Annotated in this window: 47 protein-coding genes (1 of these 47 cut by a window edge); 23 read left to right on the top strand and 24 right to left on the bottom strand. The window is 73.7% G+C overall.

The annotated features are described in order from the left end of the window. Positions 1-473: 473 nt before the first annotated feature. Positions 474-1,223 (top strand): hemerythrin domain-containing protein, encoded by a 750-nt coding sequence (locus ACWCSU_RS47830; protein ID WP_449943172.1) that lies wholly within the window; start codon positions 474-476, stop codon positions 1,221-1,223. Here ACWCSU_RS47830 and ACWCSU_RS47825 read toward each other — a convergent pair. Then, complete coding sequence (locus tag ACWCSU_RS47825) at positions 1,207-1,908, bottom strand: ABC transporter ATP-binding protein (protein WP_449943169.1); 702 nt, start codon at positions 1,906-1,908, stop codon at positions 1,207-1,209. The two genes, ACWCSU_RS47830 and ACWCSU_RS47825, sit on opposite strands and share 17 nt — an antisense overlap. Continuing rightward, on the bottom strand, positions 1,905-2,972 hold the full coding sequence (locus tag ACWCSU_RS47820; RefSeq protein ID WP_357705710.1) for an ABC transporter permease: 1,068 nt from the start codon (positions 2,970-2,972) through the stop codon (positions 1,905-1,907). Before ACWCSU_RS47820 ends, ACWCSU_RS47825 begins: the two co-directional genes overlap by 4 nt. 147 nt (positions 2,973-3,119) lie before the next feature. Between ACWCSU_RS47820 and ACWCSU_RS47815 the strand changes: the two genes are divergently transcribed. Both ACWCSU_RS47815 and ACWCSU_RS47810 read left to right on the top strand, forming a co-directional pair. Then, positions 3,120-4,304 carry a sensor histidine kinase gene (locus ACWCSU_RS47815; protein ID WP_449943166.1) on the top strand — a complete coding sequence of 395 codons (1,185 nt, stop codon included), beginning with the start codon at positions 3,120-3,122 and terminating at the stop codon, positions 4,302-4,304. Next, positions 4,301-4,924 (top strand): response regulator transcription factor, encoded by a 624-nt coding sequence (locus ACWCSU_RS47810; protein ID WP_357705576.1) that lies wholly within the window; start codon positions 4,301-4,303, stop codon positions 4,922-4,924. The genes ACWCSU_RS47815 and ACWCSU_RS47810 overlap by 4 nt, the downstream gene beginning before the upstream one ends. Before the next feature lie 22 nt (positions 4,925-4,946). On the opposite strand, the gene ACWCSU_RS47805 is transcribed toward ACWCSU_RS47810, so the two are convergent. Both ACWCSU_RS47805 and ACWCSU_RS47800 read right to left on the bottom strand, forming a co-directional pair. After that, positions 4,947-5,444: a DUF1269 domain-containing protein gene (locus tag ACWCSU_RS47805; protein ID WP_357705577.1), complete on the bottom strand. Its 498-nt coding sequence runs from the start codon at positions 5,442-5,444 to the stop codon at positions 4,947-4,949. 26 nt (positions 5,445-5,470) lie between these two features. Beyond that, positions 5,471-7,285: an alkyl/aryl-sulfatase gene (locus ACWCSU_RS47800; protein WP_449943161.1), complete on the bottom strand. Its 1,815-nt coding sequence runs from the start codon at positions 7,283-7,285 to the stop codon at positions 5,471-5,473. A 141-nt stretch (positions 7,286-7,426) separates the two neighbouring features. Here ACWCSU_RS47800 and ACWCSU_RS47795 point away from each other — a divergent pair, with 141 nt between their 5' ends. Continuing rightward, positions 7,427-7,924 (top strand): potassium channel family protein, encoded by a 498-nt coding sequence (locus ACWCSU_RS47795; RefSeq protein WP_449943158.1) that lies wholly within the window; start codon positions 7,427-7,429, stop codon positions 7,922-7,924. Here ACWCSU_RS47795 and ACWCSU_RS47790 read toward each other — a convergent pair. After that, the gene (locus ACWCSU_RS47790; RefSeq protein WP_449943155.1) at positions 7,919-8,056 is read right to left on the bottom strand and encodes a hypothetical protein; all 138 of its coding nucleotides are present in this window, start codon (positions 8,054-8,056) and stop codon (positions 7,919-7,921) included. The genes ACWCSU_RS47795 and ACWCSU_RS47790 overlap by 6 nt on opposite strands. A gap of 72 nt (positions 8,057-8,128) precedes the next feature. After that, complete coding sequence (locus tag ACWCSU_RS47785; RefSeq protein WP_449943153.1) at positions 8,129-10,270, bottom strand: NACHT domain-containing protein; 2,142 nt, start codon at positions 10,268-10,270, stop codon at positions 8,129-8,131. A gap of 131 nt (positions 10,271-10,401) precedes the next feature. On the opposite strand from ACWCSU_RS47785, the gene ACWCSU_RS47780 reads away from it, so the two are divergent. From ACWCSU_RS47780 to ACWCSU_RS47770, 3 genes are read left to right on the top strand one after another with little or no spacing between them, the layout of a single operon-like run. Beyond that, positions 10,402-11,178 (top strand): carotenoid biosynthesis protein, encoded by a 777-nt coding sequence (locus tag ACWCSU_RS47780; protein ID WP_357705582.1) that lies wholly within the window; start codon positions 10,402-10,404, stop codon positions 11,176-11,178. Next, the gene (locus tag ACWCSU_RS47775; protein WP_449943150.1) at positions 11,160-12,599 is read left to right on the top strand and encodes a phytoene desaturase family protein; all 1,440 of its coding nucleotides are present in this window, start codon (positions 11,160-11,162) and stop codon (positions 12,597-12,599) included. Before ACWCSU_RS47780 ends, ACWCSU_RS47775 begins: the two co-directional genes overlap by 19 nt. Next, entirely contained in the window at positions 12,596-13,753 is a 1,158-nt protein-coding gene (locus tag ACWCSU_RS47770; RefSeq protein WP_449943148.1) for a glycosyltransferase, read from the top strand. The genes ACWCSU_RS47775 and ACWCSU_RS47770 overlap by 4 nt, the downstream gene beginning before the upstream one ends. On the opposite strand, the gene ACWCSU_RS47765 is transcribed toward ACWCSU_RS47770, so the two are convergent. Then, on the bottom strand, positions 13,704-14,300 hold the full coding sequence (locus ACWCSU_RS47765) for a glycerol-3-phosphate acyltransferase (protein ID WP_357705585.1): 597 nt from the start codon (positions 14,298-14,300) through the stop codon (positions 13,704-13,706). The two genes, ACWCSU_RS47770 and ACWCSU_RS47765, sit on opposite strands and share 50 nt — an antisense overlap. Between ACWCSU_RS47765 and ACWCSU_RS47760 the strand changes: the two genes are divergently transcribed. Then, positions 14,272-14,979, top strand: a complete 708-nt coding sequence (locus ACWCSU_RS47760; RefSeq protein WP_449943144.1) for a spheroidene monooxygenase — start codon at positions 14,272-14,274, stop codon at positions 14,977-14,979. The genes ACWCSU_RS47765 and ACWCSU_RS47760 overlap by 29 nt on opposite strands. 5 nt (positions 14,980-14,984) lie before the next feature. On the opposite strand, the gene ACWCSU_RS47755 is transcribed toward ACWCSU_RS47760, so the two are convergent. From ACWCSU_RS47755 to ACWCSU_RS47745, 3 genes are read right to left on the bottom strand one after another with little or no spacing between them, the layout of a single operon-like run. Continuing rightward, positions 14,985-15,950 (bottom strand): phosphate acyltransferase, encoded by a 966-nt coding sequence (locus ACWCSU_RS47755; protein WP_449943142.1) that lies wholly within the window; start codon positions 15,948-15,950, stop codon positions 14,985-14,987. Beyond that, entirely contained in the window at positions 15,947-16,846 is a 900-nt protein-coding gene (locus tag ACWCSU_RS47750; protein WP_364100099.1) for a phytoene/squalene synthase family protein, read from the bottom strand. The genes ACWCSU_RS47755 and ACWCSU_RS47750 overlap by 4 nt, the downstream gene beginning before the upstream one ends. Further along, on the bottom strand, positions 16,843-18,297 hold the full coding sequence (locus ACWCSU_RS47745; protein ID WP_449943140.1) for a phytoene desaturase family protein: 1,455 nt from the start codon (positions 18,295-18,297) through the stop codon (positions 16,843-16,845). Before ACWCSU_RS47745 ends, ACWCSU_RS47750 begins: the two co-directional genes overlap by 4 nt. A gap of 162 nt (positions 18,298-18,459) precedes the next feature. Here ACWCSU_RS47745 and ACWCSU_RS47740 point away from each other — a divergent pair, with 162 nt between their 5' ends. The 4 genes from ACWCSU_RS47740 (at position 18,460) to ACWCSU_RS47725 (ending at position 21,765) form a co-directional block, all read left to right on the top strand. Beyond that, positions 18,460-19,386 (top strand): MerR family transcriptional regulator, encoded by a 927-nt coding sequence (locus ACWCSU_RS47740; RefSeq protein ID WP_449943137.1) that lies wholly within the window; start codon positions 18,460-18,462, stop codon positions 19,384-19,386. Positions 19,387-19,476: 90 nt separating this feature from the next. Continuing rightward, on the top strand, positions 19,477-19,965 hold the full coding sequence (locus ACWCSU_RS47735) for an RNA polymerase sigma factor (protein ID WP_449943135.1): 489 nt from the start codon (positions 19,477-19,479) through the stop codon (positions 19,963-19,965). 45 nt (positions 19,966-20,010) lie between these two features. Further along, positions 20,011-21,177 (top strand): alpha/beta hydrolase family protein, encoded by a 1,167-nt coding sequence (locus ACWCSU_RS47730; RefSeq protein ID WP_449943132.1) that lies wholly within the window; start codon positions 20,011-20,013, stop codon positions 21,175-21,177. A gap of 51 nt (positions 21,178-21,228) precedes the next feature. Next, positions 21,229-21,765, top strand: coding sequence for a hypothetical protein (locus ACWCSU_RS47725; RefSeq protein ID WP_357705593.1), 537 nt, complete (start codon positions 21,229-21,231; stop codon positions 21,763-21,765). 5 nt (positions 21,766-21,770) lie between these two features. Here ACWCSU_RS47725 and ACWCSU_RS47720 read toward each other — a convergent pair whose 3' ends face one another. Beyond that, entirely contained in the window at positions 21,771-22,697 is a 927-nt protein-coding gene (locus ACWCSU_RS47720; RefSeq protein ID WP_449943174.1) for a helix-turn-helix domain-containing protein, read from the bottom strand. A gap of 128 nt (positions 22,698-22,825) precedes the next feature. Between ACWCSU_RS47720 and ACWCSU_RS47715 the strand changes: the two genes are divergently transcribed. Next, positions 22,826-23,995: an MFS transporter gene (locus ACWCSU_RS47715; protein ID WP_449943129.1), complete on the top strand. Its 1,170-nt coding sequence runs from the start codon at positions 22,826-22,828 to the stop codon at positions 23,993-23,995. A gap of 4 nt (positions 23,996-23,999) precedes the next feature. Here the strand turns inward: ACWCSU_RS47715 and ACWCSU_RS47710 are convergent, their stop codons facing one another. Next, positions 24,000-25,619: an alcohol dehydrogenase catalytic domain-containing protein gene (locus ACWCSU_RS47710; protein WP_449943127.1), complete on the bottom strand. Its 1,620-nt coding sequence runs from the start codon at positions 25,617-25,619 to the stop codon at positions 24,000-24,002. Positions 25,620-25,708: 89 nt separating this feature from the next. Here ACWCSU_RS47710 and ACWCSU_RS47705 point away from each other — a divergent pair, with 89 nt between their 5' ends. Then, positions 25,709-26,656: an AraC family transcriptional regulator gene (locus ACWCSU_RS47705; protein WP_449943124.1), complete on the top strand. Its 948-nt coding sequence runs from the start codon at positions 25,709-25,711 to the stop codon at positions 26,654-26,656. Between the two features lie 31 nt (positions 26,657-26,687). Here ACWCSU_RS47705 and ACWCSU_RS47700 read toward each other — a convergent pair whose 3' ends face one another. Continuing rightward, entirely contained in the window at positions 26,688-27,671 is a 984-nt protein-coding gene (locus ACWCSU_RS47700; protein ID WP_449943121.1) for an ArsR/SmtB family transcription factor, read from the bottom strand. Positions 27,672-27,894: 223 nt separating this feature from the next. Between ACWCSU_RS47700 and ACWCSU_RS47695 the strand changes: the two genes are divergently transcribed. Further along, the gene (locus ACWCSU_RS47695; protein WP_449943118.1) at positions 27,895-28,656 is read left to right on the top strand and encodes a hypothetical protein; all 762 of its coding nucleotides are present in this window, start codon (positions 27,895-27,897) and stop codon (positions 28,654-28,656) included. A 49-nt stretch (positions 28,657-28,705) separates the two neighbouring features. On the opposite strand, the gene ACWCSU_RS47690 is transcribed toward ACWCSU_RS47695, so the two are convergent. The 3 genes from ACWCSU_RS47690 to ACWCSU_RS47680 form a co-directional block, all read right to left on the bottom strand. Further along, a complete protein-coding gene (locus tag ACWCSU_RS47690; protein WP_449943115.1) occupies positions 28,706-29,359 on the bottom strand; it encodes a hypothetical protein in 654 nt (217 codons plus the stop codon). 120 nt (positions 29,360-29,479) lie between these two features. Further along, entirely contained in the window at positions 29,480-30,076 is a 597-nt protein-coding gene (locus ACWCSU_RS47685; RefSeq protein ID WP_449943112.1) for a cadmium resistance transporter, read from the bottom strand. A gap of 42 nt (positions 30,077-30,118) precedes the next feature. Beyond that, on the bottom strand, positions 30,119-31,021 hold the full coding sequence (locus tag ACWCSU_RS47680; protein ID WP_449943109.1) for a helix-turn-helix domain-containing protein: 903 nt from the start codon (positions 31,019-31,021) through the stop codon (positions 30,119-30,121). A gap of 150 nt (positions 31,022-31,171) precedes the next feature. On the opposite strand from ACWCSU_RS47680, the gene ACWCSU_RS47675 reads away from it, so the two are divergent. Next, complete coding sequence (locus tag ACWCSU_RS47675) at positions 31,172-31,471, top strand: putative quinol monooxygenase (protein WP_449943107.1); 300 nt, start codon at positions 31,172-31,174, stop codon at positions 31,469-31,471. A gap of 128 nt (positions 31,472-31,599) precedes the next feature. Beyond that, entirely contained in the window at positions 31,600-31,959 is a 360-nt protein-coding gene (locus ACWCSU_RS47670; protein WP_449943104.1) for a hypothetical protein, read from the top strand. Here ACWCSU_RS47670 and ACWCSU_RS47665 read toward each other — a convergent pair. Beyond that, positions 31,947-32,903: a LysR family transcriptional regulator gene (locus ACWCSU_RS47665; protein WP_357705605.1), complete on the bottom strand. Its 957-nt coding sequence runs from the start codon at positions 32,901-32,903 to the stop codon at positions 31,947-31,949. The two genes, ACWCSU_RS47670 and ACWCSU_RS47665, sit on opposite strands and share 13 nt — an antisense overlap. Positions 32,904-33,038: 135 nt before the next feature. On the opposite strand from ACWCSU_RS47665, the gene ACWCSU_RS47660 reads away from it, so the two are divergent. Both ACWCSU_RS47660 and ACWCSU_RS47655 read left to right on the top strand, forming a co-directional pair. Then, positions 33,039-34,280, top strand: coding sequence for an MFS transporter (locus ACWCSU_RS47660; RefSeq protein WP_449943101.1), 1,242 nt, complete (start codon positions 33,039-33,041; stop codon positions 34,278-34,280). 23 nt (positions 34,281-34,303) lie between these two features. Then, positions 34,304-34,948 (top strand): cysteine hydrolase family protein, encoded by a 645-nt coding sequence (locus ACWCSU_RS47655; protein WP_357705607.1) that lies wholly within the window; start codon positions 34,304-34,306, stop codon positions 34,946-34,948. Here ACWCSU_RS47655 and ACWCSU_RS47650 read toward each other — a convergent pair. Both ACWCSU_RS47650 and ACWCSU_RS47645 read right to left on the bottom strand, forming a co-directional pair. Continuing rightward, entirely contained in the window at positions 34,923-36,026 is a 1,104-nt protein-coding gene (locus tag ACWCSU_RS47650; RefSeq protein WP_449943099.1) for a sensor histidine kinase, read from the bottom strand. The genes ACWCSU_RS47655 and ACWCSU_RS47650 overlap by 26 nt on opposite strands. Next, on the bottom strand, positions 36,019-36,714 hold the full coding sequence (locus tag ACWCSU_RS47645) for a response regulator transcription factor (RefSeq protein WP_449943096.1): 696 nt from the start codon (positions 36,712-36,714) through the stop codon (positions 36,019-36,021). Before ACWCSU_RS47645 ends, ACWCSU_RS47650 begins: the two co-directional genes overlap by 8 nt. A gap of 141 nt (positions 36,715-36,855) precedes the next feature. Here ACWCSU_RS47645 and ACWCSU_RS47640 point away from each other — a divergent pair, with 141 nt between their 5' ends. Beyond that, positions 36,856-37,413: a M15 family metallopeptidase gene (locus ACWCSU_RS47640; protein WP_449943094.1), complete on the top strand. Its 558-nt coding sequence runs from the start codon at positions 36,856-36,858 to the stop codon at positions 37,411-37,413. 14 nt (positions 37,414-37,427) lie between these two features. On the opposite strand, the gene ACWCSU_RS47635 is transcribed toward ACWCSU_RS47640, so the two are convergent. The 4 genes from ACWCSU_RS47635 to ACWCSU_RS47620 all read right to left on the bottom strand — a co-directional run bounded on the left by ACWCSU_RS47635 (position 37,428) and on the right by ACWCSU_RS47620 (position 39,677). Next, positions 37,428-38,504 carry a hypothetical protein gene (locus ACWCSU_RS47635; protein WP_449943092.1) on the bottom strand — a complete coding sequence of 359 codons (1,077 nt, stop codon included), beginning with the start codon at positions 38,502-38,504 and terminating at the stop codon, positions 37,428-37,430. Positions 38,505-38,600: 96 nt separating this feature from the next. Further along, entirely contained in the window at positions 38,601-38,939 is a 339-nt protein-coding gene (locus ACWCSU_RS47630; protein WP_449943090.1) for a hypothetical protein, read from the bottom strand. A gap of 20 nt (positions 38,940-38,959) precedes the next feature. Continuing rightward, positions 38,960-39,349 (bottom strand): class I SAM-dependent methyltransferase, encoded by a 390-nt coding sequence (locus ACWCSU_RS47625; protein ID WP_449943088.1) that lies wholly within the window; start codon positions 39,347-39,349, stop codon positions 38,960-38,962. A 115-nt stretch (positions 39,350-39,464) separates the two neighbouring features. Continuing rightward, positions 39,465-39,677 (bottom strand): hypothetical protein, encoded by a 213-nt coding sequence (locus tag ACWCSU_RS47620; protein WP_449943085.1) that lies wholly within the window; start codon positions 39,675-39,677, stop codon positions 39,465-39,467. 139 nt (positions 39,678-39,816) lie between these two features. On the opposite strand from ACWCSU_RS47620, the gene ACWCSU_RS47615 reads away from it, so the two are divergent. Then, on the top strand, positions 39,817-41,028 hold the full coding sequence (locus ACWCSU_RS47615; RefSeq protein WP_449943082.1) for an MFS transporter: 1,212 nt from the start codon (positions 39,817-39,819) through the stop codon (positions 41,026-41,028). 34 nt (positions 41,029-41,062) lie between these two features. Here ACWCSU_RS47615 and ACWCSU_RS47610 read toward each other — a convergent pair whose 3' ends face one another. Beyond that, positions 41,063-42,121 (bottom strand): spore photoproduct lyase family protein, encoded by a 1,059-nt coding sequence (locus ACWCSU_RS47610; RefSeq protein WP_357705615.1) that lies wholly within the window; start codon positions 42,119-42,121, stop codon positions 41,063-41,065. Positions 42,122-42,385: 264 nt separating this feature from the next. Here ACWCSU_RS47610 and ACWCSU_RS47605 point away from each other — a divergent pair, with 264 nt between their 5' ends. Both ACWCSU_RS47605 and ACWCSU_RS47600 read left to right on the top strand, forming a co-directional pair. After that, on the top strand, positions 42,386-42,844 hold the full coding sequence (locus tag ACWCSU_RS47605; protein ID WP_357705616.1) for a hypothetical protein: 459 nt from the start codon (positions 42,386-42,388) through the stop codon (positions 42,842-42,844). Positions 42,845-42,865: 21 nt separating this feature from the next. Then, positions 42,866-44,992 carry the 5' portion of a hypothetical protein gene (locus ACWCSU_RS47600; RefSeq protein WP_449943079.1) on the top strand. The gene runs 1,356 nt beyond the window's last position, so only the first 2,127 of its 3,483 coding nucleotides appear in the window; its start codon is at positions 42,866-42,868; the stop codon falls past the right edge of the window.

The following is a 44,992-nucleotide window of genomic DNA, read 5'->3' as shown; positions in this document are numbered from 1 at the left end:
CCGCGCCGAGGGTGCTCTCGGCGGCGTCGGCCGGGATCGCCGTCGCCAGTGCGGTGATCAGGCCGAGGGCGCCTAACGCGCCGGTGATCAGTGCCTGGCGGCGCCGGCGGGTGACGGATGGGGACGGGGCGTTGACGCTCATGCCTGAGCCTCCGTATGCGAATCAAGGGATGGAACGGCGGGACGCGCCCCCGGACCATCGATCTGACAGGGAGATCGCCTTGAGGACTCAGTGTGAGAATCGGTCCGAAACTTGTCAAGAACGACATGAAAACTTTCGGGTCGCTACGCCTCCGTGCGGAAGAGGAATGCAGGACCAGGCATGCGGAAAGTTTCGGCCCGTTGCCCGGGATACGCGTGAACGTTTCATCGCCGTCGTCGTCGTGCAGAGGGAAGGATTACCGGGCCATTCGCGTCGGAACACCGGCGGACGGGCAGCACCTGGGAGGACGGCCGGGGAACGGGGGCGGGCGATGAGGGACGAACAGCGCGAAGGCCGCACGCCACAGAGCGTGCGCCGCCGCGAGCTGCTGACCATGCCCGTCGCCCTGGCCTGCGGCTCGGCGGCGCTGACCGGCTGCGACGCCACGCTCCAGGCCCGCGGCGCCATGACCGCCACCCCCACCCCCGGCCCGGAGCGGGAGGTGCCGGTCACGCCGCCCGAAGACCTCATGCGCGAGCACGGAGTGCTCAAACGCGTCCTGCTGATCTACCGGGAGGGCGTCCGGCGGATCGAGGCCGGCGAGCGGGTGCCGGCGGGCCCCCTGCACGCCGGGGCCGGCATCATCAGCACCTTCATCGAGCAGTACCACGAGCAGCTCGAAGAGCGGTACGTCTTCCCGCCCCTGGTCATGGCGGGCAAGCTCACCGACGTCGTCCCCGTCCTGATCCTGCAGCACCGGCGCGGACGCGTCCTGACCGGCCGCATCCTGGGCGCCACCGCCCGGCCCACCTCCCAGATGGCCCGTCGCGGCCTGGCCGCGGACCTGACCGCCTTCGTCCGCATGTACGAGCCCCACGAAGCCCGCGAGGACACCGTGGTCTTCCCGGCCATGCGGGAGGTGATCCCGCCCGAGCGGTTCGCCGACCTGGCGGAGACGTTCGAGGACGAGGAGCACCGCCGTTTCGGCCCGGCCGGGTTCACCGGTGTGGTCGGGCAGGTGGCCGACATCGAGAAGGCGCTCGGCATCTACGACCTGAACCAGTTCACACCCCGCGGCTGACCGCGGCTGACCATGGCCGGGCACCGAGCCTGCCGTCGTCCATGGCCAGGACGGTGTCCACCTTCGCCAGGGTGGCCAGGTCGTGCGTGACCATGACGGTGGCCAGGTCGTTCTTCCTGGTGAGGTCGGCCAGCAGGGAGACGATCCGCTCGCCCCGGTCGTGGTCGAGCGCGCTGGTCGGCTCGTCCACCAGCAGGACCTCGGGGGAGTTCATCAACGCGCGGGCGATGTTGACGCGCTGGCGCTCGCCGCCGGACAGCTGGTGCGGGCGCTTGTGCTCCTTGCCGCCCAGGTCGACGGCGAGCAGCAAGTCCCGCGCCCGCGGGCCCGCGTCGCGGGGGGACTCGCCGGCCAGGTGCGCCATCACCAGGAGCTGGTCGAGCGCGGTCAGCGAGGGGAGCAGGTTGGCCTGCTGGAACACGATGCCGACGTGGTCGCGGCGGACCCTGGTGCGGACCGCCTGCCCGGCGCTGGAGACGTCCTGCCCGGAGATGATCACGCTGCCCGCCGCGGGCGTGATCAGCGTGGCGGCGACGGCGAGCAGGCTGGACTTGCCCGAGCCGGACGGGCCGACCACCGCGGTGAACTCGCCCGGCCCGACGGCCAGACTGACGTGGTCGAGCGCGGTCAGCGTACGGTCGCCGTCGGGGTAGGTGAGGACGACGTCGGTGAGCTGGAGGGTCATCGGGAGGCTCCCAGGGCGGTCAGCGGGTCGACAGAGGTGATCTTGCGGATGGCCAGCGCGGCTCCGGCCGCCCCGAGGACGATCATCACGGCCACCGGCGCCACGGTGGTCGTCACCGACAGCACGAACGGGACGGTCCCCTCGGCCAGCGCCCCGAGACCCGCCCCGAGCAGCCCCCCGACGCCCGCGCCGACCAGCAGCACGATGACCGCCTGGGCCAGCGCGTCCCGCAGGAGGTAGCCGGAGCTCGCGCCCAGCGCCTTGAGCACGGCGACGTCGCCGCGCCGCTGGATCGTCCAGACGGTGAAGAAGGCCCCGATGACCAGGGCGGAGATCGCGAACAGGAAGCCGCGCATCAGCTGGAGCGACCCGTTCTCGGAGGAGAACGAGCCGATCGCGGCGGGGGCCTCGGACAGCGGGACCGTCGTGGTGCCGATCCGGGCGTCGGCCGCCTCCAGCCCGGCAGTGCCGCTGGAGGGCAGCGCCAGGACGGTCGCTACGCTGTCGGCGCCGCCCTGGCGGCCCATCTGCTCCCAGTCGCCGATGCCGAGCCAGACGACGGGCGTGTGGCTGTAGGACGCCTGGCCGCCGACACCGGAGACGGTGAAGTCCTTGCCCGCGATCCGGACCGTGTCGCCGGTCTTCACCCCGGTGTCGGCGGCGAGCGCGGCGGACAGGACGATCCTCCCCGTGTCCACCGGCCGCCCCTGGGCCAGGGCACCGCCCGGCTGGACGCCGAAGAGCGCCACCCCCGCGCTCCGATCGTCGCCGTAGCCGAGTCTCGACATGGAGACGCCGAGCCTCTCGACGGAGTCGCCGGCCACCCGCCGCCACTCCTGCCAGGTCTGGTCGGTGACGCGGCTGTCGGCGAAGGCGGGCTTCCCGCCCCCGGCGAAGACGAGGTGCCCGGCGGGCAGGCTCTCCACGGCCGAGATGTTCTCCCGCGCCAGCCCGGCGGTCAGGCCGGACAACATGGTCACCAGGAGCGTGATGAGGAAGACGACGGCGCCCATGAGGGCGAACCGTCCCTTTGCGAAGCGCAGGTCTCTGAGCGCCACGAACACGGCGCGTCCCCCGTTGCGGTTGAAGGTCACATTGGCGTTCCCAGCGTGCGGGCGTCCGGTTCCCGCCCGCATCGTGCATGCGGTCCGCCCGGAATACTTCTTTTGGACGATTTGGGATGCGGGGCCGTCGCATACGCTTGGTGAGAGATGTCTGACTATCCGTTCCCGCCCGCCCTCCGGCTGCTCCGCTGGACCGTGCACGGCACGTTCGCGATCCTCCTGGTGGTCGCGCTGGCCGGCGTCGCCGGGAAGGGGCGGTTCGCGCTGGTGCTGGGCGGAGCGCTCCTCGGGGTCCTCTACCTGGCCGGTCTCGTGATCGAAGAGCGGCTGCCGCACTTCGGCGGCCCGACGCACCTGCGGCTGGGCCGGATCTGGCTGGTGCTGACCACGGCCGGCTGGGCGGGCCTCGCCCTGGCCGCACCGCAGTTCGTCTGGCTGGCCTTCCCGCTCTTCTTCGCCTACCTGCACCTCCTGCCGCTGGCGGTCGCGGTGCCGGGCGTGGTGGCGCTGACCCTGGCGGCCGTCCTGGCCGCCGCCTGGCACGAGGGCCGGCTGACCGCCGCCCTGGTCATCGGCCCGACGATCGGCGCGGCGGTGGCCACGCTGATGGCCATGGTCTACAAGGCGCTGCACGCCGAGAGCGAGGAGCGCCGCCTGCTGATCGACGACCTGGTCCGCACGCGGGGGAAGCTGCTCCAGGCGGAGGGCGACGCCGTACGGCTGGCCGAGCGGGAACGCCTGGCCAGGGAGATCCACGACACGCTGGCCCAGGGCATGTCCAGCATCATCCTGCTCCTGCGCGCGGCCCGGCGGGACCTGGCGGAAGACCTCCCGGCCGCCGAGCGCCGCATCGCCGAAGCGGCGGACGCGGCCAAGGAGAACCTGGAGGAGGCCAGGAACTTCGTCCGCGGCCTGGCTCCTCCGGCGCTGCAACACGCGTCGCTGGCCGCGGCGCTGCGCAGGGCCGGCGACTCGGCCGTGGCGGGCACGCCCATCCAGGCGCGCTTCGAGATCTCCGGCACCCCGGCGCCGCTGCCCGCCGACTACGACGCCACGCTGCTGCGCATCGCCCAGGGCGCCCTGGGCAACGTCAGCCGCCACTCCGGAGCCGGTCACGCAGGGGTGACCCTCACGTACCTGGACGACGTGGTCGTGCTGGACGTGTACGACGACGGCCGCGGGTTCGACCCCGTACGTACGGCCGGGTTCGGCCTGCGCGCGATGCGCGAACGGGTGAGCGCCCTGGGCGGCAGCCTCACCGTGGAGTCGGCCCCCGGCGAGGGCACGGCCGTCGTGGCGACCCTGCCGCTGCCGCCCCTGGAGGGGCCGTGATCCGGATCGTCCTGGTGGACGACCATCCCGTCGTCCGCTCCGGCCTGCGTGCCATGCTGGCCGGGCAGCCCGATTTCGACCTGGTCGGCGAGGCCGCCACGGGCGAGGAGGGCGTGGAACTGGCCGCCAGGCTCGCCCCCGACGTCGTGCTGATGGACCTCCAGCTCGGGGCGGGCATGCACGGCAGCGAGGCGACCCGCCGGATCGTGGCCCTGGACGGCCCCCGGGTCCTGGTGCTCACGACGTTCGACACCGACGCCGACATCGTGGCCGCCATCGAGTCGGGCGCGACCGGCTACCTGCTGAAGGACGCCCCGTCGGAGGACCTGCACGCCGCCGTCCGGTCGGCCGCCACGGGGGCCGGCGCGCTGGCGCCGAGCGTGGCCGCGCGCCTGCTGGGCCGGGTCCGCGCTCCCGACGCCACGCTCAGCCCGCGTGAGCTGGAGGTCCTCGGGCACGTCGCCGCCGGCCTGTCGAACCGGCAGATCAGCAAGGTGATGTTCCTCAGCGAGACCACGGTCAAGACCCATCTGGCGCACATCTACACCAAGCTGGACGTGGACTCCCGCACGGCGGCCGTCGCCGCGGCCTCGAAGAGGGGCCTCATCCGTTCCCCCTGAGCCGGAACCGCCGGGGCCGGGGCTACGCGCCGGCCCTGGCGGCCTGGGCGGTGGCGCGCAGCTGCTCCTCCTGCTCGTGGCTGAGCGAGGTCTGCAGGATGTGGCCGCCGTACTGGGCGATCTCCGGGATCACCTTGTCGGGGGTGCTCTGGACGACCAGGAGGAACAGGGCGGCGGTGCCGGGTTCGAGCTTGGTGGCCAGCTCGCGCATGAAGTCGTCGTTCACACCGGTGTCGGCCAGCGCGCCGCCGACGGCTCCTCCCGCCGCGCCGAGCGCCATGCCGAGCAGCGGCATGAGGAACAGCAGGCCGATGAGCCCGCCCCACAGGGCGCCGCCGGCCGCGCCCGCGCCCGCCAGGCTGGTGGCCTGGTGCAGCTTGATCTTGCCGTCCTGCCTGCGCTCGACGACGGCGGCGTCCTCCAGCTTGATGAGGTTCTCCTTCTGCATCTGCCCGAGGCGGTCGCGTACGGACATGGCGGTCTGGACGTCGGGATAGGCGATGGCGATCAGGTTGCTCATGGCGGTTTCTCCTGCGGTTCGCGGTTTCAGGGCGTGACGATGGCGAAGTCGGGCTTGGGCTGGTCCAGCACGGAGGTCAGGCGGCGCAGGACGGCCAGGTCGCCGTCATGGTCGATCCCGCCCCGCTCCGGCTCGGCGTCGCCGTCACCGGCGAGCAGGCCGAGCAGGCGCTGCCGGCTCAGCCGCAGCGTCAGGTCGGCTCCGTCGCCCGAGGGCGACTTCTGGTGGACGAGGACGCCGTTGGACATCGTGGTCCGGTGGCGTTCGTCCAGGTCGGTGAGGTGCCAGTCGATGGCGAAGCGCTCGTTCCAGGCGGCGGGGCCGTTCACCCGGATGGCCAGGGAGTCGAAGAGCTGCTCGCTGGACAGCGCGCCGAGCATGTCGGGTGAGGTGGTGCTGGTGGCGCCCGGCGAGGGGCCGTCCTTCAGCTCGCCCGCGCCGGTTAGGTAGAAGTTGCGCCAGGTCGCGTTCTCGGCGCCCTGGCCGAGGCGGGTGTAGACGCGGGCCAGCAGCCTGCGGGCCGAGGCGTCGTTCTCGTCGGCGTACACGGCGTGGTTCAGCAGCGTCGCGGCGAAGCGCAGGTCGCCTTCCTTGACGTAGCGGTCGGCCAGGCTCACCACGGCCGAGGTGCCGCCGAACGCCTCGACGTAGCGGCGGGCCTGCTCGACGGGCGGGTGTTCCCACAGGTGGGCGGGGTTGCCGTCGAACCAGCCCAGGTAGCGCTGGTAGATGGCCTTGACGTTGTGGCTGACCGAGCCGTAGTAGCCGTGGGTGTGCCAGACCTGCTCCAGAGCCGGCGGCACCTGCACGACCTCGGCGATCTCGGCGCCGGTCAGGCCCTGGTTGAGCAGGCGGAGGGTCTGGTCGTGCAGGTAGGCGTACAGGTCGCGCTGCTGGGACAGGAAGGTGACGATGTCGTCCCTGCCCCAGGTGGGCCAGTGGTGGGAGGCGAAGGCGACGTCGGTCCGGTCGGCGAAGAGCTCGACGGCCTCGGTCAGGTAGCGGGCCCAGACGCGGGCGTCGCGGACCACCGCGCCGCGCAGCGTGAGGATGTTGTGCAGGTTGTGGGTGGCGTTCTCGGCCAGGCAGAGGGCGCGGCGGTCGGGGAACAGGAAGTTCATCTCGGCGGGGGCCTCGGTGCCCGGGGTGAGCTGGAAGACGATGCGCACGCCGTCGACCGTCTCCTCCTGGCCGGTGCGGGTGACGTCCACGTTCGGCGGGATGAGGGAGACGGTGCCCTGCGAGGTGCCCATGCCCAGCCCGCAGCCGAGCTGGCCCTCCGGGGTCCGGGGGAGGAGCTGGCCGTACATGTAGAGGGCGCGGCGGTTCATGGCGGTGCCGGCGTAGACGTTCTCGGCTACGGCGTGTTCCATGAAGTGGGCCGGGGCCAGGATCGGCACGTCGCCGTCGGTGACGCCGCGTACGCCGCCGAAGTGGTCGACGTGGCTGTGGGTGTAGACGACCCCGGTGACCGGGCGGTCGCCCCGGTGGTCGCGGTAGAGCGCGAGCGCGGCGGCGGCGCACTCGGCCGAGACCAGCGGATCGATGACGACGACGCCGGTGTCGCCCTCCACGAGGGTCATGTTGGACAGGTCGAGGCCGCGCACCTGGTAGATGCCGTCGGTGACCTCGTACAGGCCCTGCTTGGCGCACAGTTGCGCCTGGCGCCACAGGCTCGGATGAGCGGTCTCCGGGCAGTCGCCGGCCAGGAAGTCGTACGCGTCGTTGTCCCAGACGACCTCGCCGTTCCTCGACTTGACCACGCCGGGGGTCAGCTTGGCGATGAAGCCGCGATCGGCGTGGTCGAAGTCCGTCCGATCCTGGAAGGGAAGGTCTGCCATGAGACCGTCCTGCCCTCGGCCGTCTTCGATGAGGGCAACGAGGACCCCAAGAAAGAGCATGCCCGGACGCGGCGTTCACCCTTGGCCGATTGCATACCCTCGCCCGCGTTGCACGCCGCCCGGCCGAGGAAGGCTGATCACATGTGTGCTTCTCGGGCCGGGCTGCTGGCATGGGCGCGCAGCGCGGTCGCGGCCGCGGTGATCACCGGTGTCTACTTCGCCGTGCCGCTGCCGACGGGAAGATCGCAGGGCGCGTCGCCCGAGCTGCGCGCCCTGGCCTGCCTGGCCGGGGTGATGATCCTGGCCTGGCTGCTGGTGCGGCAGGTGGAACGCGCGCTGCGGCCCGGACGGTTCCTGGCCGAGCAACTGGCGATGTTGCTGACCGTCGTCGTCGTGGTGGTGGTCTTCTTCGCGGCGCTGTACTACCTGATGGCCGACCAGTTCCACGGGCTGCGCACGCGGGTGGACGCCCTGTACTTCTCGGTGATCACCCTGGGCACGGTCGGGTACGGCGACGTCGTCCCCTTGGGGCAGGGGGCGAAGGCGGTGGTCATCGTGCAGGTGATCTTCGACCTGGTCGTCGTGACGTCCGCGCTCGCGGTCATCGTCGGCGTGTGGCGCTCGCGTCCCTGGTCATGAGGCTTCCCATTCCTGGCAGGGGATCAGCGGGTGGTGGCGGTAGATGGTGCCGATGATCCGCTTGTCCGCCTGGATGTAGACCTCCTGGGAGGCCGGGCCGCAGGCGCACTCCGGGGACTCCTCGTGCCCCACGCTGTCGTCAATGGGACGTATATGCACAGTCTTTTGCATGGCGTCTTCTCCGGGGGAGAGGGAAGGCTTGGGTCATCTTATCCCCGTATGTGCATTTATTTGGTCGTTTGTCGCATTTTTTGGTGGTAAAGGATGCTCGGCCAGGTAGTCCTGGAGCTCGCGGTGACGGAACTGGTAGGCGACCCCGGAGATCCGCAGCAGCCCCGCGTCGTAGCACCGGTGCAGGAACCGTCCCAGCCGCCACGGCAGCCGCCCGCGCGTGGACAGCAGGAACCCCAGGTAGCGGCGCGCCAGCAGCGGCGACCAGGACGCCACCAGGGACATGCCGAACACCGCGCTCCCGGTGGCCGCCGTGGCGACCGACAGCCCGTCCAGCAGCTCCGCGAACCAGATCCCGAGGATGAACCCGAATCCGGGACCGAAGGTGAGCGCCGCCACCAGCGTCGAGACGACGTCGCCGCGGATGATCGCCCTGGGGTCGGCGCCGTCCCAGGAACCGCCGTCCCCGTTCTCGCCGCCCCGCCCGGTCGCCATGCCGATCCCGAACAGGAGGCCGAAGACGACCGGCACCCACAGCGGAAGGGCGGTGCCGAACTCCATGACCACCGCCGCCCCCGCCAGGGAGCCGCCCAGGGCGGCGAGCACGCCGTCCACCACGGCCTTCCTGCGGTCACCTACGCGGCGGAGCCGGCGGAAACCGGCCTCGTCCGCCGTGGACCACACCTCCCGCCAGGCCCTGAACGGTTCCAGCAGCAGGCCCACCGCCACCACCCCGGGCAGCAGGAGAAGCATGAGCGCACCCACCGCCGCGCCCGTCAGCCGGCCGTCCACGATGTGCACCTGCGAGACCGCCAGGACGGCCAGGGCGACGACGACGCCGACCCCGGGGAGGCAGGTCGCCAGGGCCACCAGCGCGCCGACGACCCGAGGACGATCACCCGCCAGCGGCCACAACTGGTGCAGCACCAGGTCGGTGCCGGACAGCACGCGTCCGTGGAACGGCGGCCGGCCCGCGTTCCCGCGCAGATAACCGGCCAGGACGGCCAGCCAGGCATGCGTCCGCTCGGCGGTGGGCCCCTTCCCCGCCGGGGCCGCTGCGGCCAGGCGGGCGGGGATGAACAGGCCGAGAAGGTGCTCCCGCACGGACGACTGGTCGGCGAACTCCGTGAGCACCTCGGGGGAGCGCACGTAGCGGCCGGTGAGCGGGTCGCGTTCCTCGTAGACGCTGACCGCCAGGGTCAGCCGCCACGGCGTGCCGAGCGCGTCGGCCAGGACGTGGCCGTCGCGGGTCAGCGCGTCCAGCACCGGCCGCCAGCGGTCCGGGTCCTCCTGGTCGGTGACGGCCTGGATGAAACGCCAGGCCTTGTCGCTGGTCACCGTCCCCACGTCGACCCGGACGACGCCGCGGGGGACGGCCCGGTCGGCGACCAGGGCGTCGTACTGGCCGGTACGGCAGGTCACGATCAGGCTGCAACGGTCCGGCCCGTGCTCGTAGTCCTCCAGCGCGCGCAGCACCCGGGCGGCCCGCGACCCGTAGCCCGGCTCGTCGGTCTCGTCCACCTCGTCCAGCCCGTCGACGACGGGCAGGATCTTCTCCGCCGCCACGAGCGTGTGCGCCATCACCGGCTTCAGACCGTACGTCGCCGTCAGGTGCCGGGCGAGCATGGTTCTCACCGGCACGTCCGGGTCGATGCTCGTCGCGGAGATCCGCACCGGGACGCGGTCGTCGGGCTGCCTGCCGGCGAGCAGCTTGAGGACCAACTCGATCGCGAGGACGGTCTTGCCCGACCCCGCCACTCCGGCGATCACGAACCGTCGCGGCTCCCGCAGGCCGCGGAAGTAGTCGGCCACCTGCGTCAGGGTGCCGGACGGCGGGGCGGAGACGGAACCGCCGGTGGGGCGGAAGAAGAAGTCGACGTCGATGACGACGTCGCTGCCCTTGCCGCCCAGCAACTGGGCCCGCTGGGCCCGCTCCTCGGTCAGCACCCGCCGGGCCAGCAGGATCCCGGCCGCCTGTACGTCGGTGTCGGCCACGCGCTGCGCCTGCCACCAGGAGATCACGGCGAGGACGGTCCCGACGAGCGCGAACCCTCCGCCGACCGGGTCGACGTCGCCGGGATACCGCGTCCACAACCGCAGCGCGGCGGCGGTCAGCATGACCATCCCGATCGCCACGCCCGCCCGGAACCACCATGCCTTCGTACGCCGCCTCACGGTCCTAGCATGTCAAGCCCGCCCCTGACGTGTGCGGGGAAAGGCGCAAAGAACCCGCTTCGTCCCGTACCGGCTCGCGATCCGGCTCGGGACGTGCAACCCCTGACCCGGCACCTGCGAAACACAGGTATGTGGAACGCACACCAGGCCGGCAGGTGACGGGTGCGGCCCTGCGGCCGGCCCGCGCGCTCGGCGTGCTGTCGGCGCTGGCCATGGTCGGCTGCCAGGTGGCGTCAGGGCTGGACTCGCAGCCCGGACGGCTCACCGCGGTGATCGTCGCCCTGCTGGCGACGTGCGCCGTGGCCTTCGCCGCGGACGCCTGGGGGGCGGCCAGGGCGGCGGCCGCCTTCGCCGGAGCGGCGCTGACCGGGTACGCGGCCGAACTGGCCGGGCTGCTGACCGGGTTCCCGTTCGGCTCCTACAGCTACAGCGAGGCGCTGCGGCCGCAGGTGGCCGGTGTCCCCGTGCCGGTGGTGCTGGCGTGGGGCGGCATGGGGCTGGCGGCCTACGCGGTGGCGGTCGCGGTCGTGCCGTCCGGCGGGCCGGCCCGGGTGTGCGCGGGCGCGGGCGCGCTGACGGCGTGGGACCTGTTCCTCGACCCCCAGATGGTCCGGCTCGGGTTGTGGACGTGGGCGCGGGAGGGCTTCTACCGCGGCGTGCCGCTGAGCAACTTCGCGGGCTGGCTGTTGGTGTCGGCGCTGGTCATGGTGGTCGTCGGGCGGATCGCCCGCGCCACCGGGCCGGCGCGCGGGCTGCTGGCGCTCTACACGGTCATGGCGGTGATGGAGACGGTGGGCTTCGCGGCGGTGTTCGAGCCGCCCGACCTCCTGGTCGCCGCCGCCGGAGGGATCACGATGGGCGCGTTCGCCGCGCCGGCCTGGAGGCGGTCATGGCCGAAGTCACGGTGATCGGCGGCGGGGTGGGCGGCATGGCGTGCGCGCTGCTGCTGGCCCGCCAGGGGCACGAGGTGCGGCTGTACGAGCAGTCGCCGCGATTGGGCGGCAAGCTGGCCGAACATCGGCGTGACGGCTTCACCTTCTCCCTCGGCCCGTCGCTGCTCACGATGCCGCGCGTGCTGCGCGACCTGGGGCTCGACCGCGAACTGATCGAGCCGGCGCTGCTGTGCCGCTACCGCTTCGCCGACGGCACGGTCCTGGACGCCCACCGCGATCCGCGGCGGATGGCCGCCGAGGTGGAACGGCTGGCGCCGGGGGAGGGACGGGCCTGGTCGGCCTTTCACGACTGGGCCCAGGGCTGTCTGCGGGCGGCCGAGCGGACCGTGTTCGCCGGGCCGCCGATCCGGCGGCAGGGCAGGCCGCGCCTGTCGGACCTGACGGCGGTGGCCCCCACGCGCACGCTGGCCGGGCTGGCGCGGCGCCACTTCCGCGACCCCCGGCTTCGTCAGTACGTCGGCCGCTACGCCACGTACGCGGGATCGAGCCCGTACCGTGCGCCGGCCGCGCTGGGGTGCGTCCCGGCGCTGGAACACGGGCAGGGCGTCTGGTACGCGCCCGGCGGGCTGGCCCGGCTGGCCGACGACCTGGCGCTGCTGCTGAAGGCCGCGGGAGTGGAGATCTTCCTGTCCGAGCCCGTCACCGACGTCGAGGCCGACGACTCCAGGGTCACCGGCGTGCGGCTGGCGGGCGGGCGCCGGGTGCGGGCCGACGTCGTGGTGGCCAACACCGACGCCGCCGCCCTGTACGGACGACTGTCCCCCGACCGGCGGCGGCTGCGCCGGATCGCCCGGCTCGGGACCTCGTCCTCGGCGTTCCTGCTGCTGGCCGGGGTGGAGGGGCGCACGCCGGGGCTGCCGCATCACTCGGTGCTGTTCTCGGCCGACTACGAGCGGGAGTTCGCCGACATCTTCGACCGGCGGCGTCCGCCCCTCGACCCGACGGTCTACCTCGGCTGCTCGGCGGTGGACGACGCCTCCCAGGCCCCGCACGGGGCGGAGAACTGGACGATGCTGGTCAACGTGCCCGCTCGTGATCCGGCGCGATGGGGGATCGAGGTCGAGGCGTACCGGGACCTCGTGCTGGAACGGCTGGCCGGGCGCGGCTTCGACCTGGCCGGGCGGCTGCGCTTCGTCGACGTCCTCACCCCCGCCGACCTGCGGGATCGTTACGGCGCGTGGGGCGGCGCGATCTACGGCAGCGCCTACCGCGGCAGGCTGGCGTCCTTCGCCCGGCCGGGCAACCGGGGGCCGAGACGCGGGCTGTACCTGGTGGGCGGCTCGGCCCACCCGGGCGGAGGTCTGCCGATGGTGACGCTGGGCGCCCGCATCGTGGCCGAGCTGGTGGCCCAGGACCTCACGGACGGCTCCCGATGAGGCCGGTCCGGGTCGCGGTCACCGTCGCGCAGGTCGCGGCGGCGGCCGTCGTGGTGGCGCGGCTCGCGCGGGGACGGCGGCGGCTGCCCGCGCTCCTGCCGCGTCCGGCCGCCGGCGAGCCGGTGTCCGTGGTGATCCCGGCGCGGAACGAGGAGGCCAGGATCGGGCCGTGCCTGCGCGCCGCTCTCGCCGCCCCCGCCGTCCGCGAGGTGATCGTCGTCGACGACGGCTCCCGGGACGGCACGGCGAGGCTGGCGGCGTCCCTGGGCGCCGTGGTCGTCCCCGCCGATCCGCTGCCGCCCGGCTGGGTGGGCAAACAGTGGGCGCTGCGCCGGGGGGTGGCCGCCGCCCGGTCCGACGTGGTGGTCACGCTGGACGCCGACGTCCGGCCCGAGCCCGGCCTGTTCGGGGCGCTGGCCGCCACCCTGGACCGGTACGACCTGGTCAGCGCCGGCCCCCGCTTCGTCTGCGACGGCCCGCTGGAGCAGGCCCTGCACGCCTCGATGCTGGCGACCCTCGTCTACCGCTTCGGCCCGGTCGGCCCGCCGAGCCCCCCGCCGCCGCACCGGGCCCTCGCCAACGGCCAGTGCATGGCCTTCCGCCGGGCCCGGATGACCGAGACGGACGGCTTCGCACTCGTACGCGACCGGATGACCGACGACGTGGCGCTGGCCCGATGCCTGGCCGGACGGGGCTGGTCGGTCGGCTTCCTGGACGCCGGCGGCCTGCTGGAGGTCGACATGCACGACTCGGCGGGCGAGCTGTGGCGCGAGTGGGGACGTTCGCTGCCGCTGGCCGACGTGACCGGCCCCGGATGGCAGGCGGCCGACCTGGCGGTGATCTGGCTGACGGCGGCGCTGCCCGTGCTGCGGCTGGCCGCGGGCCGCCCGACCGGCCTGGACCTGGCGCTGCTGGGCCTGCGGGTGTCGCTGACGGCCGCGCTGCGGGGCAGCTACCGGCGGCCGGGCGCGGGGCTGCTGCTGTCGCCGCTGCTGGACCCGGCGGCCGCCTTCCGGCTGACACAGGCCACCGTACGGCCGGTGCGCAGGTGGCGCGGCCGCACGTACGGCCAGGTCACCGGCGGCGGCCGCACGTACGGTGAGGTCAGCGGCGGCGGCCGGCCAGCGCGGCCTGCCCGAAGCGGAGCCCGATGAGGCACATCAGCGCACCGGTGGCCGCCACCAGCTCGGCGGGCATGAACAGCAGCTGCAGCAGCGGCACCCCGAACACCGCCAGCCGCGCGCCCACCGCGAACGACCGCGTCACCAGCGCCGCAACGGTCAGCGCCGCCACGGCCAGCGCGAACGCCGGCGGGCAGATGACCGCGACCCCGCCCGCGAAGGTCAGCACGCAACGCCCGCCCCGGAACGCGGCGAACAACGGCCACGCGTGCCCCGCCATGGACGCCGCCACGGCCAGGTACACCGGCGCCACGCTCGCCCCGGTGACCACGCCGAAGGCGCCGGTGTGGCCGCCGCTGACCAGGAGCCCCGCCAACGCGGCCAGAGCGCCCTTCAGCGTGTCGCCCGCGAAGACCGGCACGCCCGCCCGCCGCCCGAGCTGCTCCTTGACGTTCCAGTACCCCGGGTTGCGGTCGCCGACGTGGCGCGGATCGACGCCGTGCGCCCGCCCCGCCAGGACCGCGACCGGCACCGAGCCCAGCAGGTAGCCGATGACGACCGCCACGAGCACCTCAACCATCGCGTCGTTCCACCTCGTCCGGTACGGCGGCAGGGGGGCGATGAAGCACATGGCCTTCGACCGGCCGCTGCTGCGTCGCGCCGGGGGCCTGCGGTTCTGGAAACTGCTCGGCACCGGCAGCGGCCGCTCGATGTCGCTGGGGGCCGACCTGCGGCGCTGGGCGCTGTTCGCCGTCTGGCGTGGGGAGGACGACCTGGAGGAGTTCCTGCGCCGCTCGCCGATCGCCGATCGCTGGCGGGCGGAGGCGTCGGAGTACTGGCAGACCCGGCTGGCGCCGCTGGCCTCGCGCGGCGCCTGGGCCGGTCGCGACCCGTTCGGCGGCCTCACGGCCCGCGACGACGGCGGACCCGGTCCGGTGGCGGTGCTGACCAGGGCGTCGATCCGGCCCGGCCGCCTGGTCGCCTTCTACCGGTCGGTCCCGCCGGTCGAGGAGCTGCTGCGGCGGCAGGAGGGCTGCCTGGCCTCGGTCGGCATGGGGGAGTGGCCGCTCGCCCGGCAGGCCACCTTCTCGCTGTGGCGCGACCGGCGGGCCGTACGGGCCTTCGCCTACCAGGGGCAGGCCCACCGGCAGGTCATCGAGCGCGTACGGGCACACGACTGGTACGCCGAAGAGCTGTTCGCCCGCTTCGTCCCCTATGCCGGCGAGGGCAGCTGGGACGGGCGCGACCCGCTGGGCTGACCCGCTCATCCCGCCGCCGCCGTCACGATCCCGGCCGCCGGGTCGCGTCCCGCCAGAGTGCCGGCCACCACGCAGGCGCGGGCGATCGTGGCCGCCCGCGAGGAGCCGTGCGCGACCACGACGGTGCCGCGCAGGCCCAGCAGGACGGCCCCGCCGTGCGTCTGCGGGTCGTAGCGGGCCGCCACCTCGGCGAGCCGGCCGGGGGAGGCGATGCCGGCGCGGACGACCATGGTCAGCGCCGTGCGCACGCACCCTTCGACGTTCTTGAGCACGACGTTGCCGGTGAAACCGTCGGTGACGATCACGTCCACCGTGCCGGCCAGGACGTCGTGGCCCTCGACAGGCCCGTGGAAGCGCACCGGCAGCCCGCCGAGCAGCTCCTCCGCCTGACGGGCCAGCCGGTTGCCCTTGCCCGGCTCGGCGGCGATGGACAACAGCCCCACCACCGGGTCGGCCACGCCGAGCACGGCCCGCGCGTAGCCCGCGCCGAGCTGCGCGAACTGGGCCATCATGGCGGGGCTCGGATCGGCGATCGCGCCGGCGTCCACCAGCACGCTCACCCCGCCCGCCAGGGACGGGAGCGCCACGGCCAGCGGCGGCCGCAGCACGCCGTCCGCCCGCCCGATGCCGCGCACCGCGCACGCGACCACCGCGCCGGTGGATCCGGCCGACACCAGCGCCCCGGCCTCGCCCCGTCCGACCAGCCCGCAGCCGACCGCCATGCTGGAGGCGGCCAGCGCGGTCGCGCCCGCCCCCCGCTCGGTCATGGGCACGGCGTCCTCGGCGTGCGCCACCGCGAGCTCACCTGCGGCGCCGTGCCGCCGCAGCTCCTCCTCCAGCAGCGCCGCCGGGCCTGCCAGGACGACGGGCACGCCGTGCTCGCGGCTCGCCAGCACCGCGCCCGCGACCACCTCGGCGGGCCCGTGGTCGCCGCCCATCGCGTCCAGGACCACGGGGGCCGCGCCGGTCACGGCAGCTCCACGCGGACGCGCCGCTCGGCCATGCCCGACCCGGCGGAGGCCAGCAGGTGACGGGCGAAGACGGCGGCCTTGCGACGGCGCGGCACGCGCACCCGCCCGGCCAGGACGTCGAAGCCACGGCGTTCGATCTCGGTGAGGATGCCGCCGTACAGCTCGAAGGCGGCGCGCACGCACGGCCGCGAGGAGGCGACCAGCAGGCCGATCCCGGGGTCGGCGGCCCGGTAGTGGGCGCGGGCGCGCTCGGCCTCGAAGGCCAGCAGGTCACGCACCGCCCGCCGGGCCCGCGGCTCGCCCAGCATGTCAGGGGCGACGCCGAACTTGTCCAGGTCCTCCATCGGCAGGTAGACGCGGCCACGCGCGAAGTCCTCGGCGACGTCGCGCAGGAAGTTGGTGAGCTGGAAGGCCAGGCCGAGCTGGCGGGCGGGCTCGCGGGCCCGATCCTCCTGGCCGGGCGCCGGCTCCAGCAGCGGCAACATCATCGTGCCGATCGCGGCGGCCGATCCCGACATGTAGCCCAGCAGGTCGTCGTAGGTCGCGTAGCTCCGCACGGACAGGTCGGCGCGCATCGAGGAGAGAAAGGCCCGGACGTCGCCGTGGTCGATGCCGAACGAGTGCACCGTGTGCAGGAACGCGGGCAACATCGGATCGCCGGTCGCCGTCCCGGCCAGTCCCGCCGCGACCTGGGCGGTCAGGTCGTCGAGCGCGCGGGCCCGGTCGCCGGTCATGGTGAAGGAGTCGACGATCTCGTCGGCGTACCGGGCGAAGCCGTACAGGGCGTGCACGTGCCGTCGTTTCCACTGCGGCAGCAGCCGGGTGGCCAGGTAGTAGGAGCGGCCGTAGCGGGCGTGCAGCCGGCGGCAGCGTTCGTAGCTGGCGGTGAGCGTCAACGAGCCTCCTTCAGTATGCGTTCGGCGGCGAGCCGGCCGGAGATCAGCACCGGGGGGATGCCGACGCCGGGCGCGGTGTACATGCCGGCGAAGTGCAGTCCGGGCACCCGCCGGGCGACGGCCGAGGGCCGCAGCCACGCCGTCTGGGTGAAGCGGTGGTCCAGCGCGAACGGGGTGCCCGCGCTGTGCCCGCGCGCGGCCCAGGCGGGTGGGTCGAGGACCAGCCTGGGCGCGTCCGCCAGGTCGCCGTAGCCGAGCGCGGCCAGGCGGCCGAGCAGCCGCGTCTCCAGCTCGGGCCGCAGCCGGTCCCAGTCGGCGGTCCGCAGGTTGGGCGCGGGTTCCAGGACGCTGAGCGTGGCCTTCCCGGCCGGTGCCGCCTCGCCGTCCGGCTCGGGATGGGTGATCAGCAGGCTGGGGTCCGGTTGCGGACGGCCGGCCGCCAGCTCCGCGAAGGTCTCCCGCCAGGCTCGTCCGAAATGGAGGGTGTGGTGGGCCTGGCCGCTCAGCGGACGGTCCAGGCCCACGTGCAGCACCAGGCAGGACGGGGAGTGGTGGGGGCGGCGCAACCGCCAGTCGGACGCCGCGCCGGGCAGCAGCCGCCGGGCGGCCAGGCGGTCGCAGGCCACGACCACGTGCCGCGCCGGGAGCCGTTCGCCGTCCGCCAGCAGGACGCCGGTGACGCCGTCCGAGTCCGTCTCGACCTTCTCGGCGCGGACGCCGTGGCGGAGGTCCCCGCCCAGCTTCTCCAGCAGGGCGGCCATGGCCGTGGGGATGGCGTGCATGCCGCCGCGCTCGGGGAAGTACACGCCGCCGACGGTGTCCATGTGGGCGATGACGGCGTAGATGCCGAGCGCGCGTTGCGGGGAGAGCCCCACGTACAGGGACTGGAAGGTGTGCGCCTTGATCAGCCGCGGGTCGCGCAGGTGCCGGGCGGCCAGGCGGTCCAGCCGCCGGAAGCCGCCCAGCCCGGCCAGCCGCAGCAGCGCCGCGGGCCGGGCCAGAGCGCGCAGCCGGCTCACGTCCGCGTCGATGAACGCCGGCCACTCCACCCGGAACAGCTCGTCGAGCAGCCGCCGGTAGCGCTCGTAGCGCGCCGCCTCGGCGGGCCCGCACACCGTCCGCACCTGCTCGGCCATAGCCTCGCGCCCGGGCAGCACGTCCAGCCGTGACCCGTCGTCGAAGAGCAGCCGGTAGGAGGGGTCCAGGCGGCGCAGCGGCAGCCAGTGCCGCAGTTCCTCCCCGGCCGCGCCGAAAACCTCGGCGAGCACGCCGGGCATCGTCAGCACGGACGGGCCGGTGTCGAAGCGGAACGCGCCGAGGCGGGCGGTGCCGCAGCAGCCGCCGGGCTCGCCGAGTGCCTCGACCACGCTGACCCGGCGTCCGGCCGCCGCCAGCCGGACGGCCGCCGCCAGGCCGCCCAGCCCGGCCCCGATGACGACCACGGGACTCATCGGAGGCCCTCCTCGGTGGACGCGTCCATGCACGCAGCTCCTTCTGTCGCTATGAGAGCCTTCGTGGCGGGAGGCCGTCCGGTTGCACCCGGCCCGCGTGCGCCCAAGGACCTCGCAGGCGCGAAAAGATAGGCGGACACGTCGAACGGCAGCGGGAACACCATGGACGAGGACACACCGGTCAGCGAAGGGGACGCGGGATTCGGCATCGGGGCCGTCTCCCGGCGTCTGGGCATCCCCGCGCCGACCCTGCGCACCTGGAACCTGCGCTACGGCCTGGGCCCCGGCCGCCGCAGCCCCGGGGGCCACCGCCGCTACGGCGACGCCGACGTGCGGCGGCTGGCCGAGATGAAGCGCCTGATCGCCACCGGCCTGGTCCCGGCCGAAGCCGCCAGACTCGCCCTGTCCCTGCCCGACCCGCCCCCGCCCTCGCCGCTCACGGGCGGCAGGCGCACGTCACCGCCCGTGCCCCGGAAGCCCGGGGGCCGGCCGGCCGTCGCCGCGCTGGCCCGTGCCGCGACCGTGCTCGACGGCCGAGCCGTCTCCGGCCTGATCGAGGAGACGCTGGCCGCGCAGGGCGTGGTGTGGACGTGGGAGCACCTCGTCCTGCCCGCGTTCGACGCCGTCTGCCGGGCCCAGGACGAGACCGGAACCGGCATCGACGCCGAACATCTGCTGTCCGGCCACCTCCAGGCGGCCCTGCACCGGCTCGCCGGCGACGTGCCGCCGCGGGGCGACGACCGGCCGGTGCTCCTGGCCTGCGCGGAGGAGGAGCAGCACAGCCTGCCGGTGCACGCCCTGGCCGCCGCGCTCGCCGAACAGGGCGTGCAGACCCGCGTGCTCGGCGCCCGCACCCCCTACGCCGCGCTGGCCTCGGCGATGCGCCGGCTCGGCCCGGCGGCTGTGTTCGTCTGGTCGCAGCGGGCGGCCACCGGTGACACCGCCCCCCTCGCGGACCTGCCCCACGTGCGTCCCGCGTGCCGGGTCGTCATCGGCGGCCTGGGCTGGCGGGGCCGGCCTCCTTCGGGCGTCGTCAGGGTCTCGACGCTGCCCGACGCCGTCGCATGCGTCATGTCGACCCTGATTTGAGCCGCCCTTTCCCTCGATGAGCTTGTGACACCGTCCCGCGCCTCGGTATGAATAAGTTTTGAATAGGTTTTTGCGGTGAGGGGCAGGCGCATGGAAACCAGCGACGAGGAAGCGCTCGGCGAGTGTTACCGCACGTACGCCCCTTCCGTGCGCTCCTACCTGCGCCGGTTCGTGCCCGCCGAGGAGGTGGAGGACCTGTTGCAGGTCGTCTTCGCCGACGTCTGGCGCTCGCGCCGGCGCTACGACCCCGGCAGGAGCCAGGCCGCGTGGGTCTTCGCCATCGCCCACCGTCGCGCCGTGGACCACCTGCGCGTCCGCAGGCTGCGGACCGTGCCGTTGCAGGAGGCCGGCGATCCGCCGGGACGCGGGCGGCTCGCGCCGGACGCGCTCGGCGACCGCGACCAGATCGACCGGGCGCTCGCCGAACTGTCGGACACGCAGCGGCAGGCCATCGAACTGGCCTACTTCGCCGACCTGACCCAGCGGGAGATCGCCGACCACCTGCGCGTGCCGATCGGCACCGTCAAGGCCCGCATCTCGCGCGGGCTGCACCGGCTCTCCGATCTCCTGGAGGGCTGAGCGCTGATGTATACACCGTAAACGTTCATGGTTTACCGTGTATACATGCGAGCACGGGAGAAGAACGTCGAGACACCGGACGCCGAACGGCGGACGCGCCGGGGCCGTCGGTGGTGGATCGCGGGCCTGGCGATCGTCGTCGTCCTGGCCGGGGTCGCGGGGGCCGGGGCCTGGTTCGGCAGCGACCAGTCGATCGCCGTCGTCCGCTACGGCACGGGCAACACCGAGGTCGTGGCCGTGCGGGGCGACCTGGTGACGCTCACACGAACGCCGGAGACCGACAAACCGGGCACGTACTGGCTGGAGTGGACCGGCTCGTACGCCATGCTCGGCGACGTCGTCACCCGCACGCCGGACCGAGTGACGCGCAAGGTGCTGCGCGGCTCGGTCCCCTCGGTGGGCACGCCCGGCAACTTCGGCAACGTGCCGCCCGGCGACCCCCAGGTGGCCTGGGGCATCGGCTACACAGAGATCATGGTCCCCACCGAGCTCGGGCCCGCCCCCGCCTGGTACGTCCCCGGCGACGGCGACACCTGGGTCGTCGCCGTCCACGGCCAGAACGGCCGGCGCAAGGCGGAGCTGAAGATCCTGCCCGTCGTCCACGGGCTGCGGCTGCCCTTCCTGGACATCAGCTACCGCAACGACCAGGGCGCGCCGCCCTCGCCCGACGGGCTGCTGCACCTCGGCGACTCGGAGTGGCGCGACCTGGAGGCCGCCCTGCGCCAGGCGCGGACCATGGGGGCGCGGCGGTTCGTCCTGTACGGCACCTCGATGGGCGGCCAGATCGTCGGCCAGTTCCTGGACCGGTCACCGCTGGCGGGCCTGGTCGACCGGGTCGTCATGGACGCCCCCATGATCGACGTGCAGATGACCGCCGAACAGGGTGCCAGGAATTTCCACCTGCCCGCCTTCACGGCGGGACTGTCGAACCTGGTCGTCCGGTGGCGCACCGGCGTCGATGTGGACAGGCTCAGCCTGATCCGGCATCCGCCGCGCGTCCGGCCGCCGCTGCTGCTGATCCACACCGTCCCCGACACCGACCACCCGATCCAGGAGGCGCACGGCCTCGTGGCCGCGGGCAGGCGCCTGGGCTGGGACATCAGGTTCGAGCCCTTCGAGCAGGGCAGGCACACGGAGGCGTGGAACGTCGACCGCCCTCGCTACGATCGCCTCGTCGGCGACTTCCTCGCGCCGGATGTCACGCGGAGGTGAGTCCGCCTTTCACCGGATCCACCCGAGCCGTTTCGCGGAATGGAGATATCGATGATCAGGCGTCTTGCGCCGGTTGTGGCGTTCGTGTTGTTACCGGTCCTCGGCGCGTGTGCCGCGCCGGCCAAGGAACCGATGCTGAAGGACCCGGCGCGATGGCCGCTGGCCGGCCTGAAGGGGGTCGCCGTCCAGGGCGGGCTGCCCGAGGAGGCCGAGCTGGCGCTGGCGCGGATCAAGGTCGGCCCGCACGACCTGACCGCGTGGATCAACCCCTCGGGGCTGTGCGGTCTGAGCGGCGAGGGGTGGAGCGTGAACGCCGACCTGACCAGGTCCGACGCGGCGGAGCCCACGCGGGAGGACGGCTTCGCAGGCCCGGCGGAGCCCGAGGTCGGCGGCGCCCATGAGAGCAAGGTCAGCCTGTTCTGCACCCCCACCAGGATGCTGATCAGGGTCGAGGGGGAGACCTCGAAGCCGTCCGTCTCGGGCAACGCGGTCGCGCAGGTCTACAAGGGCGGCCTCAATGCCGTCGTGGGCACGCCGGAGGCCCGGCGGGAGTCGCTGCCGGGCGCGACCGTGACCCCCGGCGGATAGCGGGTTCACGCGCGCGTCTCGTGGAAGGCCCTGCGGTATTCGGTCGGCGTCACGCCGACCGTGCGGGTGAAGTGGTGCCGGAGATTGCCGGCCGAGCCCAGCCCGCACTCCTCCCCGACCCGGTCCACCGGCAGGTCGGTGGACTCCAGCAACTGCCTGGCCCGGGACAGCCGCTGCGCGTGCAGCCAGCGCAGAGGCGTGGTGCCGGTGGCGTCGTGGAAGCGCCGGGCCAGGGTGCGGGGGCTCAGCCCGGCCTGCCTGGCCAGTTCGGCGACGGTGAGCGGGCTGTGCAGGCGCTCGGCCGCCCAGTGCAGCAGGGGCGCGAGGCCGTCGCCGTCGGTGCGGGGCATCGGGGTCTCGATGTACTGGGCCTGACCGCCCGGCCGGTGCGCCTGGACGACCAGCCGGCGGGCCACCTGGTTGGCGACCTCCGAGCCGAGGTCCTTGCGGATGACGTGCAGGCACAGGTCGAGCCCGGCGCTGCGGCCCGCGCTGGTCAGGATGTCGCCTTCGTCCACGTACAGGACGGACGGGTCCACCCGCACGCGCGGATGACGGGCGCGCAGCAGGTCGGTGTGCATCCAGTGCGTGGTGGCGGTACGGCCGTCGAGCAGGCCCGCCGCGGCCAGCGCGAACGCGCCCGTGCAGAGCGAGACCATGCGCGCGCCGCGCGCGTGCGCGGCCCGCAGCGCCTCCACCAGGTCCGGGTCCGGCCGGGCGTCGCGGTCCATCCGGTCCATCGGGAGGGCGGGGACGACGACCGTGTCCGCGCCCGCCAGCGCGTCGAGCCCGTACGACGGCGTCAGCGTGAACCCGTTGCGGATGCGGACCGGGCCGGAGGCGGCCAGGCGCAGCTCGTACCAGGGGTCGGCGAGGTCGGGCCGCTCCAGGCCGAACGTGTCGCAGGCGATGGACAGCTCGAACATCGGCATGCCGTCGACCACGGCCACCGCCACCACTCCGGGATTCCGCACGCCTCCCAGACTAGCGGCAGGATTTTGACGATGGTGGGCAGTCCTGCCACTCGTGCCGCGAAAACGTCTTCGCCAGGGTGAGATGCGTGAACGACATCCCCATCAAGGCAGGGGTCATCGGTCTCTGCCTGGCCGCGTCGGCGACACCGTCGCCGCTCTACAAGCTCTACGCCTCCGCCTGGGCCATCCCCACGCCCACGCTGACGCTGATCTACGCCGCGTACTGCCTCGGGGTGCTTGTGGCGCTGCTGCTGTTCGGCCGGATCTCCGACTCGTGGGGGCGGCGTCCGGTGATCCTGGCCGGGCTGGCCGGCCTGCTCGTCTCGCTCGGGCTGTTCCTGGCGGCGTCCGGGGTGGGCTGGCTCTTCGTCGCGCGCGGGTTGCAGGGCGTGGCCACCGGCGTCGCGATCAGCGCCGCCGGCGCGGCCCTGCTCGACCTGCGTCCCGCCGCCGCCGGGCTGATCAACACGCTGGCCAGCGGGCTCGGCGTGGGGGTCGGCGGGCTGCTCGGCGCGGTCCTGGTCGAGTACGCGCCCGCCCCGCTCCTGACGCCCTTCGCCGTGCTCGCGGTGGTGGACGTCCTCCTGCTCGCCGGGGTGTGGCGACGGCCGGAGACGGCGGGCACGCGGGCCGGGTTCAGGATGGCGGCTCCCGGGGTGCCGAGGCAGATCCTGGGGACGTTCGCGCTGTCGGGGCTCGGGGTGACGGCGTCCTGGTCGATCGTCGGGTTGTACCTGGCGCTGGTGCCCGCGCTGGCGCCCGTCCTCATGGGGTCGGCCGGCAACCTTCCCGGCGGGCTGGCCATCTTCGTCATGGGCACGGCCGCCGCCCTGGCGCCGCTCCTCGCCCGCCGCCTGCCCGGCGCGGGCGGCCTGCCGGTCCGCGCGCAACTCTCGTCCGGCATGCTCGTGCTCGCCGCCGGCGTGGCCCTGATGATCCTGTCGATCTCGGGTGGGAGCGCCGCCGGGTTCATCCTGTCCAGCGTGGTGATGGGGCTCGGCGGCGGCCTCGGGCTGGGCGGCTCCCTCGGGCTGCTGGGCGCGGCGGCGCCGCCCGACCACCGCGCCCGGGTCATGTCCGCGTTCTACGTCGTCGCGTACGCCGCCATCTCCCTGCCCGCCATCGGCGCCGGGTTCGCGGTGCGCACGCTGGGCCCGGTGGCCACGTTCCGCGTGTTCGGCCTGGGCATCATCGCCGTCTCCCTGGCCGCCTGCCTCCTGGCGGCCCGGGCCCGGCGCGTCCCGGCGAGGGTGTGACCGGTCATCCGGCCACCGTCAGCGTGATCTTGCCGCGGACGAGACCGCGTTCGGCCTCGCGGTGCACGTCGGCCAGCGACTCCAGCGGGCGGACGTCCGTCTCGACGTCCACCACGCCCTGGTCGATCAGGGCCACGAGCTCGGCGAGCTGGCCCGGGTCGTCGCGGGCCACGAACCGGACGGCGCGCGGATGATCGATCGGCCGGGTGATGGAGACGAACTCCTCGGCCAGCTCCGTCACCGAGGCGGGAAAGTCGGCCACCAGGTTGATCAGCACGTCGTTGCCGCCCGGCAGGGGAGCGGCGGTGTAGTCCACGATCTCGTCCGCGCCCAGCGCCCGTACGGCGGCGGCGCTGCGCGGGCCGGCGGTCGCCACCACGTACGCGCCCGCGTGCTTGGCCAGCTGCACGGCGAACAGGCCGACGCCGCCGCCCGCGCCGTTGATCAGCACCCGGCTGCCGGGGCCGATACGGGCGTGCTCGAAGACCGCCTGCCAGGCGGTGAGCCCGGCCACGGGCACAGCGGCCGCGGCCGTCAGCGGGATCCGCCGCGGCGCCCTGGCCAGCGTGCTCGCCTTCGCGACCGCGTACCCGGCCGCCGCGCCGTCGATGCGCCCGATCACCCGGTCGCCGGGGGCCAGGCCGCCCGCCCCGGTGAGCACGGTGCCCGCGACGTCCCAGCCGAGCGTGCGCGGCAGGGTGCCGCCGAACACGTCCCGCAGCAGGCCCATGCGCAGGCCGACCTCCGACGGGTTGAACGACGTCGCCGCCACCTCGATCAGCACCTCGCCCGGTCCGGGCCTCGGCACCGGCACCTCGTCCACCCTGATCACTGAGGCGTCGCCGTACTCGTGGAAGCGGGCGGCCCGCATGGTGCCGAGGAAGTCCGCGGCGTGCTCGCTCGCCCACGTCTCGAAGCCGGTCGCGGGCACTCCGGTGACCTCCTCGACGGTCCCGGTGGACGGGCCCGGCTCGGCGAGGGCGCGCAGCATCCCGTCCACGGCCGGTCCGGGCCAGCCCAGCCCGAGCAGCCGACGCTTGGCCTCCTCCGGGGGCTCGTCCTCCCACCGCACCGGCCGGCCGATCGCCGCGCCGATCGCCCGCGCCTGCTCCCGCTGGGTCAGCGGACGCGGCCCGGTCAGCGTGTGGACCGCGTCGTGGTGCCCTTCGCCGAGGAGCGCGCGCACCGCGACGGCCGCGACGTCCCGCTCGTGGATCGGGGAGAGGACCGCGTCGCCGTACGGTTGCCGCACGACCCCCGTACGGACCTGCTCGGCCCACCGCAAGGCGTTGGCCGCGAACGCGTGCGGGCGCAGCACCGTCCACTCCCGCGCGGTCTCGGCGACCATGCGCTCGATCTCGACCTCGTACGGGCGCGCGGCGGCCGAGGAGAGGTAGACCACCCGCCGCGAACCGATCAGCTCCAGCACCTCACGGGCCCCCTCGGCCGAGGCGAACGGCCACAGCAGGAACACCGCGCCGACCCCGTCGAGAGCCGCCGCCAACGCCACCGGGTCGGTGAGCTGCCTCGTCACCGCGCGGACGTCGGCGCCCGCCTCCTTCAACTGCTTCACCAGCGGACGGCCGATCGTGCCGGTCGCCCCGCTGACCAGGACTCTTGTCATGTCGTCAACCGTAGGAGCCAGGCGCGAGTCGTCCAATGTGTTTCCGTCTGTGATTAATACGCGATCATCTTGCGGACTAGACTCCCGCCATGGACGTACTGAGCGACGTGGTCGCCTCCATGCGCATCGGCGTGCCGCGCTCGGCCCGGGTCGCGTGGCCGGCGCCGTGGGGGCAGCGGTTCCCGTCGGCGCCCGGCTCGGCGGGTTTCCAGGTCATGCTGCAAGGCTCGTGCTGGGCGATCCCGCCGGAGGGCGAGCCGTTCCCGGTCGGGACGGGCGACGTGCTGTTCTTCCCCCACGGCCACGGCTACGGGCTGGCCGACTCGCCCACCAGGCCGCTCCCGGAGCCCGACTGCGACCCCTACGCCCCCGCCGAGCTGTTCGCCTCGGCCTCGATGGAGGGCCCCGGGCCGGTCACCGTGATGCTCTGCGGCGGCTACCGGCTCGACCCCGACCGGGCGCATCCGCTGCTCAAGGGGCTGCCCGAGATGATCCACCTGCCCACCGGGCTGGGGCGCAACACCGACCTGCGCGCCGCCGTCGAGCTGCTCGGCAAGGAGATCGACGACCCGCGGCCGGGCGCGGACCTGGTGGTGCCGGCGCTGCTGGACATGTTGCTGCTGTACATCCTGCGCGCCTGGTTCGACACCTCGGCCGAGCACTGCCGGGCCGGCAACTGGGCCGCCGCCCTGGCCGACCCGGCCGTCAGCGCCGCGCTCGACGGCATCCACCGCGATCCGGCCCATCCATGGACGGTCGAGTCGCTCGGCCGCCGCGCCCGGCTGTCGCGCGCGGCCTTCTCCCGCCGCTTCACCCAGTTCGTCGGACGTCCGCCGCTGGCCTACCTGACCTGGTGGCGGCTGAGCACGGCCGCCCACATGCTGCGCGACTCCGACGCCGCGCTGAGCACGATCGCCGCCGCGGTCGGCTACGGCTCGGAGTTCGCCTTCGCCAACGCCTTCAAGCGCGAGTACGGCATGCCCCCCGGCAAATACCGCCGCCTCGACTGCGCCCCGCCCGCCCTCTCCAGGTCCTGAACCCCCCCGGGGGGCGAGCGGTTACGCGCCGTCAGCCGTTGGCCTCCAGGAGACGGGCGCCGAGGGCGGTCAGGTGGTGGTGGACGGCCTGGCCGTTGCGGCGGGTGCTGATCAGCCCGGCGTTGCGCAGCACGGTGACGTGCTCGGAGGCGGTCGAGGCGCTGACCTTGAGCCGCCCGGCCAGCTCGTCCGTACGGCAGCCGGGCCCGCCGACGGCCCGCATCACCCGCGCCCGCGCCCGCCCGACCAGCGCGGCGAGCGAGTCGAAGGCCGGGGACGGCATCGCCTGGCGGCCGCTGTCGGGGATGGGGACCGTGAGCACCGAGCTGCGCCGGTCCTGGGTGGTCGCGATGCCCAGGTAGCGGGGCGAGGCGCCGGCGATCGGATGGATCAGCAGGCCGCGCCCGCCGAGATCGATGGTGCGATCCGGGCCGCCCGCGACGATCATGCCGCTGCCGTCCCAGGACAGCCGCGGGCTGAGCGTGCTGAGCGCCGAGCCGAGCCCGATCCGCGCCGCCGTCTCCTGGTAGGCGGCCAGGCGGGCTTCGAGCCGGCGGCGCATGCCGGGCCATTCGGGGGCGAGGAAGCGGTGGAAGAGCACGTACATGCTGTCGGCCAGGGCCCGGCGGAAGCGCGCCGGGTCCATGTCGAGGTCGGGCCGTCCCGGCAGCCCGCTGAAACGCCACAGGTCGCCGCCGAACTCCCGCTCCTGCGGCGGGGTGTCCAGGGCGGCGAGCGCGTCGAGCTCGTCGGAGAGCGCGGCGGTCTGGATCGGCGGGGCCACCTCGGAGGCGACCAGGCCGTCATGGAGGGTGACGCGGGAGGCGCCGCGGTTGAGGATGTCGAGCAGCGGCAGCGTCCGGCGCGGCACGGTCCTGGCGATGTCCCGCCAGATCGAGCCCTTTTCGGTCAGCTCAGGATGATGGACGCTGAAGGCCGCGAAGATCGCGTGGGGCAGGGGCGAGACCACGATCCGGGTGGCCGCGAGGTCGCCCACCTGGAAGTTCAGACGCATGCGCCAATCGTCCCCTGATGATCGATTTCAGGCAATCGTCCGGTTGACGGCGAAACTGTTCGGTGCCCTGCCGAAGAGATTGTGCGCACCCCGGCGCCCCTCGACCATGACAGCGAACGGCCCGCGCCGCCCTCCGACCCGCCCTCGGCGCTCCTGCGTTCGCAACGGCCGCTCCCGGCCGGCGTCGTGGTCATCACCCCCGCACACCGCTGAGGAGAACATCATGCGAAGCCACCCCCCGACGCCCGGCACGACAGGCCGGCGGGCCCGCCGCTTCCTGTGCGCCGCCGCCGCTGCCGTCCTGGTCGCGGCCACCTCGACGACCCCGGCGTACGCCGCCGACAACGGGCGCCACAACGAGGACTGGGTCTACCGTTCGGACTCCCTGTGCCTCCTGGTCTACGCCGAGATGCTCGACCTCTCCGACGGCAACTCCGGCTCCTACCAGACGTCCGCGGCGAACGTCTACGGGCCGAGGGACGGCATCCCGTGCGGCCGTTGGCAGGCCGTGCCCGCCGGCGATCTCGCGATACGTCAGGTCGTGCTCGTCTACGACCTGACCCACCAGGTCTGGGGACCCTGCCTGGGCCTGGACTCCGGCTTGCATTTCACCCCCAACACCACCTGGCACGCCGACTGGTACATGTGGAGCGGCGAGGGGTCCAACCCCGCCCCCTGCGGCACCGCCTGGTACGCGACGCTGGCCTTCGGATACGTCTGGGACGGCGGCTGGTACGGCGGCTCCCTGCCGTCGGGCAACGTGTGGATCACCGCCAAGTACGGCCTCCAGGCCAAGACACCACCGGCGCAGCCGCCGCGCCCGTCCTGGATCACCGACACGGGCGCGGTCGACCCGAGCAGGCTCCCGGACCGCCTGCCTCTCATCGGCGCCGACGGTGAACCCACCCGTACGGACTCGGGCGCCATCGCCACCGTCGACACCGCCACCATGTTCGGCCCGCCGTCCCAGCCGCCGCAGAAGTGACGGGCGGCTCACACCGAAGGAGAGACATCGGCGACCGGGCCGTGCGGCCTCACTCGTTCTCGTCGGCCTCCGCGGCGGGTGCGATCTGCAGCGGTGTCCCGGCCCCGCCGCCGGCGAGCTCGCGCCCCCGGTTCAGGGTGCGGTCGAGCTGCCTGGCCAGGACCGGGACGGTCGCCGGCGGCAGGTACGCGTCGGCCCCGGCGTCGAGCAGCCGCCGGACCGGGCCGTCGTACCGGACCCCGAGTTCGGGATCCTCGATCTCGGTGACGACGACGCGGGCCTTCGGGAACATCGACCGGAGCCCCGCGATCAGCTGTGGGCTGCCCGCGGGCACCAGCAGCACGTCGGCCGTCGCCGGGGCCGCGTGCATGTCGAGCACCACGTAGTCCGCCCCGAGCTGGGTGGACAGCGCGACGCGGGCCGCGTTCGAGAGTTTCATCGCGGTGGCCACGACGGTCACGCCGTCGTGGTCGACCGGCGCCGCTCGGCCGGGCTCGCCGGGCTCGTCCGGCTCGGCCCGATCGACGACGGCGCCCTGGACCACGTCGACGGTGCTGGAGATCGTCGCGATCGACGCGCCGTCACGCGTGAGGACCAGGCTCTCGCCGGGTTCGAGCGCGTCGATGAGCGCCACGACGTCGTCGGGGACGCGGGCCACGTCGATCCGCTGCGCCGCACGCGGGGCGCGTTTGCGCGTCACCACGCCCGGCCTCCGAAGGCGCCGTCCAACCGGATGAACACCCGAGCCCCCCTCTGACGCCGTGATCTCGTTGGATGCCGCCCCACGACCATTGGTTCGGCAATGCACCGAAGTTTCACGGACCTACAGCCCGAAGGCCCCGCCCTCGACGAGGATGAGCAGGCCGATGCCGATCAGCACCACAGGCAGCAGGACGTGCCCCCACCGGCTCAGGGCCCCGGCGACGAGAGGGCGGGTGGCGAAGAACCGTCCGGCCGCGCACCACACGGCGACCAGGACGAGGAACACGACGACGTGGACGCTCGTGCCGCCCGGCCCGGCGGTGGCGAAGACCGGCACGTACACGCCGATGTTGTCGCCGCCGTTGGCGAAGGTGACCGCGGCGACCTCCAGCGTCTTCGGCCCGTCGGCGCGCCCGCCGGAGGGGTCGTCACTGTCGCGGCGGCTCCTCCACGCCTGCCAGGCGGCCTTGACGCCCAGCGCGAGGGGCAGCAGCCCCAGGTACGGGACGAGCCGCTCGGGAAGGAAGGTCGCCCCGAGGCCCGCCGCCACGGCCACCGCCACGAGGGCGAGAAAGCCCAGGTACTGGCCCGCCACGATCCGGCCGGCGGCACCCCGACGGCCCGCGCCCCGGGCGAAGAACAGCGCCAGGATCAGGATGTCGTCGATGTTGGTGACGGCGAACAGCCCTGCGGCCTGCCCGACGATGCCCAGGTTCACCAGAGGGGGTGCTCTTTCTGTCCGAGGGTGCCCGGAATGACCTTACCGGGGCGGGTCGGCGCTCAGGGGGGCGTGGACCGAGACGGTTCGATGGGATGGCGTGGTCCGCGGGGGCGAGGTGGCCAGTCCGGTCAGCAGGTTCAGGGACGTGGCGGCGTCGGAGCCCGGCGGGGCGCTGTAGATCATCATCGTCAGATCGGGGTCGTCGGGCGCGCGCATGGCCACGTAGTCCAGGGCGAGCTCGCCGAGCAGGGGATGGGCGAAGCGTTTGCGGCCCCGGGTCTTGGCGCGTACGGCCTGGTCGGCCCACAGGCGGCGGAAGTCGGCGCTGTGCAGCGACAGCTCGCCGACCAGGGCGGCCAGTTCGGGGTCGTCGGGATGGCGGCCGGCGTCGAACCGGAGGTTGGCGACCGTGTCGCGGGCCTTGCCCTGCCAGTCGGGGTAGAGGTCCCTGGCTGCGTCGTCGAGGAAGACCAGCCGGGCCATGTTCCGCTCGGACGGGTCCAGCGCGGGGAAGTCGGCGACCAGCAGCCGGGCGAGCTCGTTCCAGGCCAGGACGTCCAGCCGGCGGCCGATGACGTAGGCGGGCACCCCGGCCAGCGCCTGGAGCGCCTGCCGCAGCTCCGGGCCCACCTTCTGGGGGCGCGGCGGGCGCCTGCGGGCGGCGGTGGGCCTGGCGAGGTTGTGCAGGTACGCGCGTTCGTCGGCGTCCAGGGCGAGCGCTTCGGCGACGGCGGTCAGCACCTCGGCGGAGATGTTGCGGGCCCGGCCCTGTTCCAGCCGGGTGTAGTAGTCGACGCTCACGCCGGCCAGCAGGGCCAGCTCCTCGCGGCGCAGGCCGGGAACCCGTCGCCGGCCGCCGAAGCCGGGCAGGCCCAGCGCGTCGGGGTCGAGCCGGGCACGCCGGCTCTTGAGGAACTCGCTGAGCTGCTGTGCACGATCCATGCCGTCCAGTATTGCGAGGTTTGTCAGCTCTTGCCTGGTTCTGTCAGACCCAGGCAAGGGCGGCCCCGGCTGGACAGAGCTCTGGGTGGCACGCGGCCCGGCCCCCACCATGGGCATCGCCGGTATCACCCTCGAAGAAGGAGTCCTGCCATGTCGAACACGCTCACCATCGTCGCCGGGTTCCGCGCCAGGCCGGGCCAGGAGGAACGGCTGCGTCAGGAGCTGAACGCCATGATCGCGCCGTCGCTGGCGGAGGAGGGCTGCCTGGGCTACCAGCCCTACGCCGACCCCGGGCGCCCCGACCGCATGATCATCGTGGAGGAGTGGGCCGACGACGCCGCGCTCGCCCATCACTTCTCGTTGCCGCACTTCAAGCACGTGGCCCAGGTGCTGGAGGAGATCCTGGCGGAGCCGTTCACGCTGCGCCGGCTGACCGACGTCCCGGCCTGAGGGGCGCCGCGCACGCGTCGCCGGTGCGGTGTCCCGGTTCGGCCGAGTCCGGCCGAGGTGCTGTTGGACACCGTCCCGGCGCTGTTTCGCTGTGGTCCACCGCAAGCCCACGACCAGAGGAGACCACCATGGACGCACGCGGCGCACTCGCCACCACGGCCGTCATCGTCGCCGGAGCCCTGACCCTGCTCGGCCGACCGGCGCAGGCCGGCCCGAACCCCCACCACCAGGCCGCGGCGGACGGCCCCTGCCGGGCCGAGCAGACCCACCGCGTCGGCGGCACGGTCATCAGGTACGAGCAGTTCGGAGCCCGGTCCGTCTGCCCGGCGGGCACCTACCAGCACTGGCACCAGGTGCACATCCGCTGCGGCATCGAGCCGGAGCGGCCCGGCCCCATGGTGGGCGGCACGTCCGTCAGCGAGGAGTGGTGCCCCAAGAACACCCTCCTCCAGGACTACTGGGTCACCCAAGGACCTCAGGAAGGCTGAGCCGGACCCCGGGAAGCCCGCGCCCACGCCGGGACCCAGGTCCCGGCGGCGCGGCGACCGGTCGCCGCGGCGGCCAGGTGGGCGCGGAGGGCGACCAGCGCCGGGTGGGGGTTGTCGCGGTGCCACAGGAGCGAGTGCGGGTAGACGGGCACGGGGTCGGTCACCGGGATCCGGCGCAGGCCGTGGCCCGCCGGCCAGACGAGACGGGTCTGGTCGCCCATGAACGTGGCCAGCGCCGGGGTGTCGGCGACGGTGTCGAGCAGCGCGTCGGAGCCGAAGTTGGGCCCGGTCGCCTCGATGGTCAGGCCGAACTCGGCGACGAGGTCGTCGTAGTAGGCGGTCCACTCGGTGCCGGGGGCGAGGCCGGGCATCCAGATCCGGTGCCCGGCGAGCCGGGCGAGCGGCACCGACCGGGCGTCGGCCAGCGCGTGGTCGGGCCCGGTGAGGAGCTGGAGGGCCTCGTCGACCACCCAGGCGGACTCGACGTCCTCGGGCAGCGGGTGGCCCGGTACGCCGACCGCGCGGAAGGACGCGTCGATCGTGCCGGACCGGATGGCGGCCACGGCCGTGTCCACGTCGAAGAGCATCACCACGTCCAGCTCGACGTCGGGGTGCGCCCGGTGGAAGCCGCGCATCAGGCCCGACCCCGCGCTGCGCGAGGCGAGCACGTCGACGCGCAGCGGACGGCTGCCCGCCCGTACGGACGCGACCGCGCGCTCGGCGACCCGGAGCAGCTCGCGGGCGTGCGGCAGGAACGCCTGCCCGTCGATGGTGAGCTTCGTGCCGCGCGGGGTGCGGATGAACAGGCGCACCCCGAGCGTGCGTTCCAGGGCGGCGACGCGCTTGGAGACGGCCTGCTGGGTGACCGCCAGGTCGGCGGCGGCCTCCTGGAACTGCCCCGCCTCGGCGGCGGCGACGAAGGTCCGGACGGTGTCGAGGTCCATGCGGGACACTCTATGGACACAACCAAGGGTTGTGCCGACCTGCCCCCACGGTTGTTTGATCTCCTGCTGCACGGCCCGCTTTGATACTCCCGATCGCGGATCGGTTGTACGGGCGAGTGACGAGGAGTGTCGGACATGGGGAACGGGCACCGGCTGGGCCGCCGGTTCGGCTGGCTCTGGGGAGCGTACGGCACCAGCGCGCTCGGCACGTGGCTCGCCTTCGGCGCGTTCCCGTTGATCGCCGTCCAGGTGCTGCACGCCGGGCCGGCGCAGGTCGCGGCGTTGTCGGCCGTGGGCGCGGCGGTCGGTGCGGCCGTGGCGGTGCCGCTGGGCCCATGGGTGGAGTTCCGCCGCAAGCGGCCCGTGCTCATCGGGGCGGACCTGGCACGGTTCGCGGCGTTGCTGACGATCCCGGCCGCGTTCGCGTTCGGCGTGCTCACCTTCGTCCAGCTCCTGCTGGTCTCGGTCGTGGTCGCGGCGGCCGACATCACCTTCCGCGCCGCCTCCGGGGCCTACCTCAAGACGCTGCTGCCGGCCGAGCACCTGCTCGTCGCGAACGCCCGCTTCGAGTCCACGACCTGGACGACCACGATCATCGGGCCGCCGCTGGGCGGCGCCGCGATCGGCCTGCTCGGCCCGGTCGCGACGGTGGTCGCCGACGCGGTCAGCTACCTGCTGTCGGCCCTGGGCATCCGCGCGACGGGCGGCCACGAGCCGCCTCCCGGACGCCGGGAGGCCGCGCGCCTGCGCGCCGGGGACCTGCTCGACGGCTGGCGGTACATCCTCGCCGACGCCACGCTGCGCCCGCTGTTCCTCAACACGGCCCTGTTCAACGGGCTGCTGATGGCCGCCGACGCGCTGCTGGCCGTCCTGATGCTCGGCCGGCTGGGGTTCACCTCGTGGCAGTACGGTCTCGCCTTCGCCGTGCCCGCGATCGGCGGGCTGGTCGGGTCGCGGCTGGCCCGTCCGCTCGTCACCAGGTTCGGGCAGCACCGCGTCCTGGTCGTGTCCGGGACGTTGCGCGCGGTCTGGCCGGTCGGGCTGGCCTTCGTGGGGCCGGGCACCGGCGGGCTGCTGCTGGTGATGGGCGTCGAACTCGGGCTCATCCTCTGCTGCGGCGTCTTCAACCCCGTCCAGGCCACCTACCGCCTCGAACGCACCGCGAACGACCGCGTCACCCGCACGCTGTCGGCCTGGTCGGTGACGACGAAGGCGGCGACCGCGCTCCTGACGGCGACGTGGGGCGTGCTGGGCGGCCTGCTCGGCCCGCGTACGGCGATCGGCCTGGCCGGCGTGCTCCTGCTGGCGACCCCGCTGCTGCTGCCCCGGCGCGCCGCGGCGCCCGTTCCCGAACCGGTGCCCGCACCCCACGCGTGATCACTCACCACCAAGGAGAAAGAATGTCCACCACACCCCTCGCGCTCGACCCCCGCACCACCGCGCTGCTCGTCCTGGACTACCAGCAGGGAGTGCTCGCCTCGCTGCCCGGCCTGGACGACCCGCAGGCGCTGCTGTCCCGGATGGCCGGCGCGGTCGCCGACCTGCGGGCACACGGCGCCGTCATCGTGCACGTGCGGCTCGGCTTCACCGACGACGACTGGGCGGCGATCCCGGCCGCCAACAAGACGTTCTCCCTCATCGGCCACCGGCGGCTGCTGCACCACGCCGACCCCGCCACGGACTTCCACCCCCGGCTCGCCCCCGAGCCCGGGGACGTCGTCGTCCGCAAGACCCGGGTCGGCGCGCTGTCCACGACGGACCTCGACCGCCGGTTGCGGGATCGCGGGGTCACCACGCTGGTCGTCGCCGGCCTGACCACCAGCGGCGTCGTCCTGTCCACCCTCACCGACGCCGCCGACCGCGACTACCGGCTCCACGTCCTGTCCGACGGTGTCGCCGACCCGGACCGGCAGGCCCACGAGACGCTGATGACCACCGTGTTCCCGAGGATGGCCCACGTCGTCGACACCGCCGGACTGCGCTCACTCCTGCACGACAGGCACCAGGAACAGGCGGACCCTACCGGCGGTGGCCGTCGCCCGTGACCTCGGCCGGCAGGCGCACGGTGACGCGGAGGCCACCGGACGGCCGGGGCGTGAGGGTGAGGGTTCCGTCGTGCGCCCGCGCGATGCTCCCGACGATCGCCAGGCCGAGGCCCACGCCCGCGTGGTCGGAGCGCACGCGGTCGGTGCCGCGCCGGAACGGCTCCACCAGCGTGCGGACCAGCTCCGGGGGAAGCTCGTCGCCGGTGTTCTCGACGGTGAGCGCCACCGCGCCGGGATGAACGGCGGTCCGCACCCACACCGCGCCCTGTTCGGGCAGGTTGTGGACGATCGCGTTGTGCACGAGGTTCGTCGTCATCTGGAGCAGGAGCGCGGGTGAGCCGGTGGCCGGGGCCAGGCCGTCGCCGGTGGTCTCGACGGTGAGGCCGCGCTGCTCGGCCAGCGGGAGGAGCGTCTCGACGGCCTCCTCCGCGATCAGTGACAGGTCGACGCGCTCGCGCGGGAAGGACCGCTGGTCGGCCCGGCTGAGCAGGAGCAGCGCCTCGGTGAGGTCGATCGCGCGGGTGTTGACCAGGTGGAGGCGGTCGACGAGTTCGGCGGGGTCGCGGGTGGGGTCGGTGCGGGCGACGTCGAGGAGCGTCCGGGCGATCGCGAGGGGGGTGCGCAGCTCGTGCGAGGCGTTGGCGGCGAATCGCCGCTGCTCGGCGACGTGCGCTTCGAGCCGGACGAGCATGGTGTCGAAGGCGTCGGCCAGTTCGCGGAGCTCGTCCCTGCGGCCCGGCAGCCGGATGCGGTGGGAGAGCGAGCCGCCCGTGGCCTTGCGGGCGGCGTCCGTGATGCGGGTCAGGGGGGCCAGCATCCGGCCGGCCAGCAGCCACCCGCCCACGAGGCCGAACACCAGCAGGAACCCCAGCACGAGAGCCGCGACCGGAGCGAACGAACGCACGATGGCGGAACGGTTGATCAGGAAGTCGCCGGTGGCGTAGAACGCGTGGTCGGGCAGGCCGCGCATGTAGTAGACCCCGACGGCGCCGAGCGGCAGGGCGCCGGCGATCACGAGGAATCCGGCGTAGCTGAGGGTGAGCTTGAGGCGGACGCTCAGGCCGGGGGCCCTATCCATGGTCGCCGCCCTCGCGTCCGGGGCCGGAGGCCGGGTCGATGCGGTAGCCGACCCCGGCCACGGTGGCGATCACCCAGGGTTCGCCGAGACGCTTGCGCAGGGCCGAGACGGTGATGCGGACGGCGTTGGTGAAGGGGTCGGCGTTCTCGTCCCACGCCCGTTCCAGGAGGTCCTCGGCGCTGACGACACCGCCCTCGGCGGCGACCAGGACCTCCAGCACGGCGAACTGCTTGCGGGTGAGCGCGACGTAGCGGCCGTCGCGGTAGACCTCGCGGCGGAACGGGTCCAGGCGCAGGCCCGCGATCTCGCGCACCGGCGGCCTGCTGTGGGCGCGTCTGCGGTCGAGCGCTCTGAGGCGGAGCACGAGCTCGCGCAGCTCGAAGGGCTTGGTCAGGTAGTCGTCGGCGCCCAGCTCGAACCCGCTGGCCTTGTCGTCGAGCCGGTCGGCGGCGGTGAGCATGAGGATCGGCATGCCGCTGCCGGAGGCGACGATGCGGGCGGCGATCTCGTCGCCCGACGGGCCCGGGATGTCGCGGTCGAGGACGGCGATGTCGTAGGCGTTGACGCTCAGCAGCTCCAGGGCGGTGTCGCCGTCGCCCGCGATGTCGGCCGCGATCGCTTCCAGGCGGAGGCCGTCGCGGACCGCCTCCGCCAGATAGGTCTCGTCCTCGACGATCAGTACCCGCATACCCCCGAAGGTACGGCCCGGGGCCTATCGCCCGCATATCGAAAACGACATACGCCCCGGCAACGGCCTGCTGCCTTGACTGGCGGCATGATCCGCAGCGGACCAGCACGAACGGCATCCCGTCGTACCCGATCGGCCATCGTGGCCGCCATCGTGGCCGCTCTCGTCGTCCTCGTCGTGGCGCTCGCAGGCGTCGTCGTCCACGGGGCGGTGACCTCCCTGACGGCCTCGGGGCACGGCGGGCTCGGCGAGGCGGACGGGGCCGTCCCCGACGGTGTGACGGTCTTCGACGACGAGCTCCCGGCGGTCGTCAACCTCGATCCCGACCTGCTCGGGGCCCTGCGCCGGGCCGCGGACGAGGCCGCCGGCGACGGGGTGGAGTTCCTCGTCAACAGCGGCTGGCGTTCCCCGGCGTACCAGGAACGGCTACGCCGGGAGGCGGTCGCCCGGTACGGCTCGGAGAAGGAGGCGGCCCGATGGGTGGCGTCCCCCGGCACGTCCCTGCACGTGTCGGGGGACGCGGTCGACATCGGGCCCTCCGAGGCGGCCGGGTGGCTGTCGAGGCGCGGCGCGGCGTACGGGCTGTGCCAGATCTACCGGAACGAACCCTGGCACTACGAACTGCGCCCCGAAGCCGCCGCCGACGGCTGCCCACGCCAGTACGCCGACCCCACCCGCGATCCCCGCATGCGGCGATGAGCCGCCCGTCCCTCTCAGGTCAGGGGCACGCCGCGGTAGGCGCGCCAGAGGGCGAGGTCGTAGCCCAGGCCCAGGGCCGCGCCGAGCAGCAGGGGAGCCCCCAGCGCGGCCAGGGTGCCGGTCAGCATGGTGGTGGCGGCGATCGGGGCGACCGAGACGGCGACGCTGTGCGCCAGGCTGGTCATGCTGGCGGCGGCCGTACGGTGCGCCGACGGCACGACCGCGGCCGTGAACGCCTGCCGCGCCGGGACGTCGATCTTGGACACCGTCTGGCGGAGCAGCAGCAACGTGACGGCGGTGGCCAGGTTCGGGGCGAACGGGATGCAGGCCAGCAGCAGGTTGGCCACGGTGTGGGGGAGCAGCATGGTGGCCAGCAGCCCGCGCCGGGCGGCCAGCAGGGGCGCGGTGAGCTGGGCCAGGGCCGGCAGCAGGTTGGCGGCGAAGAACACCAGGCCCAGTTGCGTGGTCGTCGCGCCGTAACGATGGGCGAACCACCAGGCCAGCACCGCCTGAACGGCCAGCCCTCCGGCCAGGGCGTCCAGCGCGGACAGCCCGGCCAGCAGCCGGACCTGGCCGCACATCCGCCCACTCCGCCGGTCCTGGCCGGAGGGTGCGGTCCTGGGCGGCTCGGCCTGCGGCGTCAGGTTCCAGAACAGGGTCACGGTGCCGGCGGCCAGGAGCGCGTACAGGGCGAAGGCGGCGTCGGGGGCCGACGTCCAGGGCTGGAGCCCGAGCCCGGCGGCGGCCAGGGCGCCCAGCGCGCCGGAGGCCATGGCGGTGACGTTGTAGCAGGTGAAGACGGACGTGTGCCGGGCCTGGGGGCAGGTCTGGGCGAGGATCGCCTGCTCCACTCCGGAGAAGGGCGTGTTGTCGCTGGTGGACGGCGAGATCGTCCCGACGAAGGCGGCGGAGGCCACGGCCAGCAGCAGACCGGTCTGCCAGGGGGCGTCGCCGTCCTGGGTGAGCAGTTCGGCGAGGAGCACGCTGGTGCAGCCGTAGCCGAAGGTCCGCAGCGCCCGTGCTGCGATGACCAGCAGCCCGTTGCGCCCCAATTCGACCGGAAATAGGCTCCTGGCCTGCACGTTCGGCATGGGGCATGATGCCCCGGCCGGCACGGCGGACGTGCCGCGAACACGCGAAAACGACCGACAATCTTCCGCGGCCCCGGCGAGAGCCGGCCCACGCCCTCAGGTGGCGGGGGCGAGATGGACGTGCAGGTCGGTGGCGTCGGCGGGGACGGGGGCGCCGTCCGGGTCCGTGACGGCGGTGACGGTCAGGCCGGCGGTCGCGGCCAGTTCCTCGAACACCTCGCGGGGGTACCAGTGCAGCACCCACGGCCGCTCGGTGACGCTGACGTCCGGGCCGTGGTGCCGTTCGTAGCGCAGCAGGGTCGTCTGCGTCCTGGCGGCCTCGTCGCGTCGTTCGGAGACGACGGACACCCGGAGGTCGGCGCCGCCGGGTCCGACGGCCGAGCGCACGTGGCCGATCCGGTCGGACGGGGTCGGTTCGGGGGTGAACAGGGGCACCAGCGCGGAACCGTCGTCCGTCAGGTGGGCACGGATGCCGCGCAGGGCGGCCGTGCCGTGGCGTCGTCGGGGAGCAGGGTGAAGGTGGGCCCGGCGAGGAAGATCGCCCGGTAGCGGCGGGGCAGGTCCAGGCTCTCCATGCGCTGGTGGAACAGGTCAGCGGTGACGCCCTGCTCGCCGGCCCGGCGCCGCAGCCGCTCCAGCATGTCCGCGGAGGAGTCGACGCCGTCGACCTCCAGGCCGCGGTGGCGCAGCTCCAGCAGGGGATCGCCGTCCCCGCACCCCAGCTCCAGCGCGGGGACCCCGGCCCGCTCGACGAAGGCGGCGTAGGGCTCGGGGTCCTGGGTGAAGGACTTCAGCGGTCCGTAGAGCTCCGCGACGATGCCGGTGTAGAAGTCAGCTGGATCCATCTTCGCGACAGTACGCACAAGATCTTGCTGATTCACTGCATTTTCGAGCCCTACGCCGCGCCGACCGGGCCGCCCGGGTCCTGGGAGAGCACCGGGCGGCGCGCCTGTCAGGGCCTCACGACCCTTTGCTGTCAGGGGCGGCCTGGGCCGGGTCGTGGACGGTGCCGGCCGGCGCGTGCCAGGCCGGGCCGGCCGGCCCGAAGCCGGGGTACGGGTGGGGGAGCGGCAGGGGAGCGGCCGCCAGGGCCGGTCCGGCCAGGGCGGCGGTGGCCAGCACACCGGTCACGGCGGCGGCGACGGCGAGTGATCCGCGTCTTCTCTTGTGCATCTGACGTCCCTTCGGCTTGGTCGGGAAGGATCGCTGACAGTAGCAGATTGTCGCATGACAAGTACAGAGAGTCACGTGACCTGTAGCGTGACCGTACGTGGGGGATCACATAGAGTCACCATCGGTCGGGAGTCGGTCCTTGCGGCGGTGGGTCGTGCTGCTGCTCTGCTGGGCCTCGCTCACCATGACCTCCGTCGACCGTTCCACCTGGGGGCCCGCGTCGCTCCAGGCGGGCGAGGCGCTGGGCGTGTCGCTGGCGGGCCTGGGGGCGTTCGCGACGGCCTACTACGTCGGTTACGTGCTGTCCAACGTCGGCGGCGGGCTGCTCGGCGACCGGATCGGCAGCCGGTTCGTGTTGTCGGCGTCGCTGTTCACGGCGGGCGGCTTCATGATCGTGTTCGGGTCGGTGCCGTCCGCCGGGGCCGGGATCGCGGTGCAGGCGCTGATCGGGCTCTGTGCGGGGGCCGACTTCGCGGCGGGCGTCAAGCTCATCGCCTCCTGGTTCGGCGAACGGGAGCGCGGGCTGGCGATGGGCGTGTTCACCATGGCCTCCTCGCTCGGCACGATGATCGCCAACGTGCTCGTGCCCCGGCTGATCCAGTGGTACGACTGGCGGGCCTCCTACCACCTGTTCGGGATCGTCTCGATGGGGCTCGCGCTGGTGTGCCTGGCGCTGCTGCGCGACCGGCGGGAGCCGCCGGCGGCTCGCCCGTCACCGCGCGGCCTGGTCCGCGACCGCGACCTGATGCTGATCGGCCTGGCCGGCTTCGGCGGGCTGTGGGGCACGTACGGCTTCGTGACCTGGTCCAACACGCTCATGGTGAAGGGGCACGGGCTCGACCCGGTGGCGGCGGGGACGGTCGTCGTGGTGTTCGCCGCGGCGGGCGCGGTTGGCAAACCGGTCATCGGCCTGGCCACCGACCTGGCCGGACGGGGACGCAAACGCCCCGCGATCGCCGTACTGGTGGCCTTCGCGGGCTGCCTGCTGCTGTTCGGCGGCATGGAGACGGAGGCGGCGTTCCTGGTCACGGCCGGGTTCGCGGGGCTGGGGGCGTACCTGTACTCGCCGCTGCTGATCGCCATGGTGCCCGGCCTGTCGGGGACGGCGCTGGCCGGCTCGGCGGCGGGCGCGACGAACGCGGTGGCACAACTGGGCAGCGTCACCGTGCCGGTCGTGGTGGGGGCGGTCTACCAGGCGAGCGGCTCCTTCTCCGCCGCGTTCGCCACCCTGGCCGCCGGGCCCGTGGCGGGGGCCGTGGCCCTGACGTTCGTCCGGGAGACACGCCGTCGCGACGCGCCCGGCGAACAGGCCGGGCGGGCGGCGGGCGGAGCGGGATCCCGGCGACCCTGACCGTTCCCCTGGAGGCCGCCGGATCATCGGCCCGTCAGAAGGCGTAGCGGATGCGGCAGTAGGGGAGCCGGTCGGCGAGCAGGCCGGTGAGGTCGGCGACATAGCGGCCCTTGTGGCCGTTGCGGTAGCGGACGTTCCAGCCGCCCGTCTCCGACCGTTTGGCCTGCTGCAACTCCGGCCGCCACAACACCTCCTCCGCCTTCGGGTGCCAGCCCAGGTTGACCTGGTGCAGCCGGTCGTTGTGGGTGAGGAAGATCACCTCGGCGGCGAGCTGGGCGCGGGCCTCGGGCGACAAGGCGTCGTCGAGGTGTTCCAGGAGGTCGGCCCAGTCCGCCAGCCAGCCGTCCCGGACCACCACCGGGCTCAGGTTGACGTGCACCTCGTATCCGGCGGCGACGAAGTCGTTGATCGCGTCGATGCGCTCGGCGACCGGCGAGGTGCGGATGTCCAGCAGCTTGGAGTCGGCGGCGGGCATGAGGCTGAAGCGCACGCGCGTACGCCCGCGAGGGTCCCAGCCGAGCAGGTCGCGGTTGACGTACTTGGTGGCGAAGCTGGCCTTGGCGTTCGGCAGGTCGCGGAAGAGCTCGACCAGGTCGCGGACGTTGCCGGAGATCGTGGCGTCGACCGAGCAGTCGGAGTTCTCGCCGATGTCGTACACCCACAGGCGGGGGTCGACCTGGTCGGGCGCGGGCTTGACGCCCTGGCGGGCGGCGTGCCGCCGCAGGTAGCCGGTGATCCGGTCGATGTTGGCGAACACCGTGACCGGGTTGCTGTAGCCCTTGCGGCGCGGCACGTAGCAGTAGGCGCACGCCATCGCGCAGCCGTTGGCCGTGGAGGGCGCGATGAAGTCGGCCGAACGGCCGTTGGGGCGGGCCGTCAGCGACTTCTTGACGCCGAGCACGAGCGCCTCGGTCTTGATGCGCACCCAGCGGGCCACGTTCGCCTCGTCGCCGTACAGCTCGGGGATGCGGTGGTGGCTCTCGACCTCGACGATGTCGGCGGCGGGGAACCGGGCGAGGACCTCGCGCCCGCGCGGCAGCGCGGCGGCCTCGGGCTCGACGTAGATCCGCCGGACGTCGAGGAGGGCGGTCACGCCTGCTCCGGCTGTTCCATGCGGCAAGAATATGCGGTCCTGGGTGCGGGCCGCCGGGTCAGCACGGGCGCGCCGCGGCTCCGGCGAGGTTCGTGCGTACCTCGTGAGCTGCGCCGACGCGCCGCGCCCCCGGCCGGTCCACTGAGTGGACCGAACGTTGCCCGCCCACCGCGACGCCCACAGCATGGACGCAACGTAAACGATCGCTCACACCAAGCGACGACTCCTGGAGCGATCAGGCCGTTCCACGGAAGGACGAGCAGCATGAACGACAGATCCGCGAGAGCCCTGTCCAGGGCCCTCGTCGCGGCGGCGGTCGCGGGGGCGGCGGTGATGGCGCCCGGCGTGACCGGCACGGGCGGCGCCTGGGCCGCGGCCGACCCGACCTGCGGAAGCTGGGTCTCCAGCCTGGTCTTCCCCGGCCTCTCGGCCCGGGCCTGCATCTGGGGCACCGGCGCCTCCTGGAAGCAGGCCCAGACGGAGGTCTTCAACGGCACGGGTTTCGCGGTCGAGGTCGAGGTCCTGACCGCCACGCTCGACCCCCTCCCCGGGAACGCCCGCTGCACCGCCATCCGCCTCCAGAACGGCCAGACGGCCTTCTGCGGCACCCGCGGCGTCCCCGACAACAACCCCTTCCAGTTCGACCGTGCCGTGGGCTCCACCCAGGTCACCGACCTGGTCCACCGGGAGCAGTTCGCCTTCGCGTCCCCGTTCGTCGGCTGAGCGGGAAAGGGTGGTGAAGCTTTGACCGGTCCCGAGGAGGAGCCGGAGCGGGTCCGCCTGGTCCGCACCGCGGACCTGGCGGATCTGCGCTTCCGGTTCCCCGGCCTGTCGTTCAAGCGCCCGGCGGCCCGCCGGGTCCTGGTCCGGGCCGTGCCGGACCGCGAGGGGCTGATCGTCGTCACCTTCCCCGCGCAGCACGTGGTGGAGCAGGCGTTCTTCGAGTCGGCCGGGGCCGGGCTGCCCGACCCCGTCCCGGTGCAGCCCCATCCGGCGCCGCCCGTCGTCTCCCGCATCAGCGGGCGCAGCACACTGGTCTTCGTCGTGGGGCCTGACGACGAGATCCCGTACACCGCCGAGGGCCTGCTGGCGGCCATGGGACGGCTGCCGCTGCGCACCGTGGGCGACGAGGGCCCGGCCGATCCGCTGCGCGACCCCGTCGGCGACCCGAGGACCGCGATCGAGCTGCCGTACCGGCTGCTGCTGTCGCCGCCGCCGGACGTGCGCTGGACGCACCGCACGTCCCCCGCCGACGACACGGGCCGGGTGGAGCTGTGGCACACGCGGGTGCGTGGCACGCGGGCCAGGGCCGTGTGGACCAGGGACTTCCCCGGCGACACGCCGGTCGAGCCGCCGCCCGACCCGCTGACCACGTCGCTGACCCCCGCCGACCGGGCCGCGCTCGTCCACCTCACCAGCGACCGCGGGCTGTTCACCGAGCCGGGGCATCGGCCGTACGTGCCGGTGCCCGTCGAGGTCGGGCACCTGATCCTCTCCGCGCTGGGCGGCTGGCTCGACGCCCTCGGAAGCTGGGACCCCCGCCCGGCGATCACGAACGTCAGCCAGTGGCGGCACCGGGCGGCCATGGGCCGCGACCACTACGTACGGGTGCTCTACTCGGGCTACCTGTGCCCCTTCGGGCACCGCGCGGACCTGGTGAAGGTGACCGAGCGGAAATTCGACCCGCAGCGCCCGGAACATCCCGCCTACCTCGCCCAGCGGATCTTCATCACCTGCCGCGAACCGGTCAGGGACTTCCCGCCCGGCACCGTCCGCCGCGACGCCGACGGCGAACGGCTCGACGCCCTGTTCCCGTTCCGGCGGGTCGAGCTGCTCAGCCTCGTCACCCCCGACCTCTCGCCGCCCGCCGACATCCTGCCGGTGCGCGAAGGGCAGCACGCCTTCTTCCCCGCCGTCCGCGACCAGGACCCGTACCTGTTCAAGGTGCGCGCGACCGACCTGGCCGGGCGGGAGACCGAGTTCGACACCCCGCTGCTGTTCCTCACCGAGAACTTCAACCAGGGCGCCGACCTGGTGGCGGCGGCCGCGGCGTACAACGCCCTGGACCCCGGGCCGGCCGACCCCGGGACGCCGCCGGCACGGCTGAGCGCCGCCCTGCGCGGCGCCCGGGTCGCCGTCGCGGCGCCCGCCGCGCCCGACGACACCACCGTCGAGGCCGCCGGTCTCGTCTGGGGGACCGCCCTGCCGACGGACCGCGACGACGAGCTCTACCAGCACGTCCCCGGCTTCCTCCCGGTGCTGCGCTGGGCGTCGGCGGTGGTGCCGGCCGTGAGCCGGCTCACCGGCGCGCTCGGGCCCCGCCCGGTCCGGTACGCCCGTCGCTACCGGCAGGCCGCCTTCGACAGGACGCCCGACAGACCGGGCGACCCCGTCAACCCCGGCGAGGTCTTCCTGGAACTGGTCCCGGGCACGGGGACGTCCCCGCTGGTGATGGACTTCGACGACCAGCGGGACCGCTCCGGCGGGCTCGCCGCGCCCACGTTCACCGTCGCGGGCCTGTCCCGGCTGACCGGACCGGTCAGCGCCGCCAGGACGCCCGCCGCCGCGGCGGACGACCCCCTCGGCACGGTCGCCGACGGCACCTTCCGGCCCTCGGACTTCTTCGACGCGATCGGCGCGAAGCTGTTCGGCGTCATCCCGCTGTCCGCCCTGGTCAAGGCGGCCGGGCTGGACAAGGAGCTGAAGGCGCCGAGGTTCGTCACGCAGACCGTCAACGCCGCCACCGCCTTCCTCACCGACCTGCGCCGCGTCGAACGCCAGCTCATCGGCGTCGCCGCCCGCTTCCCGGCCGTGGCCGCCGCGGCCGGACGCGTCGGGACCACCGCGCTGACCCTCGTCAGGACCGTCGAG

The sequence above is a fragment of the Nonomuraea sp. NPDC001699 genome, assembly GCF_053596455.1.
This window is presented reverse-complemented; position numbering and strand designations above follow the sequence as displayed.

Excerpts from the sequence above, each read along its gene's own strand:
- ACWCSU_RS47830 (WP_449943172.1), top strand. The coding sequence starts at position 474 with ATGAGGGACGAACAGCGCGAAGGCCGCACGCCACAGAGCGTGCGCCGC.
- ACWCSU_RS47825 (WP_449943169.1), bottom strand. The coding sequence starts at position 1,908 with ATGACCCTCCAGCTCACCGACGTCGTCCTCACCTACCCCGACGGCGAC.
- ACWCSU_RS47815 (WP_449943166.1), top strand. The coding sequence starts at position 3,120 with ATGTCTGACTATCCGTTCCCGCCCGCCCTCCGGCTGCTCCGCTGGACC.
- ACWCSU_RS47805 (WP_357705577.1), bottom strand. The coding sequence starts at position 5,444 with ATGAGCAACCTGATCGCCATCGCCTATCCCGACGTCCAGACCGCCATG.
- ACWCSU_RS47800 (WP_449943161.1), bottom strand. The coding sequence starts at position 7,285 with ATGGCAGACCTTCCCTTCCAGGATCGGACGGACTTCGACCACGCCGAT.
- ACWCSU_RS47795 (WP_449943158.1), top strand. The coding sequence starts at position 7,427 with ATGTGTGCTTCTCGGGCCGGGCTGCTGGCATGGGCGCGCAGCGCGGTC.
- ACWCSU_RS47775 (WP_449943150.1), top strand. The coding sequence starts at position 11,160 with ATGGCCGAAGTCACGGTGATCGGCGGCGGGGTGGGCGGCATGGCGTGC.
- ACWCSU_RS47770 (WP_449943148.1), top strand. The coding sequence starts at position 12,596 with ATGAGGCCGGTCCGGGTCGCGGTCACCGTCGCGCAGGTCGCGGCGGCG.
- ACWCSU_RS47760 (WP_449943144.1), top strand. The coding sequence starts at position 14,272 with ATGACGACCGCCACGAGCACCTCAACCATCGCGTCGTTCCACCTCGTC.
- ACWCSU_RS47765 (WP_357705585.1), bottom strand. The coding sequence starts at position 14,300 with ATGGTTGAGGTGCTCGTGGCGGTCGTCATCGGCTACCTGCTGGGCTCG.
- ACWCSU_RS47745 (WP_449943140.1), bottom strand. The coding sequence starts at position 18,297 with ATGAGTCCCGTGGTCGTCATCGGGGCCGGGCTGGGCGGCCTGGCGGCG.
- ACWCSU_RS47740 (WP_449943137.1), top strand. The coding sequence starts at position 18,460 with ATGGACGAGGACACACCGGTCAGCGAAGGGGACGCGGGATTCGGCATC.
- ACWCSU_RS47735 (WP_449943135.1), top strand. The coding sequence starts at position 19,477 with ATGGAAACCAGCGACGAGGAAGCGCTCGGCGAGTGTTACCGCACGTAC.
- ACWCSU_RS47730 (WP_449943132.1), top strand. The coding sequence starts at position 20,011 with ATGCGAGCACGGGAGAAGAACGTCGAGACACCGGACGCCGAACGGCGG.
- ACWCSU_RS47725 (WP_357705593.1), top strand. The coding sequence starts at position 21,229 with ATGATCAGGCGTCTTGCGCCGGTTGTGGCGTTCGTGTTGTTACCGGTC.
- ACWCSU_RS47720 (WP_449943174.1), bottom strand. The coding sequence starts at position 22,697 with ATGCCGATGTTCGAGCTGTCCATCGCCTGCGACACGTTCGGCCTGGAG.
- ACWCSU_RS47710 (WP_449943127.1), bottom strand. The coding sequence starts at position 25,619 with ATGACAAGAGTCCTGGTCAGCGGGGCGACCGGCACGATCGGCCGTCCG.
- ACWCSU_RS47705 (WP_449943124.1), top strand. The coding sequence starts at position 25,709 with ATGGACGTACTGAGCGACGTGGTCGCCTCCATGCGCATCGGCGTGCCG.
- ACWCSU_RS47700 (WP_449943121.1), bottom strand. The coding sequence starts at position 27,671 with ATGCGTCTGAACTTCCAGGTGGGCGACCTCGCGGCCACCCGGATCGTG.
- ACWCSU_RS47695 (WP_449943118.1), top strand. The coding sequence starts at position 27,895 with ATGCGAAGCCACCCCCCGACGCCCGGCACGACAGGCCGGCGGGCCCGC.
- ACWCSU_RS47680 (WP_449943109.1), bottom strand. The coding sequence starts at position 31,021 with ATGGATCGTGCACAGCAGCTCAGCGAGTTCCTCAAGAGCCGGCGTGCC.
- ACWCSU_RS47675 (WP_449943107.1), top strand. The coding sequence starts at position 31,172 with ATGTCGAACACGCTCACCATCGTCGCCGGGTTCCGCGCCAGGCCGGGC.
- ACWCSU_RS47670 (WP_449943104.1), top strand. The coding sequence starts at position 31,600 with ATGGACGCACGCGGCGCACTCGCCACCACGGCCGTCATCGTCGCCGGA.
- ACWCSU_RS47665 (WP_357705605.1), bottom strand. The coding sequence starts at position 32,903 with ATGGACCTCGACACCGTCCGGACCTTCGTCGCCGCCGCCGAGGCGGGG.
- ACWCSU_RS47660 (WP_449943101.1), top strand. The coding sequence starts at position 33,039 with ATGGGGAACGGGCACCGGCTGGGCCGCCGGTTCGGCTGGCTCTGGGGA.
- ACWCSU_RS47655 (WP_357705607.1), top strand. The coding sequence starts at position 34,304 with ATGTCCACCACACCCCTCGCGCTCGACCCCCGCACCACCGCGCTGCTC.
- ACWCSU_RS47650 (WP_449943099.1), bottom strand. The coding sequence starts at position 36,026 with ATGGATAGGGCCCCCGGCCTGAGCGTCCGCCTCAAGCTCACCCTCAGC.
- ACWCSU_RS47645 (WP_449943096.1), bottom strand. The coding sequence starts at position 36,714 with ATGCGGGTACTGATCGTCGAGGACGAGACCTATCTGGCGGAGGCGGTC.
- ACWCSU_RS47635 (WP_449943092.1), bottom strand. The coding sequence starts at position 38,504 with ATGCCGAACGTGCAGGCCAGGAGCCTATTTCCGGTCGAATTGGGGCGC.
- ACWCSU_RS47625 (WP_449943088.1), bottom strand. The coding sequence starts at position 39,349 with ATGGATCCAGCTGACTTCTACACCGGCATCGTCGCGGAGCTCTACGGA.
- ACWCSU_RS47620 (WP_449943085.1), bottom strand. The coding sequence starts at position 39,677 with ATGCACAAGAGAAGACGCGGATCACTCGCCGTCGCCGCCGCCGTGACC.
- ACWCSU_RS47605 (WP_357705616.1), top strand. The coding sequence starts at position 42,386 with ATGAACGACAGATCCGCGAGAGCCCTGTCCAGGGCCCTCGTCGCGGCG.